The following is a 57,671-nucleotide window of genomic DNA, read 5'->3' on the forward strand; positions in this document are numbered from 1 at the left end:
TAACGCCCGTAGCAGGGGCGGCCTTGGAGCTGGCTGCTTTGCGCAATAATGGCGAAGCCATGCGCAAAGGAGACAGCGGAAAGGACGTCCAGCGCGCAACGCGCGCGTGCCTGCCTACGATTGTTATGCACAGCACTGCCCTTCACTACAAAGCCCTACTCTCGCGGTTGGCACTGATGAATGCGGACCGCTTTGATTAATGTTCAATGACAGGTGATGCGTGCCCTGGAGAGCGGACGGAAGGAGGTGGTTTTGACGACGGACCTTCCGCTGGTACCACGTTGTCACATTGCTGTTGAGTGTACCCTATTTTGGGGCTGGTACGAACCCAGAAAGCCGAGAACGGCGGGATTTTGTTAGTGATTACCAACTAGAGCTGCGGCAGTGCATAACGTCGTGTTAATGGGTTTGGGTAAGATGGCACCTTTTTGGGAACAAAAAAGGTGCCATCTTACCCAAACCCCAATTCAACACCTTGTTAGGCTACATACTTGGATAATAACTCACCTATATCAAGCGAGCTTTTTAATGTTGGTATTGCCTGGCATAGTGTTCCCCAAGCTAGCTCGATAATTGATTTTCTAGGAACTTCTCCATCTTTATCAATCTTTCCAAGTTCTTCCAAAATTCCAGACAACAGCTCTTCTAGTTCTGGATTGTTATGTGAATTTACTAGATTTGATACATCTTCTAATTCACGGCTATATATGTTTAAAACTGAGTTGTTATTGCTTACAACCTCACTCGACAGGTCAGATTTGCTTGTTGCTGAAGGAGAATTGTTGTTATAGATATGAATGTTTGATGGCTGGGATAGCAAGAGTTGAACGCTTTTTTCTAAGTTAGATATTCTAGTTTTTAGCTCTGAAACTACTGAATCGTCAGTACCAGAAAAATTGTTAATAGAGCTGCCTGCCTTTTGAACATACTTACTCTCTATATCTTTATGCGCACTAATTAGATAATTAGTTACCGCGCTATTTTCTGTCATCACTTACCCCTTTTGCAAGGCTTGAATAGCCCTAAGGACGTCAGCGTTATTAGTTCCAGCTTCATTGATGATATAAGCAAGAAGAACCGTTTTTCTCTTGATGTCATCAACACTACTCAGAACGTCCAGTAGATTACTCGCTTGTTGTGTTTTTTGTTTAAACTTTCGAGTAAGTAGAAATCTTACGTTCGCTTTTTCCGTAGCTATTGAAGCTGATATATCTCGAAATTCATCATCATTCATTTTCACGCCTTCAGAAACATTAAAATATGGAATTCTTTTATCCATTAGCATGTTATAAAGGACAAATGCGCGCTTTAACTCATTTGAAAAGAACGGATTAGATATTATTCCCCATAGCTCAGAGTAAAATTCCTCAGAAGATAAATTTCTATCAATAAGTGATGCCAGCATTTCATCAGAAATCTTCCCATAAGAAGCTTTTAGTTCTTCTTTATCCTTATCCGAAATTGATGCGACCTTTAAATCTACGGTATCGTTAGATGAAATCGACTCGAAGTTTATGCACGTATATTCTAGAAGATCAGCCACGTTTGAATCTGTTTCAGACTCTATAATAGACAGAATTGCTTGGCAGATATCAAATCTTGTTCCTTTTCCTGAAGACAAAGCAATGAATATGGCCTTGTGAGCATCCGATTTGAAACTATCGTTCATCAATATTTCTCCTAATTTTGACTAATTATTTTGTGCGCAGCTCGATCGCCTAACGCCCGTAGCAGGGGCGGCCTTGGAGCTGGCTGCTTTGCGCAATAATGGCGAAGCCATGCGCAAAGGAGACAGCGGAAAGGACGTCCAGCGCGCAACGCGCGCGTGCCTGCCTACGATTGTTATGCACAGCACTGCCCTTCACTACAAAGCCCTACTCTCGCGGTTGGCACTGATGAATGCGGACCGCTTTGATTAATGTTCAATGACAGGTGATGCGTGCCCTGGAGAGCGGACGGAAGGAGGTGGTTTTGACGACGGACCTTCCGCTGGTACCACGTTGTCACATTGCTGTTGAGTGTACCCTATTTTGGGGCTGGTACGAACCCAGAAAGCCGAGAACGGCGGGATTTTGTTAGTGATTACCAACTAGAGCTGCGGCAGTGCATAACGCCGGGCACAGCGGCGCCCTTGGAGGAGCGAAGCTTCGGAGAGGGCGTCCAGCGCACGTAGTGCGCGGTGCTGGTGCCCATGGTTATGCCAGAACTGCATTGTAAACCACTATCATCAAAAAGTAGCATGCTCCGTAAGCTGACAAGCTGCTCAAAAATGCTGTTGGAAAAGTTACAATGAGCACTCTCCTTAAGATTGCAGACATTAAAACTGTTGATATAAATATGCTTGCTATTACCGAGGTAGTTGCCCCTAAGTAACTCTTGATTAGCAACGCGGTATGGCCCACTACCTGACACCCAATATGCGCCAATCCCAAAAAGCTTCCCCGAATCAGAATGTACTCTTTTACTCCCAGATAACCCAATATCACGATATAAGCCGGAATCGTCATAAATGCCATTACAACCAGTCCAATGAAAAGAAAGAAAACTAACTCTAATTCCATTTTTTAACCGCGATGTTCGTTGCATAACGCCGCTATAAACGGACCGCGCTTTTCGCGGGTCCGGTGGAAGGCGCGCTTTTTGCGCCTGGAACGAATTTAATAGCCTTGTTAGCGTATGGATTACTTAACTTGCACATAGCTGCCGCCATCTCCATTCTCTACCAGTAACACATAATAGGGAAAAGATCTTTTACAACCAAAAACCATCCACCCCTCTTTGCTCCATACGTGGCCTTTCATACCAGTTAGCGGTTCCTCTTTGATAATCTTTTTATCAAGACGGAGTATTGAAGCGCAACCTTGATGACTCATTGAAATTTTAATAGCTTGCAGGGCGGAATCTTGTAGTTTCTCACTGACATTAGTATCCCCGCCCTGAGAGAAGCCATTTGCTAATACCTCTTCTGAGAAAAGGATAAGCAAAAGGATATTTATCCATACAATCAATTTTTCCATAAATCGATACTCAAGAACGCTAACGCCGCCAGCACAGGCCGGAGCAAGCGTAGCTTGCGGAGGTCCAGCCAGCCTGCTGGCGATTGTGCCTGGCTTTGTTATGGCCTTACTCCTCCACTCTGCAAAGATACTCTTTATAATCTTCGGCCATAGTAGAATAAAAGCAATTGCCTACAAATTGTAGTGAGCCACGAAAATCCTCGATATGCTCACTGTCTATCGATATAGTGACAGAATCTTCCGTCTTCGAGATTACCTCGTATTCATTATTCAACTGTGGAGATGAATCAGTTTCATTGAGATTTATAACCGCAAACCTGTTCTTTCTGAATTCAAACCCAATTTCACCAAGATGTTCTTCCAAGAACCTGATCTTTGCAGGAGAGAGTTTGCTTCTATCCAGTTCTTTGAACGTCATCTCTCTATTAGGCTTCCAAATTCCTTCTAGTCTTGGATCATAGGTTTTCACATCCGAGCCACAGCCAACTAAAATTAGAGCGGCAAGTAAGATTCCCGGAAATCTCATAGTGCCATAACGCCGCCAGCAGGGGCCGAAAAACCAGAGCGAAGCGGCGGTTTTTTGGTCCCTCTGGCTGGCCTTGTTAGGAGCGACGCTCATGCAGAATGCTCCGGTGGTGGATTGCTTGTAATGCTAACGCAGTCTTTATCGTCAATTGTTTCGATTATGGCCCAGGACGGCTCACCTGAGTGTGGGTAAGAAAAATAATCCGTTACGACGCCATTTATTACGAACTCACCAATGTGTTTTATATCCGAGGCTTTTACCGAATCTGGATCTTGGATATCTTCGCCATATTCGAGGCGGAGATAGTCGGCGACCCATTCCTCATCTGTTTCTTCCATGATGACTCCTAACGCCCGTAGCAGGGGCGGCCTTGGAGCTGGCTGCTTTGCGCGATAATGGCGAAGCCATGCGCAAAGGAGACAGCGGAAAGGACGTCCAGCGCGCAACGCGCGCGTGCCTGCCTACGATTGTTATGTGCTTCTCCGATTATTAATAACACCTGCGGTTCCTATTCCAAAAATCAGCAACCCAGTATTTAGACCATGAATTGCGATATACCATACTAGTACATTTTCATTGACTTCCGGTATTGGGTAGCTAAGCCACACAGAACGAATTTCTCCAGAGTATCGATGCACCAAATTCGCACCAAACACTAAACAAGCGCCAACTAATGATATGTATGCCCATAGATCTCTTTGAATTTTTATACATAAAGACGAGATCAGAAGAAACATTAATGGAAATGTAACGAAACCAACCTTTCTTATAAGGTCCGCCAAAAACCAAAGAGCTGAGCCTGAGTATACTTGCTCTTCCATATCTACGTTATCTCTCTGAAGTAACGCCGATGCTCAATGGCACATAACGCCTCAATAACCGGCGCAGCTTTGCTGCGTCCGGCGCCGTAGGCGCGTAGTTAATTGACTTGTTAGCAGCTTTTGTCCAAGTTTTTGCACTTTTTAATGTACCTGCATAGCCGATCATAATCTTTGTTGTATTGTTTCTCAGTCCAATCATATGCGCCTGGATGATAACTTGATTTAAACATTGAGAAATTAAGAAGTTTACACATGCAGATATCATCAGGATCAACCTCGTATATACGCCCTATTACTCTTCGAATATAGATCCGATCAGGATGAGGTTGATACTTGGAAGATGCTTCTAAGTACGAACTTTCACTCCCATACAATGCATAAGCTATTGGCGCATATCTTGTTTTGAAATTATATCGCCTAATGCTGTGATCAATCTGATTAGTAGTATAGGTTTTCTTAACACCATGATCTCTTGCCAAATAGAAAGGCAGGTATCGAACATATTTCAAATACTGAAAGCGATAGAACAGATTTCTGATTAATACTCTAATGTTCAATTTCGTGCCTGCTAACATTATATTCAACGTAACCAAGACGCGATTCTTCGCGTCAGCGTGACGTGTATCTGACAACTTCCAAAATAAATCAATCTCAAAACTCCCTTTCAAATCACAGAGCTAAGCCCTTCCTGGCTCAGTGACGCGTTTAACTACGTCTTGGGGACATGTATCCAGATCCACTACCGAATTCACCCGATCATCTCCCTCTAATCTCATACCTTTGGCCCAAATTCCTTAAAAAGGCGCCGAATCCAACTGAATTTTACGGCTACATTGTTGACCACATTCAACACCATCTCAATACTGGACAAATCAACAGGCAGGGACCGCATGAAATCTCCGTTCATCAGCAAAATCCGCGAGTGTATCCGTGGCAAGAACTACAGTATTCGAACTGAACGCACCTATGTCTATTGGGTCCTGGCTTACATCCGCTATCACAACAAAGCACACCCCAAGGACATGAATGAGACCCACATACGCGCATTCCTTGAGCACTTGGCCATATATGGAAACGTGTCACCCAACACTCAGAAAACGGCTCTGAATGCGCTGGTGTTTATGTACCGCCATGTGCTGCAACGGGAATTGGGTGATTTCAGCGATTTTTATAGGGCAAACGGTCCAAAGAAATTGCCCACCGTCCTGACCATTGAGGAAGTCACCGAACTATTCAAACACCTGCGTCATTACGCGTTTCTGTGTGCCGCACTGATGTACGGCTCCGGGCTGCGTGTGATGGAAACCGTCAGACTCCGGTGGCAGGACATCGACTTTGACAAGTTGTCTGTTCAGGTCAGGGAGGGTAAGGGCCGAAAGTCCCGAATTACGACGCTTGCTGAAGAACTGATCCAGCCTCTGAGGCTACACATGGAACATGTGAAAACCCAATACTACATTGATAAATCCGATCCTAGCTGGGACGGTGTATTTCTGCCTAACGCCCTGGAGCGTAAATATCCTGCTGCGCCCTTTGAACTGGGCTGGCAGTATCTCTTCCCCGCTCAAAACATCAGCACAGACCCGCGCTCTGGAAAGCGACGGCGGCATCACATTGGGGAGCAGGCTATTCAGAGGGCCGTCAAATCAGCTGTGCGTAAGGCAGGCATTCACAAACCGGCGAGTTGTCACGCGCTTCGGCACACTTTCGCGACCCATTTGCTGGAACGAGGGGCTGACCTCAGAACAATTCAGGAGCAGCTGGGGCATACCGACGTCAGGACCACCGAGATCTATACCCACGTGATCAATCGAGGCGGCAGAGCAGTAATTAGCCCATTCAGCAATATAGCAAAGGCAACCAGCAAGCCGTGGTAGTACAAATTTCCTCCAAACCTGGCATTCTTGCAACAATAACCCCCTATAATACAATCAGGACACCGCAGCACATTTTCTGCACAAACGTATGGATCTAAACGCAAACCTGAGGTAAAACTATATACACACCGCAACAAGGAGCCTCACACCCCACCCAGACACCAAAAGGCAGATGTCATAGCCCTGAAACAAATTTGATTGAAAGTGGTAAAGCGCCCTGCGCGCGACCCAGCAGTACAAAAAATAGACAGGAGGTTGGTAAACTGATGAAGACGACCTACGATGAAGAACTGCCTTGGGAGCTTGAAGAAGCTGAATTTCTACTCTACGACCTGGACGATAAGACTAAGCAGTTTTACCAGGCGCTGGCTGCCACCTCCAGCCACGAATATGAGCATATTTACCACGCAGTGGAGCGCTGGCTGGACCTGAGAGCCGCGTTGGAGCTGTGTTCTGACCAGATCCGCAATATTGAAGAAGAGGAGCTAAAGGCTCGATTGCCCGCCGATTGGGAGTATTGGGTAGAGATGGTCCTGCACCCGGAATGTCTGGACGTTAAGAATCGGACGATTCATTGATGCCGTAGCGATCCATAGCTGCTCCGCTCCCGGCTCCCCGCCTCCCGCGGAGTACCTTACATCCTGTACATAAAAAAACGGGGCGCTTGTGGCGCCCCCAGTGCAGAGAACAACTTAGTAAAGTGCTCGAGAAGGTCAAGCGGCCTGCAGTTGAACCTCACCACCTTCCAGGCGGATGGGGTAAGTCTTCAACGTATGCTCGGGTTCCTCCAGACATTCGCCGGTCTTGAGGTTAAAGTGTTGCTTGTACAGCGGTGACGCGACCACCACGTCTTCACCAATTGACCCCATAATGCCGCGGCTCAGCACATTGGCCTCACCGATGGGGTCGAAGTTGGATACGGCGTATACCTCTTTGTTTTTGCCGCAGAAGAAGATGGCTACCTGCTCACCCTCGTGCAGGGCGCAGATGCCGGTGCTTGGGGTCAGGTCGTTTTCGCTGCAAACGGTAATCCAGTTGCTCATGGGTTATCTCCTAGAATTCTGTCTTGCGTAATCTTTAGTCCACCAGCTCCACGGACTGGATGCGCTCTTCTTTGGTGGCCGGGCGGCGCTGTTCGCGCTCCACTACGTAAGCGAGGTTGCTGTCGGTGTCGTCGCTGTTGATAAAGTGCTGGAAGCGCTTGAGCTTCTCCGAGCTTTCAACCGTGGTCTTCCACTCACACTGGTAGTTACCGATGTTGGCGGCCATTTCGGCCTCCAGCTCCGCGCCCAGACCCAGCTTGTCATCGATAATGACTTCCTTCAGGTAATCCAGGCCGCCTTCGAGGTTTTCCAGCCAGACGGAGGTACGCTGCAAACGGTCAGCGGTGCGGATGTAGAACATCAGGAAGCGGTCGACGTATTTGATCAGGGTGTCGTCGTCCAGATCCGTGGCGAACAGGTCGGCGTGACGAGGGCGCATACCGCCGTTACCACACACGTACAGGTTCCAGCCGTTTTCGGTGGCGATGACACCCACATCCTTACACTGAGCTTCGGCGCACTCACGGGTACAACCGGATACCGCGAACTTGAGTTTGTGAGGTGAGCGCAGGCCCTTATAGCGGTCTTCGATATTGATGGCAAAGCCGACACTGTCGTTGACGCCGTAGCGGCACCAGGTGCTGCCCACACAGGACTTGACGGTACGAACCGACTTTCCATAGGCGTGACCGGTTTCAAATCCGGCATCCACCAATTTCTTCCAGATAATCGGCAGTTCGTGCAGCTGGGCACCGAACAGGTCAATACGCTGGCCGCCGGTGACCTTGGTGTAGAGGTTAAATTCTTTCGCCACTTCACCCAAAACGATCAGTTTGTCCGGAGTGATCTCGCCGCCGGCCACGCGAGGTACGATGGAGTAGGTACCGTCTTTCTGCATGTTTCCGAGGAAGATGTCGTTGGTGTCCTGCAGGCCCATGTGCTCTTCTTCCAGCACATAGTCGTTCCAGTAAGAGGCCAGGATGGAACCCACGGCAGGCTTACAAACATCACAGCCCAGACCTTTGCCGTGGCTGTCCAGCAGCTCGTCAAAGGTTTTGATTTTCTTGACGCGGATGATGTCGGCCAGCTCTTTACGGGAATAGGCAAAGTGCTCACAGATATCGTTCTTCACTTCGTAGCCCAGGTTGGCCAGTTCGGCGTCCAGAACCTGCTTGGTCAGCGCGGCACAACCACCACAACCGGTAGAGGCCTTGGTTTCACCCTTGATGGCCGCCATGTCGGTGCAGCCATTAGCCACCGCCGCCATAATGTCGCCCTTGGTGACGTCGTAACAGGAACAGATCTGTGCAGTTTCCGGCAGAGCGTCCACACCCAGCCCCATGGCTTCTTCGCCACCGGTGTTGGGCAGGATCAGACCGGCGGGGTTTTCCGGCAGGTCCATATCGTTGAGCATCATCTGCAGCAGGTTGCCGTAGGCGTCTACATCGCCAACCAGTACGGCACCCAGTACTTTCTTGCCGTCTTCGGAAACGATCAGGCGCTTGTAGACTTGCTCGATTTCATCGTTGTAAGTGTAAGACTGCGCACCGGGAGTGTTGCCGTGGGCGTCGCCGATGGAGGCTACATCCACACCCAGCAACTTCAGCTTGGTGCTCATGTCGGCGCCCAGGAATTTCTCTTCTCCACCAGTGATATGAGAAACCGCCACCTTGGCCATGGTGTAGCCGGGTGCAACCAGACCAAAGATACGACCGCCCCACAGGGCACATTCGCCGATGGCGTAAACATTGTCGACGTTGGTCTGGCAGAAGTCGTTAACCACAATGCCGCCACGTTCGCCGATTTCCAGATCGAACTGACGGGCCAGTTCGTCCTGTGGACGAATACCCGCCGAGAACAGGATCATGTCGGTTTCCAGGTGACTGCCGTCTGCGAAGTTCATGCGGTAGCGGCAGGTTTCACCGGCGACGATTTCAGTAGTCGCTTTTTCCGTGTGTACATTGACACCCAGGTCTTCAATCTTGCGACGCAGCAAGTTACCGCCGCCTTCGTCCAGCTGTACGGCCATCAAACGAGGCGCGAATTCAACCACGTGAGTTTCGAGACCGGCAGCCTTAAGTGCATTGGCTGCTTCCAGGCCCAGCAGACCACCACCCACAACCACACCCACTTTGCTCTGGGAGGCAGAGGCGTTGATGGCTTCGAGATCTTCGATGGTGCGATAAACCAGGCAGTGCTCCTGATCGTTGCCAGGGATCGGCGGAACGAACGGGAAAGAACCGGTGGCCAGCACCAGTTTGTCGTAACTTTCTTTGCGACCGCTGGCTGTGACGACGTAGTTATCACTGGTGTTGAGTTCGGTAACCTTGTCGTTCAGGACAAAGTTAACGCCATTGTCGTTGTAGTAACCTTCGTCGGTCAACGCCAGGTCGGCGGCGGTGGCGCCGGTGAAGTAGCTGCTCAACTGAACACGATCATAAGCCAGCCGGGGCTCTTCGGAAAAGGTGATAATTTCAAATTCGTCGGCTTTGGTGTCTTGCAGCAAGTTATCAATAAACTTGTGGCCGACCATTCCGTTACCAACAACAACAACACGTTGCTTACTCATGACAATTCCTCAAATATCAGGCTGACAATTTTTGAATAGATTTTTTAAATTCGGTTTGTGCGGCGGCGGCTTCGCTGAACCAGTCGAGCTGGTCGGCCAGGTTAACCACATCACCCACAACAATCAGGGCCGGAGACTGAACTTGTTCACGCTCTACCAGCTCGGCCAATTCGCTCAGATCACCGCGAATCACTCGCTGCTGTGGGCAGCAACCGTTTTCGATCAGGGCGGCAGGCGTTTCCATCGGCAGGCCTGCGGCGATCAGGTTGCTGCTGATCATCCCGGCTTTGCTCAGGCCCATGTAAAACACCAGAGTGTGCTTTAACTGAGCCAGTGCGTACCAATCCACGCCCAGCTCTTTCTCGGCATGTGCCGTGACGAAGGTGCAACCCTGAGACACACCGCGGTGAGTCAGTGGAATACCGGCATAACTGGTGCAACCGGCGGCGGCGGTAATGCCCGGCACCAACTCTACGATGATGTTGTTCTGCTTCAGGCGCAGCATCTCTTCACCACCGCGACCAAATACAAAAGAGTCGCCGCCTTTAATACGGCAAACGTTCAGACCCTGCTCGGCTTTCTCTACCAGCAGCTCATTGAGTTGGTCCTGAGGAATGGAGTGGTTATCCTTGATTTTGCCCACATAGAATGCGGGAGTAGATGCCGGGAACAGGTCGCGGATCTCCTGGCTGACCAGATTGTCATAAAGAATCAGGTCGGCCTGCTCAATAGCGCGCAGGGCTTTAAGAGTCAGCAGATCGGGGTCGCCCGGTCCGGCACCCACCAACCACACTTTGCCAGGCTTGATGCCGACCTTAGTGTCGGGGGTTTTCAGTTTGACGACTTCTGTCTTGGCTGTAGAGGGCATTGCGTGAGTCCCAGCTTCGATAAACGATGCCAGGGATAGAGCAAAGACAGTGCCAGGGTGTTATCAGAGCAAATATTTATTTTTAAATTCCTTAGAAAACAAAAGGTTACAATCCGAGCACTCCATTCGACCAGTCTCATTATTACGCCACCAAGCGCACTGAGGCACCCCAGGACAACCAACTTCCGCACCATGAATGAGCACTGCGCCCCAGTTCAGTCCACCTTCCGAGCACTAAAACACAATTCGCACTCTTTTTGATTGACTAAGCAACATTATTATTTTGCACCAAAATATTGCACCAGTTAGGGCAGGGCCCAATAAGTTAACTGTGCTGAGTATATGCATATAAGTGAGCAGCCCGAGGGCGACCGGTCGCGCTTAGAGCGCGCTGCTACGGGAGCCATTCGAGATGCAATTTCATTGTTGGCCCAATAGTTGCTGTGCCCAGATCAGTTTAGAATTTTCGGAGTTCAGATTGTGTCAGCAACTTCAGACAACACTTCAGGAAAGTCATCCGGCTGGATCAAGAGTACCTGCGCCTATTGCGGTGTTGGCTGCGGCATCGAAGCCCGCCCCAAAACCAACGGCCAGCTGGAGATTCGCGGTGATCACGAGCATCCGGCCAACTTCGGGCGCTTGTGCTCTAAAGGTCTGGCTTTGGGTGAAACGGTTATTCCCGACGGTCGCCTGCTGCATCCCAAAATAGGCGGTGTACGTACCGACTGGAATACCGCCCTCGACCACGTGGCCAAGAGTTTTGAAGACGTTATTAAAGAACACGGCCCCGAAGCAGTGGCCTTTTACGTCTCGGGTCAGCTACTGACCGAAGACTATTATGTCGCCAACAAGTTAATGAAAGGCTTTATCGGCTCGGGGAACATCGACACCAATTCACGTCTTTGCATGTCCTCCACGGTAGCCGGGCACAAGCGCGCCTTTGGCAGCGATACGGTACCCGGTTGCTACAGCGACCTGGAACAGGCCGATATGGTGGTGATAACCGGCTCCAATATGGCTTGGTGCCACCCGGTACTGTTTCAGCGCCTGAAGGCTGCCAAACAGCAGCGCCCTGAGTTGAAGATTGTTGTTATCGACCCGCGAGCAACCGATACCTGTGCCATTGCGGACCTGCATCTGCCGGTCAAGCCCGGCACGGATGTAGCCCTGTTTAACGGATTGCTCAGCCACTTGGCAACCAGCCAAAAGGTGGATGAGAGCTACGTGCGCCAACACACAGAGGGCTTTAACCAGGCCTTGATGTGCGCCATGGAAGACGGCAGTGATCCCGCGACACTGGCCAGAACGCTGGAAGTTGAACAACAGGATCTCAAGACCTTCTTCGATTGGTACGCCCGCACCGACAAGGTGGTCACTCTCTTTTCCCAGGGTGTTAATCAATCCACCAGTGGCGCGGATAAAGTCAACAGCATCATTAACTGCCACCTGGCCACCGGCCGTATCGGCAAGCCCGGCAGCGGTCCGTTTTCGCTCACTGGCCAACCCAATGCCATGGGCGGTCGCGAGGTGGGTGGCCTCGCCAATACCTTAGCCGCTCATATGGAATTGGATAACGAGCACCACCATGGCCTTGTCAGCGAATTCTGGAAGACCGACTCACTGACGACCAAATCGGGCTTAAAAGCGATCGATCTGTTTGATGCCATTGAGGATGGTCGCATCAAAGCGGTTTGGATTATGGCCACCAATCCGGTGGTCAGCCTGCCGGATGCCGACAAGATTCAGCGTGCGCTCCGCAATTGCCCCTTAGTGGTGGTGTCAGACTGCATTGCCGACACTGACACCACCCGCTGTGCCGACGTGCTCCTGCCTGCACAGGGATGGAGCGAAAAATCCGGCACTGTCACCAATTCTGAGCGTCGCATCAGCCGCCAGCGCCGCCTCTTGCCCACTCCTGGTGAGGGCAAACCCGATTGGTGGATCATGAGTGAAGTGGCCAAGCGCATGGGCTTCGGCCACGCTTTTGACTATCTGCACGAGGGCGATGTATTTAACGAATACGTACGCATGACCGGCTTGGATAACTCGATGGTCGCGGGCAAGACCCAACGGGATTTGGACCTGACGGGGCTCGCCGACATGAGCCATCGCGATTACGCCGGTATGGCACCGCAACAATGGCCGCTGGTACAAATGGATCGGAAGATTGAACATAAGCGGCTCTTCGCAGACGGTCGCTTTTTCACACCCTCCGGTAAAGCCCAATTTGTAGCCGTGCGTCATAGGCAGCCGGCGTCGCGACTGAGCAGTGACTACCCGTTGAGCCTCAACAGTGGCCGTATCCGCGATCAGTGGCATACCATGACCCGCACCGGACTGTCCGCACGTCTTGGAGCCCACTTGCCGGAGCCCTATGTTTCTGTGCATCCTGCCGATGCCGAGGTATTTGGTTTAACCCATGGCAAGGTGGCGGCGCTGTCCAACGAGTGGGGTTATGCCCGTATTCGCGTGGATGTTTCTGAGCGGGTTAATCCAGGCCAGCTTTTTATGCCCATCCACTGGACTGGCGTTATGGCCAGCGCCGGTCGAGTTTGCACACTGGTCAGCCCGGATACCGACGCCATCTCCGGCCAACCCGAGTTTAAGTTCACCCCGGTGGCCATCGGCCCCTGGGAATACCAGAGCGAAGCCCTGTTACTGTCTCCTGGCGTGATCGATACCAGCGACCTGGATTACTGGGTACGTCAAAAAGTGGCCGGTGGCTACCTCTACCGGATCGCCAGCTCTGAAACGCCTAAACAGTTGGAAGCCCGCCTCAAACCCCACTGCCTGGGATTGACGGCCAGCCAAGGCAAACAGCTCGATTTCGCCAGCCCCAGCAAGGGTCAGTTCCGCTTTGCGGTGATCGACGGCATTGAGCTCAAGGGCTGTTATCTGGTGGCCCCCAATCTACAGGAACAAGACCTCGACTGGGTTCAGAACCTGCTGCATGAGCCCGTTAACGAGATGGTGCAGCGCTCCATCCTAACCGGTATCGCCGAAGGCAAACTGGCCCGGGGTAAAACCGTGTGCGCCTGCAAACAAGTAGGCCGCAACACCATTGAACAGGCCATTCGCGAAGGTGACCTGGAATCCGTCAGCCAAATCAGTGAGTGTACCGGGGCTGGCACCGGCTGCGGCAGCTGCGTACCGGAATTGCAGGAAATTCTGGACGAATCTCTCGCCTATAGTCTCTAAACCATAAGTACCTCTTCTGGGGCAGTTGGAATACCCCCTCCTGCCCCGGCCTGCCTCCTGTTTGGCCAATGTCCTCGCCCCGTAAACCGGGTTATGCTGGCATTCAATTTATCCACAAACACAGAAATCATGAGTACCAATTTGGAACCGTGGTACACTTGAGCCTCTATTTGCGGCAGAATAGCTACTATGACTTCGACCAGACTTACTGATGCCTTTGGCCGCCAGATCACCTACCTCCGCCTTTCCGTCACGGATCGCTGCGATTATCGCTGCGTCTACTGCATGGCGGAGGACATGGTATTCCTGCCCCGAGCCCAGGTACTGAGCCTCGAAGAAAGCATCGAAATCTGCCAGGCCTTCGCCGAACTTGGGGTGACCAAGATCCGCATCACCGGTGGCGAACCCCTGGTTCGCAATGGCATCCAGACTCTGTTTAGCGAAGTCGGCGCCGTCGACAGCCTAAGAGAACTTACCCTCACCACCAATGGCTCTCGGCTCAGCCGCTTTGCTCCAGAGCTGGCCGCCGCAGGGGTTAAGCGCATCAACGTCAGCCTGGACACCCTCGACAGCGCCCAATTCACCGAACTGACCCGTTTCGGCAAGATGGAAGACGTGCTCCAGGGCATCGAAGACGCCAAGGCCGCCGGCATAGAACGCATCAAGCTCAATGCCGTGATTCTGCGCAACCGCAACCTCGACCAGGTGCTGCCGCTGGTCAACTACGCGCTCGACCACCAGCTGGACATCAGCTTTATCGAAGAAATGCCCCTGGGTGAGGTCACCCACCACGGCCGCGAAGACGAATTCTGCTCCAGCGCCGAATTGCGCGAGTTGATTGCCACACAGCACAGCCTCACCCCCAGTGACTACCAGACCGGCGGCCCCTCCCGCTACTGGCAAGTGGCCGGATCAGACTCCCAGATTGGCTTTATCTCCCCCCACAGCGACAATTTCTGCTCCAGCTGCAACCGCGTGCGGGTCACTGCCGAAGGCAAGCTGCTGCTGTGCCTGGGCAACGAAAATTCTGTAGATCTTAAAGCCGTGATCCGCCGCCACCCCGGAGATCGCGAAAGGCTTAAGCAGACCATTGTCGACGCCATGAGCAACAAGCCCGAAAAACATTACTTCTACGAAGACGATGCCCCCCAGATCGTACGCTTTATGAACACCACTGGCGGTTAACCGCCAACGGAATCTACCTCCATGAGCATAGACATCTCCCCCCACCGGGCCGTATTCGGCATCACCGGTTGGAAGAACAGCGGCAAGACTACCCTTGTCAGCGAACTGGTTACCTGGTTCACCGAGCAGGGGCTCAAGGTCTCCACCATCAAACATGCCCACTGCAATTTCGACATCGACAAACCCGGCACCGACAGTTACAAGCACCGCGAGGCAGGCGCCCAACAAGTGCTGCTCGCCTCCAGCAGCCGCTGGGCCCTGATGAACGAGCTGAGGCAAGACCGAGAGCCCGAACTGCAAGACCTACTGCCGCAGTTAGCGCCCACTGACTTAGTGCTGGTGGAAGGCTTTAAAATGGGCGATCAGCCCAAAATCCAAGTAGTACGCCCCGCCAACAACACCGAACGACTGAGCCAAGAAGCCCAACCGATCGTTGCGGTCGCCAGTGACGAAACCATCGACCCGGCTGACTATGGCTGCGACGGCCCACTGCTGCCGCTCAACGACATCGCCGCCATCGGCCGCTTTATCGCCGACTACTGTGGCCTGACGCTGCCGAATAGCTAGTACCCAATATCCAGACATTAAGAGACCAAACCATGGGACACGCCAACCCCAACCCAGAATTTATCTCCCTCAACCTGGCGGTGCTGACCGTCTCCGACACCCGCACTGAAGACACCGACACCTCCGGCCAACTGTTGCGGTGCGCGCTGGTAGAAGCGGGCCACAAAGACTACGACCACTGCATCGTCAAAGACGACATCTACCAGATTCGCGCCGTCACCTCCCGCTGGATTGCGGACCCCGAGATTAGCGCCATTGTCATCACCGGTGGCACCGGCTTCTCCGGCCGCGACAGCACCCCGGAGGCCATGCTGCCCCTGTTCGACAAAGTCATCGATGGATTTGGAGAACTTTTCCGCCAGGTCTCCCACGAACAAATTGGCAGCTCCACCATCCAGTCTCGCTGCATTGGAGGGCTGGCCAACGGCACCGTCATCTTCTGCCTGCCGGGCTCCAACAACGCCTGCAAGACCGGTTGGGAACAGATTATTCAGCCGCAGTTGGATAACCGAACCCGGCCTTGTAACTTTGTAGAATTGATTACACGAAAGTAAATCTCACCCAGCGACTCTCAGTGCCGACGTGACGGAATTCAAGGGGTCAGATCCTTGATTCTGAGGCACAGATATTGATGAACTACGGTGTAAAAGGCGGTCAGGGTGTTGTTTTCGGAGCATTAAAGAGGGCGCCGAAAACAACACCCTGACTGCCGCTTGAGGCACCCAACCGGAAGCCTTACTTCGCCCTGGGCCGCCTCAATAGTGAGGGATAAAATCAAGGAGTCCGGTCCCTTGATCTGTGGCACCCAACCTAAGACCGGCCAGCCAACCAAACCTCCAACCCCTGCGCATTCAACCCCATATCAAACGCAATATGCTCCCGCGCAGTCGCCTCCTCACACCCATGCGCCAACGCCCGAGCCAGCGTAAACTCCGTCAGCCGCTCCTGAATCAACGCCCCCCGCTCAAACCCCGCCTCAGGCATCTGCGCTAAAACCTCATCACAGATCGCCACATAACCATCAATCTGCTCATAAAGCTCCAATGCCAAAGCGGCGGGCTCCTCCACCATCCCATAGTGCGTTAGAAACATGCGCTCGGTACCAAACTCCAACATTCGCTGAATGGAAGCCTTCAGCGCCTCAGGATTAAACTGCACCGGCGTTGAGGACGGGAAAATAAAAGGCCGCCCCGCCACCAACAACTCACGGTAAGCAATCCCGAACGTATCCCCCGTAAAAAAGCCATTACTCACGGACTCATGCACACAAAAATGATGATTGGCGTGGCCCGGAGTATCCAAAAACGTCAGCGTCGAAGCGCCCAGCGTTAAAGTGGAACCATCCTCAGCGATATGCATCCGATCCTCCGACACCGGGATCAAATCCCCGTACATCTGCTGATAGGCCTCCTCGCCATAGACTGCCGTCGCCCCCGCCTGCAATTTAGCCGGCTGCGCCATATGCCGAGCCCCACGGGGATGAATCACCAAAGTTGCCCCCTCAATCTCCTGCATCAACAACCCCACACCACCGGCGTGATCCAAATGCACATGAGTTGCGATCACATAATCCACCTGATCACGGCCGTAGCTATTATCCGCCAGCCAGGCCAGAATACGAGGCACCGAGTTGCGTGTGCCGGTCTCGATAATCGCAATACGTCCATCGCGCTCCAGCGCGTAGCACGCCGCCAGGCCCTCACGAATCATACCGCTGTCGATCAGAGTAATGCCGTCCATCAAGGGTAAATTGCTCATTGGTACCGCTCCTACACAATTTTCTGTCCGGCAGCTACGATACACCCGGGCTCAAGATGCAACAATAGTCACGTGATGTGCTGCCGTTCGAAATCACCCCCCTCTTGAAACTCACTGAATTTCTTCTGCAACATCAGAATAACCATTTCGACCACAGGAGAAGCAATATTCCATAGGGCTGCCGGTCAAACAATGAGAGTTCATAATAGTCTTCAAGCAGATCCCAAAAGCAAACAACATTCTTCACTGGCTCGGTCATTGGGTCCATGCAAACGATGGTCATGTCTCCCCGCGCTGCCAGTTCTCGATAGTCACCCAATCGTGCCGTTTCCAGAAACACGACCTTGCGTTGTACCAACTCGATCTGCCGCAAGTGCTCCTCTACCGAGTCCCGGTAGTTTGTCCAGCAGGGCGTGGCCTCGCCTTTGAGCGATGTCCACAAGTGCAGCAGACTCAAGTTGTCGTTTTCCAAAATGCAAAAGTTGTATTTCACGGTTATCGCCCCACATACTTGGGTTGACGTTTTTCGGCAAAAGCTCTGGGGCCTTCCAGCGCATCCTGTGTGCGAAACACCGCTGCGCCCTCCTCGTCTTCCAGAGCAAAAGCCTCTTCCAAAGTCATGCCGCTGGTAGCAAGGGCTGTGCGTTTGATGGCCTGCATAGACAGTGGGGCGTTTCGCTTAAGTTGATCCACTAGACGTTCGACTTCATCGTAAAGATCCTGCGGTTCTACCACCGTATTGATCAGCCCCATCTCCAGGGCGCGCTCGGCGTTAATGGTCTCGCCGGTCAAGAGGAATTTCATGGCGTGGCACCATGGTAATTGTCTGGGTAAGCGAGAAGTTGAACCCCCGGCGGCAATCACGCCCACCTTCACTTCTGAAAGTGCGAAAGTTGCATTAGAAGCGGCGATACGAATGTCCGTTGCCAGCATCATTTCGATACCACCTGCCATGGCTGCTCCATTAATCGCAGCAATCACGGGTTTTGAAAAGGTGCGATTTCGCTGAAACACATGGTAGGGCCAATCGGGGGTATCCATATACCGGTGATCAAATTCGTTCTCGGGCTGACGAGCCCCCGTGAGTAAGGGAATGGTGAGTTTAAGATCGCCACCCGAGGAAAAGGCTTTGTCACCTGCACCGGTCAACACCACCAGCTTGACACTGTCATCTCTCTCCGCCATTTCCCACATATCCATGATGGCGCACATCATTTCCGGGCAGAAGCTGTTGAAAGCCTCGGGACGATTAAAGGTGACCCAGAGTGCGCCATCACGGTTTTCGACCAGTAGTACCGACATCGTTGTCTCCTCTTTTACAATGTGTAACGCCGGGCGATCTGCCCATTCAGCGCATTCAAACGTTTGCCCATGAAGAGCATCGCTGCAGAATCACGAACAAAGCGCTGAATGTCGTCTGGGGAGACACGGATATCCGCAACACCGGGTGTCGTACCTACACCGTCCAAACCGAACGTTCGGGAATCAGACATTCGAGTACCCCTCTCGATTCATCGAATTTGATTCTGAGAGGGTTTGCCGGGATACGGAATGTTCAAAAAAGTACTTTTGCTTACCCCAAACGGTCATCATCAGCTATAAGCGCATTGATTCAATGTCGTTTTGGAACAAGTCCCCACATCGGGAGTATCGCAGAATTTATACGGGGAAATTCAAGCCTACCCGCCCGAGAGACGGGTAATAACTTTGTACTTTTACATTTCTTCTGGAGGGAACAGGGTTGGCTGAGGCGCTTTGGTGCCTACCTTACCGCCAACAAGGCCAGGAATACTCATCGCATTGTGAGGAAGAAACGCCCCTCCGAAATAGAGTCTATGCTCCCCAAGGAGTTGCTGATTGCTTTTGTTCACAAACTCCAACGGCACCTGGTGCCCTTTATAGATGGAGTTTTCCTCTGGCATTGGTACAAAATCTGGAACCTGTTGATCGAAATAGACACCGAGGTCGCGATAACCTTCAAAGTCAAATGTGATGCGGTCTGGCATTAGGAAGAACAACGGATGCTTGGCTGAACTCCCCCGCTCCTCACCATTGAGAATTTTGGCATTCAGTGTAAAGTCTGGCTCCAGACTGAAGTTAACCACATCGGCAATGGAAGATAAGAATGAATCGGACAGTTGAATATCTCTGAACAACAGGTTGCGAGGCGCCAGTTGTGGATTTTCGATACGGAAGTTGATTTTATTGCTGAACCTTCCGCCTTGAACAAGGACATCACCTTGGGTTGGGACATCCATGCCGAGGCCAAATCCTTCGATTTCGAAATTTTCAAACTTCCAGGATACCAGATTGTGAAAATGCCCGGCATCTACACCAATCTTGTTGACGTCACCATCGCCCACCAAACGAACATTCTTAAGTTCAACGCCTTCGGAAGAATGAAAACCCACGCCATACTTTTTGACATTCCAGATCGTAAGATCTTCGAAAGTAGACCCCAGCTGCTCAACATACTCCTCGGTTACCCACTGCTGCTCAACCGTGAAATTGTGGTGCGCATGCAAATAGAACACCTCCAGTCCTTTGGTGGTATTGTAGGCTTTATTGTTTTTGAAGGAAGATATGGGCATATACCAAACGTCGATTTTCCCGTTGGTATCCAATAGATGGCTATTAGGGAATTGCGCGACGTCGATTTTTGTTAATCCGGTTTCTCCATCTAAGGTTTCAATGAGACCTTCCGTCCAATAGATATAAGCGTGCCCGGAAGCCCCTGCAACAACATTGCCTTCCATTCTCGGCATACCGCCATGCAGCCAGAAGCCGTCACCTTGAAACGCAAAGTCCTGACGATCTTCTCTGACATCAACGACGGCTTCAATACAATCGCAATTGAGAGGATCTTTGGGGTTGATGGTACGTAAAGCGATGTTGCCTATAAACGAGCCCCTTTCATCGCCGGCCTCCGTTTGATAAGCCCCTCCAACAACGTTATAAGAAACATTATCGACAAAGTCGACATTGCTGGAATGATTCACATAAGCCCAGCCGGGATTGTCCTCGACCACCGATCCACGAACTCTGGCGGGTATTGAGTCCAAGCCTGTTCCACCTCGATGAAAATGTATCGAGTAACGACCTCGAATATTGTTCCCTTCCAGTTGTTCTCTAACAAGCTCCTCCCCGGACCAGGTATAGTCATCGATGGGGATCGTCTTATCCGTTCTGCCCAGCTGGAAAAACCTGGCGTGATTCACATCGACGTTCAGGTTATGCATAAACATAACGTGTCCACGATGCTTTATATCGGCATTTTCAGAGAGGAACTCTACGTTGCGGGTCAAATTAGCCACATGAACCGCCAGATCATTTCTAAACGCGACATGATCTTTTTGCAAAGGGCTGGATAAATAAACCACATTTCCTTCTATGGCAGCAATCGTGACCACTTCGTCACTCGAAGGATCATCCACATCGGTGGCGGCTACGACCAATCTGTCACCCACTCGCCATCCGATGGGCTCTGAAGATAGCAACAATTCCATTTCATTTCTTTGTGGATGCCTGGCCAGCTCCAACCAAGAGGTCTTTTCCGCACCCCAGATTTCTACCGGCCCCATCAAGACGGCTCCACGATAGAGTTGCTGCGGATCAACATTTCGATCAATGGGGCCAAAATCAGCAAAAATAATTCGAGCGCTCACGTCATTATCAACGGGTTGATCTTCACTTCCGATCTCAAGCCGACCATGATGGTTGCTTATCAATGTGTCAACGGTAAGTTGGGTATTAACCTTCGTCGAAAATCGCAAATTGCCGTCGATGGTAATACGCTTTAACCGGCTTGGAATTTCACCATCAACGGTCAAGGTTATGCCAGAGGGAATGATTATCTCCGCACCGTCAGTCGGTAAGGCACCGTTTACCCAGATGCTTTCGTCTGTCCAGTTTCCCGAAGAAAGCAGCTGGGCAGGCTGATCTTGGCGCTGATCTACATTAGCGTCATCGTCACCGGCGACGGAATCGGATTCGACGTAGTCTACAATTGCAGACAGTGAGAACTGATCGTCTCTCTCCTCTATGAGATCAACGACGTAGGCCTCATCCTTATCTCCTCCCTCTATGACCAGTTTGGGTATGTGCAGAGTATCTGCTTGGGGATCATAGATGGCGATGTTTTTATCGATAAGCTCCGCACCTTCATATTCAGCAACATCGATGGCCGTGAAGACATAGTCGCCTTGATTGATCATGTCTACGGAATAGATTACATCCGGCGGGTCGCCCTCAATATGCAAGCTTGGGATATATAGCGTGCCGTTGGATGGGTCGTAGATTGATTCATTATCTGCACTGGCCATCATTGGAGTGAAAAAGATAATCAGCGTAAAGACGATATATTTCATGCGAATTCCAGCCTCTATTGATTAGGGGTTCATTCGTAAATCGATTTGGTTGAAACCATGCTAGCACCGAGTGCTCCTCCAACAGATCAGTGCTTTGTGGGAGGTTTTTTAGAGTTTTGTTGGAGTTTTGTAATCATGAGGAGTATTCGGGGCAGAGATCCGCAGAGTGAGCTATTAGACTGATTGAGTGCCAGGGAATGGCGATCTGAGGACCGGAAGTCCTCACAGCCCTTGAAATTGCCCCCACTCGCCTATATTGTCAATTCTGACAATTATCGAGGTCCCCATGTCTGACAGCACCAATCACGCCCTGCAGGGCGCCCCTTTCCAGAGCTTCCTGCGCTACGCCATCCCATCCGCTCTGGGGCTGCTGGCCATGTCTACGGCCTCCGTGGTGGACGGCATCTTTGTAGGGCGCTACGAGGGCAGTGAGGCGCTGGCGGCCATCAACCTGATCATCCCGGTGTTCTCCATTACCTTTGGCATGGCCTTTATGATGGCGGTAGGAGGCTCTGTGGCCGCCGGCAAATGCGTGGGCGAGAAGGACCATCGCGGCGCCAGCAATATCTTCAGTAAAACGCTGATGGCCACCCTCACCTATGCCTCCCTGCTGCTGGCGCTGGGGCTCTATGCCGCTGAACACCTCTACGCCCTGCTGGGAGCCGGCCCTGAGCTGTTTCCGCTGATGGCGGAGTACTTTGAAACCCTGATCTGGTTTCTGCCCGCCCAGCTGCTGACGGTGACCTATTACTTTTTCGTGCGTATTGCCGGCTACCCCAGCCTCGCCTCGGCGGGCCTGATCGTGGGCGCCGCAGCCAACCTGGTGCTGGACTGGCTGTTGATCGGCGTTTGGGGGCTGGGGCTGAGAGGCGCTGCTATGGCCACGGGACTTTCGAGCGTGATCACTATCCTTACCCTGTTGTTCTACCTGTTCAAACCCGGTCGCTGGATGCGCTTTTACTGGCGCCAGTCTCGCTGGATAGAGCTTGGACGCGCCTGCTTTAATGGTCTGTCGGAATTTATTAATGAGATATCCGCCGGCGTGGTTACCTTTATCCTCAACCTGGTGATCATTCAACGCTTGGGGGTTGATGGCGTGGCCGCTTTTACCGTGGTCAGCTACAGCCTGTTTATTGGTTTGCTGCTGGCCTTTAGCGTAGCGGACGCTTTGCAGGCCGTCTGCAGCCAATGCTTTGGCGCACGCAACGCCCAGCGCATGCAGCAATTTCTGGCCATCGCTACGACCACGGTGATCATCAACGCGGTGATCTTTATCGTGCTGCTTCTAAGCCAGGGCACACAAATGGTGAGTCTGTTTGTCACTGACGGAGATACCAGGCTGGTCAGCATCGCCGAAGACTTTATCCAGGTGCTCTGGCCCGTATTCGTGTTTAACGGCCTTAACGTGGTGGTCTCCGCCTACCTCACCTCCATCCACCATTCGGTAGCCTCAGCCAGTGTCGCCACTTTGCGCAGTCTGGCTTTGCCTCTGCTGCTGTTGGCAATACTGACTCAGTGGCTGCCAAACTGGCCTTTCCTGCTGGCACTGACCGGTGCCGAAGCGCTGACACTGCTGGTGGCCGCCATGCTGTTTTACCGCTTTCGGCCACAAAGGGTATTGGCAGAAACGCTGTAGCATGAATTCGGAGTTCACGTTGTCGTCAGGGAGGCACCCGGTTTAAGCATCAAAATACCTGGCATCCTTATTTCGTCCTCGTTCAGAAACCGCCATTGTCCCGCACTGAGACCCGGGTCAAGCTCTATAGCTCCAACAGCCTCGCGATGCAATTCCAATACTTCATTCTGAAAGCGACCAAACATGCGTTTTATCTGATGATATCGCCCCTCTTCCAGAATGACCTCGGCCTCGTGTGAAGACAGAATGCTCAACTTTGCCGGACGGGTGGTAATGCCTTCGTAAGGGAAATACATTCCTTCGGCAAATGCCCTTACACAGTGTTCGGTGATGGGCTTGGCCATGTGCACCCGGTAGCGTTTGGAGACCTTGGTTTCCGGCAATGTCAGCGTTCTTGACCACTGACCATCGTTCGTCAGCAGAACCAACCCCGTGCTGTTATAGTCCAGACGCCCCACCAGATGCAGATTCTCACGCAGGTGTTTTGGCAACAACTCAAGCACCGTTCGATGTTGTTCATCGCTAGTGGCGCTGACAATACCCGCCGGTTTATTGAGCATGATGTAGACAGGCCGAGCCGCGGATAATAACTCACCATCCACTTCAACTCGCGAGAATCGATCGATGACCTGGTGAATCTCCGTTGCCGGCTGTTGATCCACTCGAACACGGGCTTGGGCCAGCATCAGTCGAACATCACGACGATTGATCTTGAGTTGTGAACTCAGGTATCGGTCAAGGCGGGTACGGCTGGTAATCATAGCCACTATTCTAACACGCGTATTTATCATTTCTGCCTATACTTAAGACAGGTCTGCGGCTTATCAGGGGGAAGTTTGTACGAGAACGTGGTGACTGAACCGATTCTGCGTTTGTTGATTGCGGTTCTGATTGGCGGCCTGATTGGTTTGGATCGCGCCTACCGGGGGCGCGCTGCGGGATTTCGTACACATATATTGGTTTGCCTGGCGTCGGCATTGCTGATGCTGCTCATGGATTTTCAATGGGAGATGATTCCCAGCAAACACGCAGAGAGCGTTCGGGTGGACCCCACCCGCATGGCCCAGGGAATCATGACCGGCATCGGCTTCCTCGGTGCCGGTGTCATCATGCAAGACAAAATGATCGTACGGGGACTGACAACCGCGGCCTCCATTTGGATCACATCCGCCATAGGCATAGTGGTGGGGGCAGGATTTTATCTGGCCGCCGCATGGTGCACGGTGCTGGTTCTGGTCACTCTGACAGTCTTTAATCGCATGATCGACATGATGCCGACACGCCAGTATGCGCGACTGACGGTCAGCTTCAATCGCGATGAGAGCCTGTCCCCCAATCAAGTCGAATCCATGGTTCGGGAGTATCAAGCCACCGTCAGCAGTTTTTCTCATAAGCTGGAGAGTGAGGGCAAGGTCATCGCCTATCAGATGATCATCCATACCAAAGAAACCTCTAACTTCAGCGCCATTGCCCGACATTTTTTGGCGCTGCAACAGGTGAGAGGCTTTCACCTGTGGCCGCTGGGCGAGTGAGAGAAGCTCCGGCCATGTTTGAATCTTTAACCCAGTAAAAAACCTGGTTTATCTTCATCAACATCTACTCTGTTCGGGCTCATTTTACCTCAGGCCTGTAGGAATACTTGACCCTTTCAGCCTGAAAAAAGACCAATTCGGACAATTTGTGTCTTCGCTGACATTGAGAAACGATTATCCCGATCTGGAGATTGCTTTTATCAACGCCGGCATCGTGGAAATCGGCCCGCTTGCAGAAAGAGAGCCCAGTGCGATTGATCGCGAGACCGATGTCGATTGGCGGTACTTTTGCCTTACAGGGAAGCAGTGTCTATTCTGCCACCAAATTTGCCGAAAACATCAATATTCGGATAAATTGCAGATAAAATCCGCGTTCTTCGCCAAACTCGCAAGCCGCGACGAGCATCTCCAGAGCTCAGCCAGAAAAAAGTGATAAATTTGTGAGAATTTTGGGAACCTTTTGGGATGACCCCAGTCAGAGTATGCAAGAGATGGTGTTTTCTCTTGCTCTCCTCTTGCTTAGGCTCCGTTTATCGGGGCTTTTCTTTTTTTGGGACCACTAAAATTCGGTCGTTTGGCAGGCCTTGGCATGCTAACGAAATTTGCCCCTCTAAGCGCTTAACCTAACGTTGATGCCAGCAATCGGGCTGCTTCAGCCGACGCCTTCCCGTAACGACTGGGTAAGCCCAATGAGCCCATAGAGTCGTGGTTAAAAAAGATACTGACGATCCCCAAGGCCACCATCCAACAGCGATCCTTGTCAACATCCGGATAATCCGCAGATATTGCCGCCGCAAAGTAGCCTACCAGCCGGTCGTACCAATCACGAAGCTTCCCCTGCACAACCGGATAGCGTTCAGCACTGGCGATCAGGGCTTCGGCCACCAGTGTCGTGGAATCTTCCGGTTCATAGGGAGTAAACCAGTGATCGATCATGGCTCCTATGCGATTTTCTTCGGGAAGCTCGGCTTCCAACTCTCGAAAATACCCTTCGGTCCTGGCAATAAATCGATCAGCCAACGCCTCCACCATCTCGTCGCGGTTGCCGATGTAATAGCGCAGCAGGCTGCGCCGCAATCCCGACTCTTCCGCAATGCGCTCCAACGACGTCCCCTCTACCCCATAACGCGCCACACAGCGCTCAAAGGCATTCAATATTTCTTCGGTGCGCTCGGCTTTTACACTGGGTCTGCCCATGGTCTTTCCTGATACTTGTCAGATTTGACAATAAATCATATAAAAAGACCCGGCAACCCCTGAGACAAATGCTGACAATGCAGTGGTAGCCGCGTGCAGACATCCTCATCCGATTGACAACCGACGGCACCGAGTTCAGCGGCTCGCAATCCAGATGGGTGATTGGCTGTATGTTGGCCACTGTCTAAATTGTTACCTAGGCGACAGTTGGCATATCGATGTTGAGCTAAGCTGAAAACAACAATTCAACACCCAATAGCCTATTTCCAACAACTCAGGCAGCCTGGAGAACATCAATATGAGCACAGACGCAGCGGCCCCGAGAGCCAAATTCAAGCAAATGACAGAAGGGACTCAGGAAGACTGGGCCATCATCGGCGAGCAATACTTTGCCTTCGCTCAAGAACTGCCCAAACGTATTATCGACCACCTGATGCTGCTCAAAGGCGACTTTGGTGGTTTTCCCGTCGACCGCCTCGAACACTGCCTCCAGACCGCCACCCGTGCCCACCGCGATGGCCGTGACGAAGAATACGTGGTTTGCGCACTACTGCACGACATTGGCGACACCCTCGGCCCCACCAACCACGCCGACGTCGCCGCCGTCCTGCTGCAGCCCTACGTCAGCGAAGAAAACCACTGGATCATCAAACACCACGGCATCTTCCAGGGCTACTACTTCTTCCACTACCTCGGCCTCGACCGCAATGGCCGCGACGCCTTCAAAGACAGTCCCTACTATCAGGCCTGCGCCGAATTTTGCCACCGCTACGACCAAAACAGTTTTGACCCCGACTACGACAGCGAGCCGTTGGAATTTTTTATACCTATGATCGAAAAAGTGTTTGCTGAGCCCAAGCGCTCACTTTACAAAGAAGCGATGTAAACCATTAAGGCACAAGACTGCGCATACCTCGGTGTAAAGGGTGGTCGGGGTGTTGTTTTCGGAGCGTAAAGAGCGAGCGCCGATGGAGTCAAAAAGACCGGCGTTTTTTGCCGGGCTTTTTGGGGACTGAGGGCAGCCCGGAGGGCCGCCGATCAGCGCCGAAAACAACACCCCGACCGCCCGTTGAGGCACGGGACTAAAAGCCCATTCACGATGAAAATTTTACAGAACCTGAACATCTAAACGGTGGATTACGGCGCAAGCGCCTAATCCACCCTACGAGAGTTTTCGGGATTACATCCCGATCATAAGATTACGATTAAATTCCGGTCATGGAATTTCAAGACCAGATTGCTGTTGTCAATGCGCAGCCATGATATCGCAATTAATCTTTTGCCCAAGCCGATGAATATAAGCCCCCTCGCGCTTGCCCAAAGCCTTCGCCTTAATAATATCCACCGCCAATAAATCAATATCCCATTCGTCAATCAACTCCGGCACCACCTTCTCCGGCTCACCCCACCGAAACATCATATGCGTCGCTCGCACCGCATCCGAATCCTGCAACTTATCCGCCCCTTCCATCTTTTGGGACTCCGGATACACACAGAGATAAAACACCTCCAGTCCAAAAGACTCCAGCTGCTTGCCGCAGGCCGCCGTGCGCTGAATCACATCCATTACATTATCGTCTTTGTGCTTGCCGTTATCGCTCAACTCCGGCCCCATCAACATCAACGCACGGTGCTGCTGCCAATGCTCACGCTCTTTTACCATCAACACATCACAGGGGAACTGAAAAATAAACTTGTTAATCACCGCCGAGGGCAACCACTGCTGCCACAAATGCCGGTCCGGATAACTCGTCACCACCACCGGATTTTCCTGATTCTTCAGGATTGCCAGAAACGCCGACTCCCACAAGTGGCCATGACTTTGCGACGTTGTGGTGGTGATACCCAACTCCTGGGCGCGATGTTTGATATCCGACAATTGGCTGTCCATCATCAACAGTTCCTTGCCATTGCCACCGCTCTTTTCGCTGTAACCGCAGCTCAGGCCATGGAGATGCAAGGTCGCCCCCTGGTGAAGCGCCAAATCAAAAGCACGATCCAGCGTATGCTGATCCGTATGCGAAGTATCGACAATCGTGGTCACGGTATTCATCACTGGAACCTCGCGATGATGCGTTCAGAAAGAATCCCTGCCGCTGCTGCTCCCAATTGGCTAAAGTATAGTCGGTTTTATTAGAGGAAAACGATTTAACAAACGGGCTGCTAATGCCCGAAAAGAGAGGCATTAAACGCTATTCGCTGGAAAAATCTGCCCGCTCGCAGTATTTCTCCAGGGTTTGTTCCAGCGCATCGGCCTTCAATGGTTTGGCAAGATGGGCATCCATACCGGCATTAATCACCTGCTGGCGATGCTCATCCATCGCATGGGCGGTGAGCGCCACGATCGGCGTGTAATTCTCCGCGTTATCATGCTCGATTTCACGAATCCGGCGAGTCGCCTCGAGGCCATCCATCTCCGGCATTTCGCAATCCATCAAGATGATGTCGAAACCGTGGGGGACCGTCTCCAGACTTTCCTCATAACTGGTCAGCGCTTCTATGCCGTTGTTGGCAATCACCGGCGTAATGCCAAACTTCTTCAGCAAACCTTTGATAACCATCTGGTTAACCTGATTATCTTCGGCCACCAGAACTCTCAGGCTACCGAAACGGGCGGGCTTGTCTGCCACCGTTGCTTCGCTCGCCGCCGCAGTTTTGGGAATATTCAGGAACTGCTGCATCAAGACATTATGCAGACGGCTGGGCGCCAGTGGTGTCTCCATAACACCGGCGAGCCCGCTGTCCTTGAGCATTTGCGGTGACATCGGAGAAGAACTCAGCAGCATCAACGGCGGGCAGCTGACATGCTGACGCAGCGCGCGCGCCACCTCAAGCCCGCTTTGATCACCCACCTGCTCCGACAGCAGAATCAGGTGCATGGGGTGATTTTGCATACGGCTGACGGTATCGGCTGCATTGCGGGTAATCTCGGAATGCATACCCCAGGCATCCACGTGCTCCAGCAAAAGCTCATGCTCACCGGTGGGATCCAGCAGTAACAGATTGTGACCTTTGAGAGGCTGACTGAAGACCTCAGTGGCCTCCTCGACCTCAACCATGGGCAACGTCAGACTGAACGTCGACCCCTGCCCCAACTTGCTCTTAACATGCAACTCCCCACCCATCAGCGCTGCCAATCGCTGGCTGATCGCCAACCCCAGACCGGTGCCGCCATAACGACGGGTGGTACTGGTATCCGCCTGGGTAAAGGCGCTGAAGATATTGCGGCATTGTTCGGGCGAGAGACCGGTACCCGTATCCTTCACACTGATGTGGAAGCGGCTTTCGCCGTTCTCACACTCCACCTCTCCGGCAAACAGGCGGATCTCGCCGGATTCGGTAAATTTGAACGCGTTACTGAGCAAATTCAGCACCACCTGGCGAATGCGGGTGGGATCACCCTTCAGGCGCGTATTCAGCGAGGGAGGTATGTGCGTGGCAAAGGTCAGGTCATCATGGGTGCGCAGTGCAAAAATGTCGGCACAGCCATAAATCAGCTGTTCCAGATCGAACTCCACCTTCTCGATGGTCATCTTGCCGGCTTCGATCTTGGAGAAGTCCAGAATGTCGTTAATAACGCTGAGCAGCACTTCGCCTGAAGTGTGGATGGTTTCCAGATAGCGTCCCTGTTGAGCGGTGAGGGAGGTATCCTTGAGCAGCTCCACCATCCCCAGCACACCGTTGAGCGGGGTGCGGATTTCGTGGCTCATGGTGGAGAGGAACTGGCTCTTGGCCTCAGTCAGCTGCACCAGCTTCTCATTGGCCTCTTGCAGCTGAGCGGTGCGATTTCTGACCTTCTGCTCCAGCATCGAGTTCAGTTCATTGAGTTCGTGCTCCGCCTGCACCAGCTTTTTATGATCCTCCATCAGCGTACGGCTGGTATTGTTGATACCGTCGACGATGATCTGCAGCTCTTCATCGGTACTGGCCTCACCGGTATTGGCTTCCAGCGCCAGCGGGGTGTAGTTATCTTCAAAGTCCAGATTGCGGGCAAAATCAGCAATGCTGGACAGGTGTTTCGCCACCATCGCTTTACTTTCAAGCAGCTGGGACTGCGCCCGGCTCAGTTCACCCATGGTGTCCTGCAGCGCCTGGGTCTTGCGTTCGAGCATCAGGTTAGCGCGGTTCTTGGCCCGATAATTTCGATAAATCAGGCTCACCAATGCAATAACCAGCAAGATGACACCGCCGGCCGCCACCAGAATGAATTGCTGGTTGCGGATGACCCCGACCTGCTCATTCAGCACGGCGTTCTTTTCAGCGATGGACTGTTCCTGCATTTGCAGTTGCTGCAACTGCGCCGCCAACAGTGTCTGGTTTTGTTCGATCTTCTGGGAATAGCCCTCGATACTGGCTTCTTTTTCGGCGAGGATCGCTTCTTTTTCCTGCAGCAGAGCCTCTTTTGCTGACAATTTTGCAATATTTGTGGCCAGCCGCTGCTCACTCTGGTTCAGGTTGGACTGGATCTCACCCAGGTTTTTCTCCAGAGCGCCCAGCTCCCGCTCCTTGTCGACAATCTTTTTCTCCTGCTTGCCCAGCAGCTCCTGTTGAGCGCGCAGTTTTTCCTGCTGTTTGCGAGCCTGGGTCACCACCTTCTGCAGCTTGGCCTCAGTCTCGCGATAGAGCTCGGCCACATCCAGCTCGGTACCGCCAAACAGCAGGATTTCTTTCGAAAGTTGCAGCCCTTCATAAATCACATTGCTGCGGTTCAGTTCAAAGGAGAGTCGGTTGGAGGAGGGATAGACAAAGTTGATCATGACGCTGCCGCGGTCGTCGTGATCGTCCGTAATGATCAAGGTGCCGCTCTGGCGCAGCAGGCGGTTGGCATCAAACAGGCGGTCGTTCTTGCTGTTGCTCATCAGCAGCACGTGTGCTTCGCGTGCGGCGTAGAGCGACTGGTACTGTACAGCTCTCAGCCGCTTGCCCCGGACACTGTATTTGCCGAGGTCTCGCTGCAGAACCCGCATCAACTCCGGGTCGCGGCCATACATACCGACAATAAATTCACCAAATCGCTCTTCACCGGGCCAACGCATATTCATCATGATGGCATTGACCATCTGCACTTTGCCCTCGGGAATGGTCGTGGCGAAGGTCGACGGTGCGGCCAGATTCAGCAACAGGAGAAGGAGAGCGCCAAGACAAAAACGGCTCGGGAATTTGGGTTGAAATTGCAGCAATGCCATAAATATTTTGTAAGAGTTGGTATGGCGTGTATTCCCACCTAGTATAGACCACTCAGGCGCCAGTCCAGAATACGCCTGATTCTGGCCGCTAGCAACCGCAAACCGCCGTCCCACGGGCATTTGAGCGATTTTTCTCCATCTTGATGACAACATCTACCGATTTCGAGGTCGGGCAGCTGAAAGTGATTCAGGAAGTTATTCACAATATGATGGGTCAATGAGCAGCCACCGTTGCCAGACAAGCTGTCACGATAATGGTGATGGTATGGGATTCCCAGGGGTTAAGGTCCCTTTATAAAAGGCGTCCTTGATACTGCAGAAATATCCCACAAGTGTTTTATGAACCTGGGGCATATAGCGGCGTAAACCGCCTCAAGGGAGCATAGATAACAAATCCTGCAACCCGAAGACATCCGCACGGATGGCTTCGGGCACAGATATTCCAATCAGTGCGGAACGGTCTCAGAAAGCCTTTCGGCTTCCAGGGGCAGATCCCTGATGCCGGTGTAAGGTTTGCCCAGAGTAGGCTGGCGATTGGGGTATTGCTGCATCTGTTCCAGATGGCGGGTTTTCATATGGTCAAACGCTGCCCATGCCCACAGATAGGGAGGCATGTCTCCATGCTCTTCACGCACATCCTTATATAGGTCGTAAAAGTTTTCGCCGACCAGCCCAGGTCGCTCTCCCACCCACACCCGCTTGAATTGCTGTTTGATGCTGGCCGCCAATACGGGGCCGGTATACACATGGTAATAATCCCGACGGGACTCGCCATCGCCCAACAACAGCAACGCCGTCTGGTCTATGCCGTCGATGACTCTATCGGTGGGCACTCGCTTTTGCGCCTCTCCCAGGCGCGCGAAGGTGGTGAACAGGTCGTGCACAGAAATCATGTCTCCCACTACTTGTCCCGGCGCAATAGTTCCGGGCCACCAGGCGAATGCGGGCACACGGATGCCGCCTTCCAGATAATCGCCCTTGCCACCGCGAAACACCGCTTCGTGAGGACCCAGGGGTGCCAGCTCGTGCATGGGACCATTGTCCGCCATGGCGATGACCAGAGTATTCTCGGCGATACCGACCTGCCTTAACTGCGCCAGAATTTCCCCAACCTGGCGATCGAGGTCGACAATACTCTGGGCGTAAGGAGTACTGGCACTGGTGGTATATTCGCTGGGTTTACGGGCAAAGTCATAGACGTGAGGCCAGTAGGCCAGGTAAAAGGGCTTGTCGCCATCGGCGTGCTCGCGAATATAGGCCAGCGTTTTAGCCTGGTGATCGCGCAGAATCTGTTTGTAGTCCTTGCCACTCATGCCCAGATAGACCTCGGGCTTTTCGCCCTTGCGGCCTTCCAGCTGATTGAGATACCCCAGCGGGCGAAAGCGCTGATCCAGTGTGTAGCGTTTATCCTGTTGGAATGGAAACAGTCCCTGCACCATACCGGCAGCCGCCGCCGGCACCTGCCAGGTCATATAGGGAAACTGGTTGTACATGGAAAAATTGGCGTAGTCGAAGCCCTGATGGTTGAGGTAACTTTGTTCGATATCCCCCTGGTGCCCCTTACCAATAAATCCGGTGTGATAGCCCGCCTTGGACAGCACCTCGGCAATAGTGACCTCGTCCTTGTGCAATCCCATGCCGTCGGGCGGGAACCCCACTTTGGTCATGCCGGCGCGAACCGCCAGCCGACCGGTCAAGGCCGCAGTGCGGGTTGGGGTACACGAAGGTTCAGTGTACATGCGGGTAAAACTCATGCCCTCGGCGGCCATCTGATTGATATTGGGTGTGTCAAAGCCCAACACTTTGTTCATCAGTGGTACACCCACTTCCCCCAAACTGTTGTCGTCCCACAGAATATGGATGATATTCGGGGGTTTTCCATGTTCTTTCTTCATCGCCGCCAACAGGCGATCCAGTTGTTTATCCTGCTCACGCCAACGTGCCTGATGCTGTTGGCGAAGTTTTTTGAATTCCGCGTCGTATTGCACCGACCTGGCCTCAGTGCTGGTGGTTATCAGCACCACCAGCGTCAGCGTTAGCAGCTGCATAACGGGTTTTAGACTTGGCATTCATGGCTCCTTTGTCAAATTCTGATTTATGAGAGGGCTGTGTGAGTAAGAAACGAAGCAGACAGTTGTGCGGGGCTGGTGTTGAGCTGTTGCAACTCCTGCGCGACAAAATCAAACAGATTGGCGATCTGTTCACGCGCCTGCTCGTCCCGGCTGTGAAAGCCCTGATACAGGCCATCGCACAACGGCCACAGGTGGTGACTGAGAAAATCCCGCTGCGCCCGTCTGATGTCTGACGGGTTTTCGTTACGCACAAGGCACTGCTGCTCCAGATAGGTCAGGTAGTGCATAAAATCCAGCTCCACACTCAGGTGATCCGGCAATTCGGCATCGGCGGCCCGCTGCAATCCGAAAAAATCGTAAAATCGGGTCAGTTCCTCATAAATCAGGTCTTGTGTTTTGGAAGTATAGGCCGACTCATAGAGCGCGCTGGCCTGCTGGTAAACCGCCGGGTCGAAAGCCTCCATATACGCCTGCATGGCCTCGCTGCCGCAATCGGGCACCCGAAACAGCGCCGCAAATCGCTGGTAAAGGGAGGAGCGTTGAACCGGGCTCAAAGGTAGCGAGCCGGATTTGAGTGTTGCTTGGGGCATGTTTTGGTCCGTCCGTTCATTATAGTTATTGGGCCTTGGTGGGCAGGCGTTCGACTTCGACCAGCGTGTCCCGATCGAAAAAACCGATCTGCCCCCAGCCAAATGCGATCTTCAAGTGAGGATGGTCGCCGGCCAGCTCCACAGGGTTCAGCGGCGAAGGCGTCACATCGCGCATACTGCCCTTGCGGAACTGGTGGTCCTCCCAGGCATGGTAAATAATCACCTGCCCCGGACGGGTCGATGGCGCCAGTTTGGCCCGCACCTCGTAGCCCCCGACATCGTTGTATACCCGCAGCCAATCACCATCTTCTATGCCCCGGAGTTTGGCATCTTCGGTGCCGATACAGAGGAACGGTTGCCCGCGAGTCAGTTGCAACATCAGCGGATTATCCCGCCAGGTGGAATGGATGCTCTCGCGGGCGTGGCCGCTGCTCATCACCAGCGGGAACTTGCCTCCCACATTGGGCGCGTCTTTATGGCACGGCAGCTGCTCTTGCATTTCTTTATAAATAGGGTGATCCAGATAAAACTGCATGCGTCGGGTCTGGGTCGCCCAGGGAACCTTGTCGCGAGTGTGATGAGTGAATTGTGTAATGGTTTCCCCAGGTTCGATATCGGTCATATTACCCGCGGTAAAAGCGGCGTTGCCATAACCCGTGTAGCGGGCAAAACCCTTTTGCTTGAGTTCCTCCCAAGGCATCTGTTCCACATTCGACGACAGTTCGTAAAGAGCCTGGGCCACTTTTTCATCATCCTTGGGACCAAACATGCCGCCCATGCTGAACAGATCGTAGACTTTGTCCAGATGAATATCTTCTCCGTAGTCGTTGGTGATCCGTGTCAGCCCTCTTTGTCTGGCCTTCTGTTGAATCCGTTCGGCAATCAGCGCGCAGATTTCCCAGTCGGGTTTGGATTCCCCCAAGGGCTCGGTGGCTTTGGTGGTTAAGGTATAAAAAGGCGTTAACTGGGTAGACCAACGGCTGCTGGTGCGCTCATACCAGGCAGCCGACGGCAGTACATAGTCGGCGTAGCGCGTGGTGCTGTTCATGCGGAAATCCATCACCACATGCATCAGGTGCGGCCACATCTTTTTCACAATATGCTTGGAACCACGTAGCCGGCGCACCGTATTGGTGGAAATGCTAAACAGCAGTCGAGGCGTTTTTTCCTTTGGGGGATAGAGAGGCTGCCAACCTTTGTCCAAGGCCTCCGTCAGGTATTGGTCTGCATCTTTTTGCAGATAGGGGTCCCAATCTTTTTTGGACAGATCCGTCATGCCGCCATGGACCATCCAAAAAAGTGCACCGGAGGTATGAAACGGCAGACCTGAATTGGGGTAGAACGCCGAGGCGCCTATGTCATAACTGATCTGCTCTGCCAGGTCGCCCTGCTTCATGCGCTCAACAAAAATCGAGTGCATTTTATGGTGCAGCTCCTTTAAGCTGGCCAAATCAGGGGTTGCGGTAAAAGGCTCCAGACCGTCACCGAGAATAAACGGGAACGCGGAAAATCCGCTGCCCTTGTGACCGTATTGCCCCCGCAAGGCCCAAACCAACATCTGGGCGCGCTCAATCAGGTTGCCGTGGTACATCTTGGTCAGGGTACTCGAGGTTACATTGGAAAGCGCCTTACTGTTTGCAATCTCGTCGGTAAGACGGCGAATCATGCCTTCGGAGACACCCGTGATTTTCGAAACCTTGTCCAGAGAATATTCCCGCAGTGAACGTTTGAGCTGCTGGAATACCGACTGTACACGCACTTTCTCCCCCGTGTGCAGCACAACCTCGGTATCGGCGTCCAGGCGGGGAATGAAGCCGTCGAGCTTTAATGTTTCAAACGGCGCAAGAGTCAGTTTATCGGTCTTATCATCCATAAAGTAAAAACGATGATCGCGCCCACCTGCGATAACATCTGACTCCTTGAGGAAGTCTCCACTATCTGTACGTACCAGTAGCGGCATGTCGGTTTGTTCTCGCAGAAAATTTTTGTCGATTCGGCCGCTTTGCACCAACTGTTGGCAAATACCCATCGCCAGCGCTCCATCCGTGGTGGGTTTTATAGGCACCCACAGATCCGACTTAGTGGCCGAAGCGTTGTAGTCCGGGGCAATAGTAATGATCTTGGTGCCGTTGTATCGGGCTTCTGTAAAAAAGTGGGCGTTTGGGATTTGGGTGTAGACCGGGTTGGAGCCCCAGATCAGAATCAGGTCGGAATAGAAAAAGTCGTCCGCCGAGCGCTCGCCACCACAGGTGCCGATAGTTTCCGCCGCTCCCCGGTGGCTGTCTCCGGTTTCAGACACCATATCGAGAATAATCGCGCGAGTGAAATTGGCAAGACGCATAAACCCGGCCGAGGTAGTGCCCATATCCACGCCAGGACCCTGATCCCAGATCACGCAGTCGGAGCCGTCCTCCAATAGGGTATCGAGATATTTTTCGGCGATATCATCCAGGGCCTCATCCCAGCTGACCCGCTGCCATTGATTCGAGCCCCGCTCTCCCACCCGCTTCAGCGGGTAACGAATACGGGTGGGGTCGTAGATTCTCTGGGAAAACGAGCAACCCTTTTGACAGCCTCGGGGATTAAAATCGGGTACGTCGGCGTTGGTTTGAGGGTATTCCGCCGCCTGCTCTTCCCGGTACACCAGCCCATCGCGCACGTACACATCCCAGGAACAGGCCGCCTGGTACCAGCAATTGATCAGATGCGTACCCCGTACGACCTTGTCCCAACGCCATTGCTCCCGCCAGAGATCTTTATAGCTTTGATAGGCAGGTGCGCGTTTGTCAGCCAGGCTGGTCAAACTGCTGGCGGCTTGAGTGGTAAAGCTCGGGGCCGCCAGGGTGCCGCTGGCCATACCCAGCATTTTTAGAAAACCGCGACGTTTTATCTCCGCCGTCATTGTCGTTAACCTCGTTTCGATACTCTTTAAGGTTGTTAGGAATTAGCGGGATCGATCAAGCGTACAATCTGTGTCTCTTCTTCTACGGCGGTCGTCGCCAGTTGAGGATCAAACATCTTGATGGGGTCTGCCGCGTCAGTGATACGCAATCGCTCGGCGTCTCTGGGGTGTTTGCTGAAGGGGCCGAACAGATCCTGCCACTTGCGGGAAATCAGCAGATCCATCAGTTCCGACTCGCCACCCGTCTGGGTTATGGCCCGCTCGGATTTGAGTAAGTCCAGTGCCTCCTTAACCCCATCGCCAAACAACGATTCCAGATACGATAGAGGTATTCGATCCTGCCCTGTTGGATTGCCTTGGTCGTCAATCATTTCCGGTGACAGCGGCGGTACATAAAACACATTGGGGCCCGTTTCGTATTCAGGATGCAGAGGCAGTGCCACCTTGTATTTGTACACCAACTTGTGGATTGGCCCCTCTTCATCGTCCAGGTAGCCAACAAAGCGCACCCGCCCCGGGCACTGGCGTGCACAAGCGTTGGCAACCCCTTCGTCCAGGCGAGGAAAACAGAAAATGCATTTTTGCGAGACTCCCTTTTGTTCGTTGAAATAGATTTTTTTGTAGGGACAGGCCTCGGCGCAGAATTGATAACCGCGACAGCGGTCTTCATTAATCAATACCACGCCGTCTTCTTCGCGTTTTTCAATGGCCTTGCGAGGGCAGGCCGCCATGCAGGCGGGATGGGTACAGTGGTTGCAGATGCGGGGCAAATAGAAGTAATAGCTGTTGGGGTATTCTCCCGCGCCCACATCTTCATCCCAATTGGCGCTCCAATCGGGTTCGCCGGTTTTGGCGTTTAGTGGCATGTCTGATTCGCCGCCGTAGAATACCTCATCAAAGTTTAACTCGAATTTTTCTCCCCAGTCCGCCATAGTCGGCAGCTGGCCGGATTGCGCCTTACCGTTGCGAAATCCACCACCCATTTGTTCAAAATTGCGCGGGGTTCCTGCACCCGGTGCAGTGTTAACCGTATTGAACAACATGTGCTCCTGGCCTTCATTGCGAGTCCAAAGAGTCTTGCAGGCAACGGTGCAGGTCTGACAACCGATGCACTTGTTCAGATCCATCACCATGGCCACTTGACGTTGATTAACGCTCATAGTCTTTATCCCGGGGTATTACAGATGCAATTCTTTCCAGTCGATTGAAAACGCTTTGAGGCCGGCGCGCTCGTCGTTGGCTCCGTTCCAGATGGCAAACCCCACTTTGGTGGGTTGGCCGGGAATCAAGGGCGCAACCTCCGCGTCTCGCCCCAGAGCACGTGTGATCACCAAACGCCAGCGCCCATCGCTCCAGTGAGCTTCAGCACCCGGCAATACCTCGGCACCCGGGCGGGTACTGCCGATGCCCTCCGAAAAAGTGGAGCGGACCGGTTTGCCATCGTTGCGCCAGTGCAGAAAGTGAATGGGGTCTGTACGCGATCCCATCATCACCAGGATCGGATTTCCCTTAACCGGTAACGCGATGGCCGCCGCGTCTTTGCCGTGTTTACTGCCGCTAAACCAGCTTAGGTGAAAGGCGATTTCGCGTTCGTCGCGCACCACCTGAACGTCCACAGAAGGGGTTTGGCCGTAAGGCTTTTCCTTCCACTTTTCTCGGATATATTCCGTGGGCTGCATAGGCAGCGGGGTGGCCATCAGCGGCACCGATTCAACCTCTACGCCTCGCCATAAATCAGCTTTGGGGTCGCGCCAGGGGTCCAATTGTTTAATGGATTGAACTTGCATCACGTGCTCCCACTAGACAAACGCCTGCAACATGGCGGCAGTGTGGTTGTATTCCCGCACATAGACAATTTTGCCGTCGGTGATTTTGTAGAGATGCACCCAATGGATCTGATACTCCTTGCCAGTGGAACGAGCGGTACTGGACTCTCGCCCGACAACAACAACCGTATCGTCCTGAGCCACCATTTGATCGACCTCCATAGGGCCCATTTCCAGTGCCGCCATCAACTCTGTCCAATATGCGATGACGGCAGCCCTCCCCCGGTATTCTCCACCAAAGGGAATCTGCTCGGGCATAGGGTTATGCCACTCGATGTCTTCGGAAAGCAGATCGGCGGCAGCCTCAGCATTGCCGGACTCAAAGAGGTGATAAAAGCTGGTCACCAATTCGACCAATGCCTGTGGTGTCATAGGATTCTCCTTCGTTTAGATAGCGCAGCAAGAACGAGCCTTGGCAACGGCAGTGGTGCGATTCTTCACACCCAGTTTTGCGTAGACCTTATTCAGGTGCCACTTGACGGTTTGCTCTGAGATAAACAGTTTTTCAGCAATCTCCCGATTGGTATCGCCGTCGGAAATCAGCTGTAACAATTGCTGCTCACGGTTGGTCAGGGATTCCACCATGGGCCAGGATTCCGCTTGGGTGGCCTGCTGGCGATGATGGGAATCGAAATCCGCATAAATCACGCGATTGGGCTTGTCGTGATCACTAACCGTCGTTTCACTGGTACGGCGGTATTGAGCCTCCAGATTCAGAAACTCTTGAAACAGTGGCAGTAAATGACAATACGAACGATCACGGGCGATTTCTGTTGTTAACACCCCCTGAGACTCAATGGCCTCCATCATTCGAACGCCATCGCTGCGTATCTTGTCGATCTGGGCCAGGGAGATCAGGGGATTTTCGCAAAATGTGAGCAGGAATTGTTGCAGTTCAGTCCCCAGACGGGAAAACACGTTCTCGCGGAAATAGCTGACAAGCCCCCTGTCGCGCCCGCTGAATTGTTGCAGCGAAGACTTCGGTTCCTGTGCTTGTTGCAGGGCCTGCAGCGCAGCTGTCACGCCGGCACTCCAACCCATGGTCTTTTTCTGAATGCCATCAATCAACGTCGAATCCAGCTTATAACCCAGGATTCGGGCGCCCAACTCGCCCACTTCAGAATCTGACAGAGACAACTGCTGCAGAGTCGGTTCCAATAAACGTCCCTGCATTCGCAACTCACTCAGGGGCAGAGGCAGTTCAGTTCGCGACAGCAACATAAAGGTAACGGCTGCCGACGACGAAAAGATCATGCGACTGATAAACTCCTGGATCTCCCGACTGAGAATATGCTCCAAGCCATCGAGAACAATCACCAGGGTATCCTGACGGCAGTCCAACTGATCAATAATCAAGTTGCGAAAGCGAGTGAAGTTCTGGCGGCAAGTTTCCAGACGACAGGAATTGCGCTGCAACAAATCGACAAATGCTGCACGCTTGTTATGTTGCGCAGTCAAGCTCAGATAACGACAATCAACGCCCTGTTGTTCCAAAAGGCGCTGGCTCTGACGCGCCAGTGTGGTTTTCCCGTACCCGGCTGGCGCCCTCAGACTGACCACCTTAGTGCCGTGGGTCAAAGATTCCGAGATCTGCCGACAGAGTCGTCTTTCAATCTCTTGCAATGGGCCTTGCTCAAAATGACCGGTGGTAAGCAAATGTGGAACAACCATGACGCTTTCCTCTCATTGCCGGGGTTTGCCGGATCTCGCCGGGGATGTGTCTAAGGTAATCCAGGAAAAGCATCTGACGGTATCGAGTTTGCGCGCAGTCGCTATCGAGTTTGCGCAAATGCCCCAACTGCTTATTTCCATTGAGCATTAAGAATTGCAATGCTTCGAAGGCATTGATCTAAAGGCAGATACCCATGGGCTATCATTTGAATGAGGCCGTGCTGTCAGCGCAGATTCTGATACACTGAAACCTGCACCGGCTATTCGAAGCAAACAACAACCACCATGGACAGCCCTCACCTGCCTAAAACGGCTCAACCGCCCCAGACATACCCATTCGACAGCTATGAATACCTGTCGTCTACGGAGTTGTCCGAGGTGGAGTCTGCAGTTGCGCGAATATTTGAGCCGCGCCACTACAAAGCAAAAGGCCCGGGGCAGGTGCGGGGTTCACTGGTGCGTCTGCCTTGTCTGGATGTCGGCGGCGCCTGCTTTAGTGGCGACATTCACGAACGCTTTACCAGCCCTGCCGAGAACTACTTCCTCCTGGCCCCCCAATCCGGCGGTATCCTGGCCAATCACAGCCAACAAGATGCCAGGGCGCAGCATTCCGCTCTACTGTTGTCACCCGGTGACCCCGTGGACTTATACTGGAAAGATTGCAGCGTGGTACTGGTACGGATTCGTCCTGATGTGATCCAGGAATTTGCACAACAACATCAAGGCACGGATGGTCTGGCTCGCATCCAATTGCCCACCATGCTCGATATGCAACAAGGTACCGGGTTAAGTATCGCCAATTTACTGCGATCCATGGCAACAGAGATGGAAGATGAGCAGTCTCTGCTCAGTCGCGGCATCAGTGGTAGAGCCATGAATGAAATGCTGTTGACGGCACTGATGTACACCAACCTGGAAGAGGAACCTCAACTTCCCGGGCAGGTCGACAACAAGTTGAAATTGGCCGTGGAATATGTGATGGCGAATTTGCGACAGGACATCGCCATCAGTGATCTGGTTAAAGTGACCGGGGTCAGCGCCCGCAAGTTGCAATCCGATTTTTCCCGTCGCTATGGACTGGGCCCCATGTCGTTTATCAAAATGGAGCGATTAAAACGGGTTCGTGAAGAATTGTCCGTTCCCCACCGCACGGGAACCAATGTCGCCGATGTGGCATTTGCCTGGGGTTTTACCAACCCCAGTCACTTCACCCAGCTGTACAAGAAGCACTTTGGCGAGACGCCGTCGGAGACATTGAATCGGCGGCACTAGCACCCACTCTGTTAAGGTCTGTGTCTGAAAAATAATTCACCCACACGCACCAATAGAGCCCCGCCTTAACCGTCTCAACCCTTGGCAAACGGTTTTGAGGATTTTCATCTCCGTTGAGATTGCCCCAGAAATCAATACTGGACGCGGCTTGGCCGCTGGTGTTGTAGTAGACACCAATACTCTCCATCTGCGCATCGTAGGCCACCACAATATCGCGCCCACCAACCTCGGTATTAATCAGGTTGCCATTGTCGCGGATAAAACTCTCGGTATAGGCAACGCAGTCGCGGCCCACATTAAATCCCCACACGTATTCTTTGCGGCGCAGACGGGAGTCCTCGACATCCATGGTATTAAACAACAGCTTTTCGGTGCGGTCGTGGGGAATAGTACCCCACAGAAACACCTGCTCGACGATATTGTCCACCAGCCACAGAAACGGATTTCTGGTGAATTGGGGAATCTTGTTGAGAAACACCTTACCCTCGGGAAATGCCCGCTTAAAACCGCGATAGGTCATGCGATAGGTCGGCCACTCCTGCATCTTCTTATCCGAGTAGCGGCCGTCACATTCGCGCGTGCCGTAGACCTGCTGGATCGGTTCGCCGGTGGTCATGTCCTTCATGATCAAGTTGTTGCCGTGCTGGGCCAGGACTTCGAGATCCAGCTTTTTATGGTCAATCTCCGGTTTGTAGGCGTGACCAAGATGGGTCATGCAGCAATAGGTCATAATCACATTTTCCCCGGCCAGCCCTTCGGGAGTACCGGCCAAATGCGGGCGTTTGATATGATAGTCCGGATGCGCCCGGGCTTCGCCCTGATGATCAATCACAATCACGCTCTCTTCGGGTCTCACCCAGTGGTCGGCCTCCTCAATGGAGTAAAAAGTGGCGTGATCCTGCTGATTGCGAAGACCAATGTGCAGCCAACCCCAGACAAAACCCACCATGACGACATTGGCGCAGGCTAAACTGTAAAACACCCAATCCACCCCCGCATCCGACCAGACGTGCAACAGTGCGGCCACCCCGGTGCCTCCAAGAGCAGCCGTAATCAGGCGTGGTTCCTGTCGTATCGCCCGCATCATGTTTTTGCGTTCGACATGCATCAGTGCCTGGGTGACATCGCCCAGATCCCGAAAATAGATATACGCAAAGAACGTACCCACAGCGAGAGTCAGCCAGTGCAGACATTCAATGATCATCGATCCCATCATGGGCGACTCCAGCTAACGAGTATGGTTAGAGTATAGCCTTGTTGGTTGCAGGCGAACGGAAAGGGAAAGGGAAAGCACTTGAACATGAAAAGCTCCGCAATGTCTGACACAAGTTGTGGGAACATGATGTAACTTTCTCTTGCGTGTTTTCAATATGGCACCGGCCATAAGGCCTCAATGGGGTTTCGTTTTCTCGCTATCGATACCGGTGAAGCGGATATACCCTCATACTCCGTGCAGGGAAGGGTCAGACTTGAAGCTTTCGTTTTTTTGCTAGCCCCTGGCAAACCCATCTTTAGTTCGGTGCCTCCATCCTTCCATTCGGGCACAGTGGGAATCTCACTCTATCAGGAGATCCGCCCATGAGTCTGGATTCACTCTGCCAGTCCACCATTGGAGACATTGCACCACTACTGGCCAACAAGGATATTTCTCCTATTGAACTGACCCAAGCCATGCTTGAACGCATCGCACATTATGACGACCGACTTCACAGCTATGTCACGGTCACTCAGGAAAAGGCTTTGCAGCAGGCGAAAAGCGCGGAGAGAGAAATTCTTTCGGGTAACTACCGCAGTGCATTGCACGGCATTCCCCTGGCGGTAAAAGATCTGTTCAATGTGGAGAATGTGGAAACTGCCTGCGCCTCGACAATCCTTCGTGGCAACGTCCCCGACCAAGACGCCACCGCCGTGCGCCGTTTGCACGAAGCCGGTGCCATCAATCTCGGTAAACTGAGCATGACCGAGTTTGCCCAGGGGGGATACCACCCTAGCGTGGAGCCACCGATCAACCCCTGGAATCCCGAGCATTGGTCGGGGCTGTCATCCAGCGGTTCCGCGGTGGCCACGGCAGCATCCCTTTGCTTTGGCGCCTTGGGCACAGACACCGGCGGCTCGATTCGATTTCCCGCCGCCAGTTGTGGCGTGGTTGGCTTAAAACCCACTTACGGTCGCGTCAGCCGTCACGGCGCTTTTCCGCTGGCCGAAAGCCTCGACCATGTTGGGCCCATGACCCGCAGCGTCAAAGACGCCGCATTGATATTGCAAGCGATCGTCAGCGGTGATGAGAAAGATCCAAGCAGCCTTGATGCACCGGTGCCAGACTACTTCCAAGAGATCGACCGCGAGATCAAAGGTCTGCGGATCGGTGTGGATGAACACTATTGCACACACAACGTGGACCCACGGGTCAGTGCCGCCGTGTTTGCCGCCGTGGACCAACTGGTACACCTGGGCGCAGAGAGAGTGAACGTCGATTTAAGCGGTGTAATCGACATTTGTCACTACTGGTACCCGGTGACGGCAACACAAGCCGCTGCAACACATCGCGACTATTATCCTGCGCGTGCGCAGGATTACGGTCCAACCTTTCGTGCGCTACTTGAATGGGGCCACCGCTACAGCGCCCAGGATATCAGTCAGGCGCTACCGGCACTGAACAGCGCCTGGCAAAGCCTCAACGTCGCCTTTGGCAGGGCGGACATCATCGCCTGCCCCTCCATGGCCATGCCTGCTCCACCCGCCGCAGCCTTCCCGCCGGACATGGTGGCACCGCCGGAGACCATAGCCCCGTTGCTGCACTTTTGTGCCCCCTACAACTTCACCGGCCACCCAACCTTAAGTCTGCCCTGCGGATTCGCGGATGAACTGCCACTGAGTTTGCAACTCATTGGCCGCCATCAGCAAGAAGCCACCATTCTTCGCGCTGCTCACCATTACCAACAAGCCACCACTTGGCACCAACGTCGACCGACACTTTAAATACCAAAGGAGAGAATCAATGACCAACTCAGAGCTGTTACTGCGACTGCAACAACTGGAAGACGTCGAAGCCATTCGCCGCCTTAAAGCTGAATACTGCCTGGCCTGCGACGACAACTACAACCCAGAGCGATTAGCCCCGATGTTCTCCGAAGATGCCATCTGGGACGGCGGTGTCCTGGGTGTGGCCGAAGGTCGTGAAGGAATTCGAGAATTTTTTCGCGCCGCCTCCCGGCAAGTGCCCTTTGCCCTGCACTACGTCACCAACCCCATCATCAACGTCGATGGTCATGCGGCGACCGGCCACTGGTTGCTGTGGGAACCCATGACCTTCAATACGGAGAAAGGCAAGCAAGGAATCTGGCACAGCGCAAGCTACCAAGACCGCTATATCAAACAAGACGATCAGTGGTTGTTCCAGACTGTAAAAATAGACATCGAACTGCTGTCACCAGTGGGCAACAATTTTGGAGAAACTCCAATCCTGGTGCCTTAACACTGAAGGCCGTAATTTCAATGGCTTTGATCCTTTGACTCTTGAACCACCGCACCACTGCGAACGGAGGAAGGTGACAGGCCGCTGCATCTTTTGAAAGCCCGCCCAAAGTCAGAAGCGTTGCTGAACCCAAGTTCGTAGGCTATAGAAGAAATAGGCTCATCGGTTTCTTTGAGTAATTTGATGCCCATCTTAATACGAATGGAATCGAGTATTTTTTGGTAAGTGGTACCTGACTCCGCCAACTTTCTCCTCAACCCACGGTCGGAAATGCCCAGCATTTTTGCCACCTGGTTCAGTTTCGGCGGCGATGCAATCTGATCGATGAGAATCGACTTGACGGCACCGACGAGACTCATTTCCGCTTCGGCTTCCACCAATTGCCGCTCACTCATTTCGGTCAGCAATCGCACCGTCTGGGGGTCTGCCTGCCCCATAGGCCGATCCAAGAGTCCTTTGTAGAAGTAGACCCGATTGCGGGAATGATTAAACCTTACCGGGAAGGGAAACTCGGCACTGACCTCGGCAAAACCGGCTGGCTCTGGAACGGTCATTTCCACGCGCTCAATAAGATGAGCATCCTTGAGCACTCGAACAAAGAAGTCGTCCAGAAACAGAACAAACGCACCCATGGCAAAGTAGAGAACGGCTTCGTGTTCCAAATGTGAATCAATGTCCATGAATGCATGGTCGTCAGTTTCGACTGTTCGAATTGAGAATACGCGCGTGAGTATTTCATTGTAGCGTACGATCATGCGCAATGCCTTGGCAATATTGCCGCTGTTGGCCGCCGTGAGTAATGCAAAATTGGCCTGCGAAAAATCCTGCATCTTCCCGATGCGGGTGGCCAAATGAGGATCGTCGGTGACTTCCAGTGCACGGAGGATAAAGCGTTCGTGCTGCTCTATGCTGAGGCGATAGTTTTCATCGTGCAGCTGCTCAGCAGACAGGTCCACACCACAAAACAGTTGTTCTTCGGGGTGCCCCAGGTCGAGCAGTGACAGAAACACGAGCCTGGGGTAGTAGGGCAGCAGAATCGGTTCGCTACGCGAGTAGAATTTTTTGTCCATCGCCTGACAGTGAAACTCAAGTGAAGTTAGCGATGGAAGTATAGCAGATCTAAACGCCCCCTCCGCGAGGGTGGCTTGTCACGCCTCGGCCAGCATGGCTTCTGTCAGCTGCCAAAGGCGCTCAGCACCCTGCTCATTGACCGCGTGCGGTGATACATCACCGATGGGCGAGGGATTGTCGAGCACCAAGTTGGCGACGTCGCAGTCCTCACAGTAGAGTCCGCCAATGTCATTCAACTGTGTGCTGGTGGCTGCCCACAACGTGGTGGCACAACCCTGCGACGGCGATTTGTACACCGCCTGCATCAGCTCCGACACGCCCCCGCTTTCATCCTCCCAACCCATGGCCCGCAGTTCTTCATGGGGCAAATGACGTTGCAGCGGCGTGCGGATAATACCGGGGTGCACGGAGAAAGCCCGTAACCCCTGGTCGCCAAACTTCATGTCCAGGGCCAATGCAAACAATGCATTGGCGGTTTTTGACTGTCCGTAGGCGCTCCACTTTTCGTAGTCATCGTGATCAAAGTGAATATCATGCCAGCGAATATCCGACATATGATGCGCCGACGACGACAGCACGATGACCCTCGACTTCTGAGCCGCAAGCAGGATTGGCAGCAGTGTAGTGGTCAATACAAAGTGACCGAGATGATTGATCGCAAATTGAGATTCCCAACCATTGCCAACCCTCGCTTCCGGGCAGGTCATAACCCCGGCGTTGTTGATCAATAGGTCCAGTCGCGATTCTCGGCTCAGCACCTTCTCGGCAAAACCGCGCACGCTGGCGAGATCTGCCAGATCCATGGATTCGAGGATAACGCCCTGCAAATCCGCCAGGTTGTCTCTCGCTGAAGCCATCGAGCGCGCCGGCACGTACACTCGTGCGCCGGCTTCAACCAATGCCCGCGTGGTTTCCAGACCAATGCCGGAATAGCCTCCGGTAACAACGGCAACCTTACCCGATAGATCAACTCCCTCCATGACTTCAGAGGCGTGCGACTGAGCGCCGAAGCCCGAGTTCATTTTTCGCTGCGTTCGTTGAGACATTTGGGTTTCCTTAGTCATAATATAAATTAGAATTCGTCGATGTGATTGGGCAGCACAGCGCCGCCCTCGCGGGTTTGCAGTTAATTCTGTGACCCGTACTCTGCCTTCATCTTCTGCGCCACGCGCTCGGCCACCATGACGCACCCCAGATAGGTGTTGCCGCTGGGGATCGTGGGCATCACTGAGGCGTCCGCCACACGCAGACCGTCAATGCCGTGCACGCGGCAATCGGCATCCAGCACCGTTCCCATCGGGCAGGTGCTGGTCATATGGAAATAGCTGAAAATGCCCTGTTCCAGCGCCGCCGTTACCGCCCCCGCAGCGGTAAGATCACGGGGCTCACCCAGTTGCCGCACGTCGATAGCTCTCGCGGCCGCCGACTGCTCCCAGGCCGCCAAGGCCCGAAATGCGTGCGACAGGCGCACTTCGGTATCATCGGGCATTGGTGGCGCGACAACATTCGGTTCGGCATCGATCGACTCCCCCAGCCGCACGCTGCCCCGCCCGGAAGAGCGCAGCAGGAAGGTCACGACCTGAAATTCCGTGCGCCCCTCATTCTCCGTCCAATGCAACGGCAAGCCGTGGTAGTCGACATTGGTACCGTTGGAGGCACCGACCAGAACAACCTGGGCCGGTCCCCCGTTACCTCCCTGCGCCCCTTCGTGACTGTAATAGACGGCCGGGCCAAGATGGTCACTCATGGTGGCGCCCACCGGCAGATCCGCCTGTACGGCAATGCCGTAATCGGCCAAATGTGCCCCCGGCCCCACACCGGAGCGTAACAGCAGAGTTGGCGAGTACAGCGCCCCCGCCGTGAGAACAACTTCATCGGCCTGCAGCTCCTCACCGGAGGTCAGAATCACACCGGTTGCACGGCCGTTCTCAATGCACACCCTGTGTACCTCGGCTTGAGTGCGAAGCGTGAAGTTTTGCCGCGAGCGTACCTCTTCAGTGAGATAGGCCAGGCTGGTGGTTACCCGACGTGATTGCTCATCGATGGTTGCGGGAAACACACCCACCCCCGGAAGCTGCGCCGGATCGTTAATATCGTTGGCGGCGTGCACCCCCACTTCGGCCATCCCATCCATAAAGGCCTTGTGTTTCACCGTGAACTCATCCCGACGCCAACGCCGCACCGGCAACGGACCGCTGTTGCCGTGCAATGGTGATGAACCAAAGTCGGCATCCCGTTCGGCGGCGATAAAGGTGTTTATCACGTCGTCCCATCCCCAACCGTCGAGCCCTGCGGATTTCCAGGCGTTATAGTCGGCCGGTTGTCCCCGCAGTGTTGCCGATGCGTTGAGCGCTGAGGTTCCGCCAAGAATCCGACCCTGGCGTGCGGGAATATCGCCCCATTCGCTGGCCATGTTGCAGGTTGCGGTGGGCAAGGTCCCGGCCCACACTTCGTAGGTCCGCCCCGGTTCGAGTACGGATGCATGGTAGGCCTCATCGCCGGGCCCCGCTTCCAGCAGGGTCACCGCTAACCCACTGTTCTCACTCAAGCGAGCCGCCAGTACGGCGCCCGCCGTGCCACCGCCCACCACCAGAATATTTTTTGTCGCACCTTTGCTCATATTTGTTTTCCGCCTGTGTCTATATTCGTTAAAACCGATAGCGCAGTGTCGCGCCGTAGGTGCGCGGTGCCTGCAGGAACTCGGCTTCGGTACCGGTAAACGCGAGCGGTGCCGCGGTAAGCGAGGCGTAAACCTCATCGGTGACGTTGTTCACCCAAAGGGCCGCGTCCCATCGGTCATCGCGCCATCCCAGGCGAATGTTCATCAGTTCCTTGTCCTGTTCGGCAGTGGCCGGCTGATAAGTGGGATTGTTAAAATGATCGCCCATAAAGGTGTAGTCGCCACGCAGATAAACTTCCCCTCCCGCAAGCGGCAGGGTCGTGGTCACGGCGATATTGCCACTCCATTTGGGTGCCTGAGGCACGCTTGCGCCCATCTCACTCAAGGCTCCCTCGCTGTATTCGGCGTCCAGGTACTGCAGGCCTCCGGATACCATAAGGAACGGCCAGGGCAAGGCAGAAAAGTCGACACTTAAGCCGGTGCTGGTGCCCTGTGCTGCGTTGCTGACAAAGAAGCCAACTCCATTGGGTAACTGGGCCTGAAACTGCAAGTCGTCAAATAGGGTATGGAACGCGGTCACGTTCAGTTGCAGTCGGTTATCAAACAGTTGTGATTTGATGCCCAACTCGTAGTTGGTCGTGTTTTCTTCATCGAAGTCGGGGGAGGCATCATCGGCCGAGACACCATTAAAACCTCCGGATTTGGTCCCCGTTGACACCGAGGCGAACAACATCACGCCGGTATCCCAGAAATAGGAAATACTCGCCAAACCTGTCACACCGGAAAAATCACGTTCCAGGTCAGCATCAATGGCGCTGTAGGCTTGCTCCACCAATGTCTGGCCAGTGCCAAACAGCGCCGCGCTGGAATAGGGCTGCGCATAGAGTCGCGCCTGTTTTGATTCCCTGGTATAACGCAACCCCAGTGTCGCCACCCAGTCTTCCGACATTTCATAAGTGGCTTGCCCGAATATCGCCAGATTCTCTGTCTCCCACTCTGCGTCGAAGGACACGTAGTCGCCAGGCTGGGCACCCAGCGCAAAGAGTGGACCCAGACCCGATTGCGCTCCCGCGACCGCAACCACATCATCGCCAATCACGATGGCGCGGTCCCCCGGGCCACCCCGTGTGCGCGTCTCTTGAGAGTAGTAGAATCCAGCCACATATTGCAGTGGCCCGGCGAGATCACTGGTGAGCCTGATTTCCTGTGACATCAATTCACCGGTGTAGCTGTCGTCCACCACGTGTATGACAAACAACTCTGAACGATCGCCGTCGTAGGAGGTGGCATAGCTGTAGTCATTCCAGGCTGTGATCGATGACAGGGTGGCATTGCCAAACTCGTAATCAACGGTGACATTGATGGCATCAGCACTGAGATCGAAGGCCGATTCCATATCGACATTGTTGCGATAATCAAATGCATCATTGGCGGGAACCGGGAGCCCCTGGGCAAGAAGTTCGTCCGTCACAGCACGGGTTTGTTTGGCATCGGCACCGCAGCAGTTGGTGTCGCGCTCTACCCGACTGGCGGTGAGTTTTACCGATAATTCATCGCTGACCTGCCATAGCAATTTACCTCGGAGGTTCCAGTCCTCCACCGCGTTGAGATCGTCTCCGCGGCCATTCTCCAGCCAACCGTCCTGTTGATTCCAACTGCCCGACAGCAAATAGGCCACTGAATCGGATACCGGCCCGGTAATTGAGGCCACGTATTTGCGTAGTCCGTAATTCCCGGCTGTGGCTTCGACATAGCCTTCGGTATTGATCAGACTGGGCGATTTGGTGATGACACTGACCACGCCGGCATTGCTGTTTTTTCCGTACAGAGTGCCCTGGGGTCCCTGCAAGACCTCAATACGTTCAATATCCGTAAGATCCGACATGCCGAGACCCGAGTTTCCCATGTAAACACCGTCCAATATGAAGGCCACGGAAGCTTCAAGAGCGGGATCGTTTTGGGAGGTACCAAAGCCGCGAATACTGATGGCTGTGGCGAATGGGTTGAGGTTGGACACCACCGTCAGGGACGGCACCTGCGAGGCAACATCATTGAGATTGCCGACACCGGCTTCCTGCAGTGTATCAGCGGACAGGGCCGTTACCGAGACCGGGATATCCTGCAGGCTTTCCGCGCGCTTGGTGGCGGTAACGATTATTTCTTCGAGCTGTACCCCTTGCGCACGAGGAACATTTGAGATTGTGGAAGCTGCGACTACAGATAAGATTATTGGGCTAAAACGCATCGATTTTCCTCTACATCGTGGGTTTCGTTGGGTAGTCCAAGCTCAAGGAGAAAGGCTACTGGCTTGCGAACAATGTTAGCGAAACCGATGCAAACGGGAGAAGCGCTCAGGCGGCCAGATGAGATGCAGATACGGCCAGCGGCGAGGAGGGTTCCAAGCCGGGACCGCTGGTGTTTGCACCAGCGGTTTTTATCGACGACTTCAGACTCACGACGCTAGAAAATGATCACGAAATCTCTGTTTCAAAGACAACTTATGAATCTTGCCGGTAGCCCCAAGGGGAAATTCCGACACAAAAACCACATCATCCGGAATCGCCCACTTGGCCAGCTTGCCCACATAGCTATCGCGAATCTCCTGCGCGGACAGGTGATTCCCCTCAACCGTTTTCACCACTAATAGGGGCCGTTCGTCCCACTTGGGATGCTCAACCGCAATCGCGCTGGCCATCTCAATCAGTGGGTGTTCCAACGCAATGTCCTCCAATTGCGCCGAACTGATCCACTCCCCTCCGGACTTGATCAAATCCTTAAGACGATCCGTCAGCTGCAAACTGCCCTCCGGTGTAATCATCCCGACATCACCGGTTGCCAGCCAACCCCCTTCGTCCACAGCGGTATCATGCCGGTTATGGTAGCTCTCACAGACCCAATGCCCCCGAACTTTCAATTCACCCACGCTTCCACTGTCGCGAGGCAGCTCCTGCCCCTCTTCGTTGACCACCTTCAAATCCACTCCCCACAACGGCGGCCCCTGCAGCGACATATGGTCGCAATAATCATTCATCGAAAGCCCTTTTTCCTCCGCCGTCTGCGTATTCAAGGTCACCACGGAACTGGTTTCCGTCATACCCCAACCATGCATCACCCGAATGCCATGTGTCTCGTGCAACTCCCGAATAATCGAACGCGGACAGGCAGAGCCGCCGGTTCCCACTTTCTTCAACTCCGGCAGTGACAGCGCATTGTCTTTCATATACTTCAACAACCCCATCCAAATGGTAGGAACCCCCGCCGACAGGGTCACCCCCTCCGTCTGCATTAATTCGAACAGACTTTCACCGTCCAACTGCGCACCCGGCAGCACCAACTTGGCCCCGCTCATGGCGCAGATATAGGGCAGTTCCCACGCGTTGATATGAAACAGCGGCACCACGGGCAACACACAATCACTGCGACTCACTCCCAACGCGTTAGCGCTGGCGGCAACCAAGGTATGCAGACAGGTAGAACGATGCGTATAGCCAACGCCCTTGGGGTTACCCGTGGTGCCCGAGGTATAACACAGAGACACCAAATTATTTTCATCCAATGGCGGCCAGTCATAAACATCAGAAACTTCTAATAATAGAGTTTCATAGCACATCAGGTTCTTTAAGGAGGATTGCGACGGCATGCGCGCTTTATCCTCCATCAAAACAAAACCCCGAATAGAATCACAGTGCGGCGCGACCGCCTCCACTATAGGCAGCAGATCTCGATCAAAGAACAGATAACTGTCCTTGGCGTCATTGATGATAAAGCGAATCTGGTCAGTCGTATAACGGGGGTTGATGGTATGAATCACCGCACCGCTACCGCCAATGCCATAATAAAGCTCGAAATGACGATGGCTATTCCAAGCCAGCGTCGCCACCCGCTCGCCGTTCTCCACTCCCCATTGCGCTAACAGGTTCGCCACCCGGCAGCTGCGCCGATAAGCATCGCGGTAACTATAGCGATGGATGCTGCCCTCAGACAGCCGCGACACGATTTCCTGATCACCGTGCCAGCGGTGGGCATGCTCTATAAAGGATGACGTCAGCAGCGGAATCTGTTGCATTGGACTGGACATAGGGGCTTTCTCCGTAATCTCGTGGTCGGTCACTATAGCAACCGCGCGAAGCGCAGAACCCCAACCAAGGTTGGGCTGCCGTGGCTGTCGCGGAGGCCATCCATCAAAAATCCCAACTAAAGTTAGTGTTATTGAGCAACGACAGTTTCTAGACTGAACTCACAACATGGGAAAACCCCTCAATTCCAATAACGTCACAGACACCAAGAGGAAGAGTTCACTATCATGAAGCGGATCAGCAACCCACACCGACTCGCCCTGGCCATCGGCCTCATCAGCGCCAGCCTCAACGCCCACTCGCTGGAAGACTTTGCGCTGGAAGAGGTGGTCGTTACCGCCCAGAAACGCAGCGAAAGCATGCAGGAAGTACCGGTGGCCGTCTCCGCCATTGGATCGGAGGATATCGAAGCACTGGGCTGGGACAACCCCACCGATGTCGCCTCACAAGTACCGAATATGCAGGTCAGCGCACCGCTTGGAGACGCCCAGCCAATCTTTGCCATCCGCGGTATTTCCATGGCCGATTACAACCCCAGTCAGGCCAGCCCCATTGGTGTCTACGCCGATGAAGCCTACCTGGGCTCCACCTACACCCATGGCCTGAGTATGTTCGACATTGAGCGTATTGAGGTCCTGCGTGGTCCACAGGGCACCCTTTACGGTAAAAACACCACCGGTGGGGCGATCAATATTATTACCCGCAATCCTGAACTGGACGGCTATACCACCGGCTACACAACCCTGGGGGTTGAAGACTACGACGGTCGCTCGGCCAGCATGGCCGTAGAATCTCCGCTCATCGATGGCGTTCTGGGAGCTCGTCTGGCCCTGAAGACCAAAAAAGATGAAGGCAAATGGGACAATCACAACGGTTCTGATATGGCCCAGACGGACTACCGGGCCGGACGTTTGACACTCAATTGGCAACCGACAGACGAACTGAACGCGCTGCTCAAAATCACCTCCGCCAAGAGCACACCGCGCTCCTCTGTACCACGTGCCGAAGGTACCTTACCGGGTGGCATGACGTTGGCTGGTGTCGTCACGGATGGCGAGCACTATGAAGGCGCCACCGATTATGTGGGCAAGACGGAGACAGAAATGACCTCCGTCAATCTCAAGGTCAGCTATGACTTTGAAAACTTTACTCTGGTCTCCGTCAGCTCTTTCTACGATGCCGACTACCTGGCTGAAACCGACACTGATGGTACCACTGCGAACCTGCTCTCTATCGATTGGCAATCCGATAGCGAAGCCTTCGGTCAAGATCTGCGTCTGGTCTCCAGCTTTGATGGTCCCTTTAACTTTATTGCCGGTCTCTATTACGGACACGAAGACATTAATACCGACATCGTCCATCACACTTTTTTCGCCGATCCGGTGGTTCCGGTGATGCTTAACAACCTCAGCAATGCCATGAACGCCATGGGCAATGTTCCCATGGCCGATCACTTTGCCGCACTCGCCGTTGCCGCCCCCAACATGGGGCAGGTACAACGAGGTTTCGATGTAGTCAAGGAATCCTATGCGGTTTACACCCATATGACCTACGACATTAATGACAACCTTGGTCTCACTGTCGGCCTGCGCTATACCGAAGACGAAAACCGTCGTAACTACATTAACTACTCACACCTTGACCACTCGGGTAACCCCATCGGCAGCTGGCTGCCCAATAACCTGCTGAGCACACCGTTTATCGCCATGGGAATCGATGCACCCTTTGTTACTTCGGGTCTTTCCGCACAAACCGGATTGCCGGCCGGCATGTTCCTCGACGGCCCCTACACCACCGCTTCCGGCGAAAAGCGCAGCGTAAAGGAAGACGCCTTTACCGGTAAGATTGCACTGGACTACCAACTCAATGCCGACGTTATGCTCTACGCCAGCTACTCCAAGGGATTCCGTTCCGGCAGTTTCAACAATGGACTGGTCTATGCCGACCAGACCAACGAAAACGGCGCTTATGCCGCTCCGGAATACGTAGACGCTTATGAGGTAGGCGTAAAGAGCGAATTTTTCGACAGTCGCGTGCGCCTCAACGCCAACTACTTCTTTTACGAGTACGAAGACCAGCAGTTTGTCAATCAGGTGGGTATCTCCGCCCAGTTGGTCAATGCCGGCGGTGCTGACATCCAGGGATTGGAAGTCGAATTGCTCGCCATGCCGATGGAAGGGTTAACCGTGCAGGCAGGACTGGGTCTGATCGACGCGGAATACACCGAGTTGAACTTGCCCCGACTGTCCACACCACTGGACCCGGCCGACACCATTGACCTGAAAGGCAACCAGCCGGTATCCAGCCCTGAGCTCAACTTTAACTTTGCGCTGGACTATGAATTCCAACCCAGCGACGCCATTATCGCTCGGGCCCACTTTGACGGTACCTATACCGATGAGCAATGGTTCAGTGCCTACAACGAACTGGACGGACACAGCAATATCCGCCAGGACAGTTACTGGATTTACAATGCCCGTGTGACGCTCTCTGACCTCGCGGAGAAATACGCGCTGTCCCTGTGGGTACAAAACCTGACTGAAGAAGAGTACGACGTATACGCCATCAACCTGCAGGGCGGATTCGGATACAACTACTTCCTCGAAGGTGCGCCACGAACCTACGGAGTCGATTTCACCGTGCGTTTTTGATTGCCCTTTTTCTTTCGAGGGTTGGGGGAAGTTCTCTTCCCCCCGCTTTTCCCCGAGGTTATACGTTATGGCTGAACTCTGCTTTGAACAAAACGCCTATGTCGTGGAAGATGGAGATACCGTCCTCAATTCTTTGCTCAGGCGCGGCCACGCCATTCCCAACTTCTGCCGTAGCGGCTACTGCCAATCCTGCCTGATGCGATGTGACCAGGGAACGCCGCTGCCCAGCGCCCAAGCAGGTCTCGAAGATTCTCTGATTGAAAGTAACCACTTTCTCGCCTGCCAATGCCCCGTGTTTATGCCCATGACCATCTCCCACCCGGCACCAGAAATTCGCACCCGTTTTGTGGCCATGGTACGTGGCAAACAGAAGATGGACGATAAGATACTTCGGCTGCAACTGAGTCCCGGCCATGCCTTTCACTACCACGCCGGGCAATACACCACTCTGATAGATATCAACGGTCACAGGGGCGAATACCCCATAGCCAGCCTGCACAACGACAGCGGGATGATGGAATTTCACATTTCCATTAGTGAGGCAGATCCCTTCAGTCAGATACTGGCGGAGCAACTGGAAGAAGGAGACGCGCTGGAAATCCAGACAGCGCTGGGCAAAAGCTATTACCGCCCCAAGTTGCTTGATTGCCATCTGTTGTTCATCGTGGAACAGGAAGGCCTGGGCGTCGCCACCGCCATCATCGAAGACGCCTTGCAACAGCAACACGCGGCGCCAATATCATTGATTGCGTTGGATACCGCGAGGCTCACTGACTATAGCCGTCAAACTCTGACTGATATCGACCCGATGGTAAACCTGTTGCAGTTGCCGCTGCTGCCTCAATCCTTTACTCCGTGCAGCGATCTGCAATGGAGCCGTTGTCACGCCTTTACCTACACCTATCAGGAATCGGTTCTTAGAAACCGTTTGTTGAGCCAGGGTATGGTTACCGCGCAGATCTCATCGCTGGTTCCACCAAAGGGTCCCAGCCAGTGAGTGAACGTCTGTTTGCCCTGCAGGACTTTAACTTTGTCGCCACTGACCGACTGGATGTGGTCCAGGACACCTTTAACCGCCTCTTCCAGACCAGGCGTATCTCCCAACTCAACCTTGAACAGTCTCCGGACATCAACATCTCACTGGCCAGACTGCCCTACTCCAATCTGTTTGTAGGCAGTTTTGGCTGCAACATCAATGCTGAACTTGATGAGGAACTCGAAGACTATCACTTGTTTGTTCCGCTCAGAGGCGAAATCCTGTACCGCGGTGCCAACAGCTATCGAGTAACACCGGGACAAGGGTTGATGGTCTCGCCCGGAAGCCAACTGAACATCAGCTGGAAACACGATTGCTACGGCATTAACCTGGTGACTGCCAAGGAACAAATGCAACGGGTCGCCAAAGAACAGGTGGGGGTTGACGAGGTACCGCCCCTACCACTGCTGATTGATCTGACCTCTGGGGTGGGGCTGAGCCTGGCCAATATTCTACAGACAATATTAACCGAGCTGGAAGACGAACAGTCGCTTCTCAGCCGCGGCATCACTACCCGCGCTCACAATGAACTGTTACTGAGCGCCCTGCTGCAAACTGCCGATCGCTCCCAGGAGATACCTGCCGGGTTACCGGCACCGGTCGATCTGGCCCTGAACTATATTGAACAGCATTTGCAAGAACCCATTACGCTCAAACAACTGGCCACTGCCAGCCACACCAGTTGTCGCAACCTGCAGTTGTTGTTTCGCAAATACCTGCAACAGTCACCCATGGCGGTGATCAAACGCGAGAAACTCAACCATATCCGCCGCCAATTGCTACAGGCGGATGCGGAGACCACCAGCGTAGCGGACCTGGCGGCCTCTCACGGGTTCTATCATGCCAGCAATTTTACCCGGCTTTATCGTCAGGCGTTTGGAGAGACACCAACCGAAACATTAAAATCCAAAAAGGAATAGCCGCGCAGCAATCAATCGCTTGCGACTCAGTCCGAATAAAGAAAAGCGCGCCCTCTCAGATTGTCATTGGCTCTGGCAATATTGATCGCTGCTTTGATCGCGCCGATGATGGCATTAGTCGCTGCCGATTGTGTTTCCTGCA

At 53.4% G+C, this 57,671-nt stretch carries 51 protein-coding genes (1 of these 51 running past the window's edge); 18 read left to right on the top strand and 33 right to left on the bottom strand.

Annotation, left to right across the window (positions count from 1 at the left end):
* On the top strand, positions 1 to 200 hold a 200-nt coding region (locus tag HBA55_RS17845), incomplete at its 5' end, for a hypothetical protein (RefSeq protein WP_166994228.1).
* Between the two features lie 278 nt (positions 201 to 478).
* Here the strand turns inward: HBA55_RS17845 and HBA55_RS17850 are convergent.
* From HBA55_RS17850 to HBA55_RS38215, 7 genes are all read right to left on the bottom strand, one after another.
* Complete coding sequence (locus HBA55_RS17850; RefSeq protein ID WP_166994232.1) at positions 479 to 991, bottom strand: hypothetical protein; 513 nt, start codon at positions 989 to 991, stop codon at positions 479 to 481.
* Positions 992 to 994: 3 nt separating this feature from the next.
* Positions 995 to 1,669 carry a hypothetical protein gene (locus tag HBA55_RS17855; protein WP_166994235.1) on the bottom strand — a complete coding sequence of 225 codons (675 nt, stop codon included), beginning with the start codon at positions 1,667 to 1,669 and terminating at the stop codon, positions 995 to 997.
* Positions 1,670 to 2,681: 1,012 nt separating this feature from the next.
* Entirely contained in the window at positions 2,682 to 3,017 is a 336-nt protein-coding gene (locus HBA55_RS17860; protein ID WP_166994238.1) for a hypothetical protein, read from the bottom strand.
* A gap of 106 nt (positions 3,018 to 3,123) precedes the next feature.
* On the bottom strand, positions 3,124 to 3,636 hold the full coding sequence (locus tag HBA55_RS17865; protein WP_166994240.1) for a hypothetical protein: 513 nt from the start codon (positions 3,634 to 3,636) through the stop codon (positions 3,124 to 3,126).
* A complete protein-coding gene (locus HBA55_RS17870) occupies positions 3,633 to 3,881 on the bottom strand; it encodes a hypothetical protein (protein WP_166994242.1) in 249 nt (82 codons plus the stop codon). Before HBA55_RS17870 ends, HBA55_RS17865 begins: the two co-directional genes overlap by 4 nt.
* 132 nt (positions 3,882 to 4,013) lie before the next feature.
* Positions 4,014 to 4,364, bottom strand: a complete 351-nt coding sequence (locus HBA55_RS17875; RefSeq protein WP_166994244.1) for a hypothetical protein — start codon at positions 4,362 to 4,364, stop codon at positions 4,014 to 4,016.
* A gap of 110 nt (positions 4,365 to 4,474) precedes the next feature.
* On the bottom strand, positions 4,475 to 4,939 hold the full coding sequence (locus HBA55_RS38215; protein ID WP_420821506.1) for a DUF6559 family protein: 465 nt from the start codon (positions 4,937 to 4,939) through the stop codon (positions 4,475 to 4,477).
* A 315-nt stretch (positions 4,940 to 5,254) separates the two neighbouring features.
* Between HBA55_RS38215 and HBA55_RS17880 the strand changes: the two genes are divergently transcribed.
* Together HBA55_RS17880 and HBA55_RS17885 are read left to right on the top strand one after the other, a co-directional pair.
* Entirely contained in the window at positions 5,255 to 6,241 is a 987-nt protein-coding gene (locus tag HBA55_RS17880) for an integron integrase (RefSeq protein ID WP_166994246.1), read from the top strand.
* Between the two features lie 266 nt (positions 6,242 to 6,507).
* On the top strand, positions 6,508 to 6,819 hold the full coding sequence (locus tag HBA55_RS17885) for a hypothetical protein (protein WP_166994248.1): 312 nt from the start codon (positions 6,508 to 6,510) through the stop codon (positions 6,817 to 6,819).
* 135 nt (positions 6,820 to 6,954) lie between these two features.
* Here the strand turns inward: HBA55_RS17885 and nirD are convergent, their stop codons facing one another.
* The 3 genes from nirD to cobA are packed head-to-tail and all read right to left on the bottom strand — an operon-like array spanning position 6,955 to position 10,721.
* Positions 6,955 to 7,284, bottom strand: coding sequence for a nitrite reductase small subunit NirD (gene nirD / locus HBA55_RS17890; protein ID WP_166994250.1), 330 nt, complete (start codon positions 7,282 to 7,284; stop codon positions 6,955 to 6,957).
* A 34-nt stretch (positions 7,285 to 7,318) separates the two neighbouring features.
* Entirely contained in the window at positions 7,319 to 9,853 is a 2,535-nt protein-coding gene (gene nirB, locus HBA55_RS17895) for a nitrite reductase large subunit NirB (RefSeq protein ID WP_166994252.1), read from the bottom strand.
* A gap of 16 nt (positions 9,854 to 9,869) precedes the next feature.
* Entirely contained in the window at positions 9,870 to 10,721 is an 852-nt protein-coding gene (cobA, locus tag HBA55_RS17900; RefSeq protein ID WP_166994254.1) for a uroporphyrinogen-III C-methyltransferase, read from the bottom strand.
* 480 nt (positions 10,722 to 11,201) lie between these two features.
* Here cobA and HBA55_RS17905 point away from each other — a divergent pair, with 480 nt between their 5' ends.
* From HBA55_RS17905 to moaB, 4 genes are all read left to right on the top strand, one after another.
* On the top strand, positions 11,202 to 13,919 hold the full coding sequence (locus HBA55_RS17905; protein WP_166994256.1) for a molybdopterin-dependent oxidoreductase: 2,718 nt from the start codon (positions 11,202 to 11,204) through the stop codon (positions 13,917 to 13,919).
* A gap of 189 nt (positions 13,920 to 14,108) precedes the next feature.
* Entirely contained in the window at positions 14,109 to 15,104 is a 996-nt protein-coding gene (gene moaA, locus HBA55_RS17910; protein WP_166994258.1) for a GTP 3',8-cyclase MoaA, read from the top strand.
* A 21-nt stretch (positions 15,105 to 15,125) separates the two neighbouring features.
* Complete coding sequence (gene mobB / locus HBA55_RS17915) at positions 15,126 to 15,671, top strand: molybdopterin-guanine dinucleotide biosynthesis protein B (protein WP_166994260.1); 546 nt, start codon at positions 15,126 to 15,128, stop codon at positions 15,669 to 15,671.
* A 32-nt stretch (positions 15,672 to 15,703) separates the two neighbouring features.
* Positions 15,704 to 16,225, top strand: a complete 522-nt coding sequence (moaB, locus tag HBA55_RS17920) for a molybdenum cofactor biosynthesis protein B (protein WP_166994262.1) — start codon at positions 15,704 to 15,706, stop codon at positions 16,223 to 16,225.
* Positions 16,226 to 16,481: 256 nt separating this feature from the next.
* Here the strand turns inward: moaB and HBA55_RS17925 are convergent, their stop codons facing one another.
* The 5 genes from HBA55_RS17925 to HBA55_RS17945 form a co-directional block, all read right to left on the bottom strand.
* Positions 16,482 to 17,429 carry an MBL fold metallo-hydrolase gene (locus HBA55_RS17925; protein ID WP_166994264.1) on the bottom strand — a complete coding sequence of 316 codons (948 nt, stop codon included), beginning with the start codon at positions 17,427 to 17,429 and terminating at the stop codon, positions 16,482 to 16,484.
* A gap of 133 nt (positions 17,430 to 17,562) precedes the next feature.
* On the bottom strand, positions 17,563 to 17,922 hold the full coding sequence (locus tag HBA55_RS17930; RefSeq protein WP_166994266.1) for a hypothetical protein: 360 nt from the start codon (positions 17,920 to 17,922) through the stop codon (positions 17,563 to 17,565).
* Positions 17,923 to 17,924: 2 nt separating this feature from the next.
* Complete coding sequence (locus HBA55_RS17935; protein WP_166994270.1) at positions 17,925 to 18,731, bottom strand: enoyl-CoA hydratase/isomerase family protein; 807 nt, start codon at positions 18,729 to 18,731, stop codon at positions 17,925 to 17,927.
* 14 nt (positions 18,732 to 18,745) lie between these two features.
* Entirely contained in the window at positions 18,746 to 18,922 is a 177-nt protein-coding gene (locus HBA55_RS17940; protein ID WP_166994273.1) for a hypothetical protein, read from the bottom strand.
* 222 nt (positions 18,923 to 19,144) lie between these two features.
* Positions 19,145 to 21,796 carry a G8 domain-containing protein gene (locus tag HBA55_RS17945; protein ID WP_166994275.1) on the bottom strand — a complete coding sequence of 884 codons (2,652 nt, stop codon included), beginning with the start codon at positions 21,794 to 21,796 and terminating at the stop codon, positions 19,145 to 19,147.
* A gap of 286 nt (positions 21,797 to 22,082) precedes the next feature.
* On the opposite strand from HBA55_RS17945, the gene HBA55_RS17950 reads away from it, so the two are divergent.
* Positions 22,083 to 23,432, top strand: coding sequence for an MATE family efflux transporter (locus HBA55_RS17950; RefSeq protein ID WP_166994277.1), 1,350 nt, complete (start codon positions 22,083 to 22,085; stop codon positions 23,430 to 23,432).
* Positions 23,433 to 23,446: 14 nt separating this feature from the next.
* Here the strand turns inward: HBA55_RS17950 and HBA55_RS17955 are convergent, their stop codons facing one another.
* Complete coding sequence (locus tag HBA55_RS17955) at positions 23,447 to 24,193, bottom strand: pseudouridine synthase (protein WP_166994279.1); 747 nt, start codon at positions 24,191 to 24,193, stop codon at positions 23,447 to 23,449.
* A gap of 90 nt (positions 24,194 to 24,283) precedes the next feature.
* On the opposite strand from HBA55_RS17955, the gene HBA55_RS17960 reads away from it, so the two are divergent.
* The gene (locus tag HBA55_RS17960; protein WP_206019862.1) at positions 24,284 to 24,964 is read left to right on the top strand and encodes an MgtC/SapB family protein; all 681 of its coding nucleotides are present in this window, start codon (positions 24,284 to 24,286) and stop codon (positions 24,962 to 24,964) included.
* Between the two features lie 148 nt (positions 24,965 to 25,112).
* A complete protein-coding gene (locus HBA55_RS17965; protein ID WP_166994283.1) occupies positions 25,113 to 25,397 on the top strand; it encodes a hypothetical protein in 285 nt (94 codons plus the stop codon).
* Between the two features lie 185 nt (positions 25,398 to 25,582).
* Here HBA55_RS17965 and HBA55_RS17970 read toward each other — a convergent pair whose 3' ends face one another.
* Positions 25,583 to 26,161 carry a TetR/AcrR family transcriptional regulator gene (locus HBA55_RS17970; RefSeq protein ID WP_166994285.1) on the bottom strand — a complete coding sequence of 193 codons (579 nt, stop codon included), beginning with the start codon at positions 26,159 to 26,161 and terminating at the stop codon, positions 25,583 to 25,585.
* A 298-nt stretch (positions 26,162 to 26,459) separates the two neighbouring features.
* Here HBA55_RS17970 and HBA55_RS17975 point away from each other — a divergent pair, with 298 nt between their 5' ends.
* Positions 26,460 to 27,047 carry an HD domain-containing protein gene (locus HBA55_RS17975; RefSeq protein WP_166994287.1) on the top strand — a complete coding sequence of 196 codons (588 nt, stop codon included), beginning with the start codon at positions 26,460 to 26,462 and terminating at the stop codon, positions 27,045 to 27,047.
* 360 nt (positions 27,048 to 27,407) lie between these two features.
* Here HBA55_RS17975 and HBA55_RS17980 read toward each other — a convergent pair whose 3' ends face one another.
* The 9 genes from HBA55_RS17980 to HBA55_RS18020 all read right to left on the bottom strand — a co-directional run bounded on the left by HBA55_RS17980 (position 27,408) and on the right by HBA55_RS18020 (position 40,408).
* Positions 27,408 to 28,214 (bottom strand): universal stress protein, encoded by an 807-nt coding sequence (locus tag HBA55_RS17980; RefSeq protein ID WP_166994289.1) that lies wholly within the window; start codon positions 28,212 to 28,214, stop codon positions 27,408 to 27,410.
* A gap of 139 nt (positions 28,215 to 28,353) precedes the next feature.
* A complete protein-coding gene (locus HBA55_RS17985; RefSeq protein WP_166994291.1) occupies positions 28,354 to 31,347 on the bottom strand; it encodes a YfiR/HmsC family protein in 2,994 nt (997 codons plus the stop codon).
* Between the two features lie 446 nt (positions 31,348 to 31,793).
* A complete protein-coding gene (locus HBA55_RS17990; protein WP_206019863.1) occupies positions 31,794 to 33,416 on the bottom strand; it encodes a sulfatase-like hydrolase/transferase in 1,623 nt (540 codons plus the stop codon).
* A gap of 26 nt (positions 33,417 to 33,442) precedes the next feature.
* Positions 33,443 to 34,009, bottom strand: coding sequence for a molecular chaperone TorD family protein (locus HBA55_RS17995; RefSeq protein WP_166994293.1), 567 nt, complete (start codon positions 34,007 to 34,009; stop codon positions 33,443 to 33,445).
* 25 nt (positions 34,010 to 34,034) lie between these two features.
* Complete coding sequence (locus HBA55_RS18000; protein ID WP_166994296.1) at positions 34,035 to 36,911, bottom strand: molybdopterin-dependent oxidoreductase; 2,877 nt, start codon at positions 36,909 to 36,911, stop codon at positions 34,035 to 34,037.
* Positions 36,912 to 36,946: 35 nt separating this feature from the next.
* The gene (locus HBA55_RS18005) at positions 36,947 to 38,071 is read right to left on the bottom strand and encodes a 4Fe-4S dicluster domain-containing protein (protein ID WP_166994298.1); all 1,125 of its coding nucleotides are present in this window, start codon (positions 38,069 to 38,071) and stop codon (positions 36,947 to 36,949) included.
* An 18-nt stretch (positions 38,072 to 38,089) separates the two neighbouring features.
* Complete coding sequence (locus HBA55_RS18010) at positions 38,090 to 38,698, bottom strand: ethylbenzene dehydrogenase-related protein (protein WP_166994300.1); 609 nt, start codon at positions 38,696 to 38,698, stop codon at positions 38,090 to 38,092.
* 12 nt (positions 38,699 to 38,710) lie between these two features.
* Entirely contained in the window at positions 38,711 to 39,109 is a 399-nt protein-coding gene (locus tag HBA55_RS18015; protein WP_166994302.1) for a nuclear transport factor 2 family protein, read from the bottom strand.
* A gap of 15 nt (positions 39,110 to 39,124) precedes the next feature.
* Entirely contained in the window at positions 39,125 to 40,408 is a 1,284-nt protein-coding gene (locus tag HBA55_RS18020; protein WP_206019864.1) for a LuxR family transcriptional regulator, read from the bottom strand.
* Between HBA55_RS18020 and HBA55_RS18025 the strand changes: the two genes are divergently transcribed.
* Positions 40,407 to 40,559 (top strand): hypothetical protein, encoded by a 153-nt coding sequence (locus tag HBA55_RS18025; protein WP_166994304.1) that lies wholly within the window; start codon positions 40,407 to 40,409, stop codon positions 40,557 to 40,559. The two genes, HBA55_RS18020 and HBA55_RS18025, sit on opposite strands and share 2 nt — an antisense overlap.
* A gap of 134 nt (positions 40,560 to 40,693) precedes the next feature.
* Positions 40,694 to 41,680 carry an AraC family transcriptional regulator gene (locus HBA55_RS18030; protein WP_166994306.1) on the top strand — a complete coding sequence of 329 codons (987 nt, stop codon included), beginning with the start codon at positions 40,694 to 40,696 and terminating at the stop codon, positions 41,678 to 41,680.
* Here HBA55_RS18030 and HBA55_RS18035 read toward each other — a convergent pair.
* A complete protein-coding gene (locus tag HBA55_RS18035; RefSeq protein ID WP_206019865.1) occupies positions 41,616 to 42,896 on the bottom strand; it encodes a DUF3179 domain-containing (seleno)protein in 1,281 nt (426 codons plus the stop codon). The genes HBA55_RS18030 and HBA55_RS18035 overlap by 65 nt on opposite strands.
* A 362-nt stretch (positions 42,897 to 43,258) precedes the next feature.
* Here HBA55_RS18035 and HBA55_RS18040 point away from each other — a divergent pair, with 362 nt between their 5' ends.
* Entirely contained in the window at positions 43,259 to 44,659 is a 1,401-nt protein-coding gene (locus tag HBA55_RS18040) for an amidase (protein WP_166994308.1), read from the top strand.
* Positions 44,660 to 44,678: 19 nt separating this feature from the next.
* The gene (locus tag HBA55_RS18045) at positions 44,679 to 45,155 is read left to right on the top strand and encodes a nuclear transport factor 2 family protein (RefSeq protein WP_166994310.1); all 477 of its coding nucleotides are present in this window, start codon (positions 44,679 to 44,681) and stop codon (positions 45,153 to 45,155) included.
* Between the two features lie 17 nt (positions 45,156 to 45,172).
* Here the strand turns inward: HBA55_RS18045 and HBA55_RS18050 are convergent, their stop codons facing one another.
* From HBA55_RS18050 to HBA55_RS18070, 5 genes are all read right to left on the bottom strand, one after another.
* On the bottom strand, positions 45,173 to 46,225 hold the full coding sequence (locus HBA55_RS18050) for an AraC family transcriptional regulator (protein WP_166994312.1): 1,053 nt from the start codon (positions 46,223 to 46,225) through the stop codon (positions 45,173 to 45,175).
* Positions 46,226 to 46,303: 78 nt separating this feature from the next.
* The gene (locus HBA55_RS18055; protein ID WP_166994314.1) at positions 46,304 to 47,272 is read right to left on the bottom strand and encodes an oxidoreductase; all 969 of its coding nucleotides are present in this window, start codon (positions 47,270 to 47,272) and stop codon (positions 46,304 to 46,306) included.
* Positions 47,273 to 47,352: 80 nt separating this feature from the next.
* Positions 47,353 to 48,846, bottom strand: a complete 1,494-nt coding sequence (locus HBA55_RS18060; protein WP_166994316.1) for a GMC family oxidoreductase — start codon at positions 48,844 to 48,846, stop codon at positions 47,353 to 47,355.
* Positions 48,847 to 48,874: 28 nt separating this feature from the next.
* A complete protein-coding gene (locus tag HBA55_RS18065) occupies positions 48,875 to 51,091 on the bottom strand; it encodes a TonB-dependent receptor (RefSeq protein ID WP_166994318.1) in 2,217 nt (738 codons plus the stop codon).
* Between the two features lie 207 nt (positions 51,092 to 51,298).
* Complete coding sequence (locus HBA55_RS18070) at positions 51,299 to 52,924, bottom strand: long-chain-fatty-acid--CoA ligase (RefSeq protein WP_166994320.1); 1,626 nt, start codon at positions 52,922 to 52,924, stop codon at positions 51,299 to 51,301.
* A gap of 225 nt (positions 52,925 to 53,149) precedes the next feature.
* On the opposite strand from HBA55_RS18070, the gene HBA55_RS18075 reads away from it, so the two are divergent.
* From HBA55_RS18075 to HBA55_RS18085, 3 genes are all read left to right on the top strand, one after another.
* Entirely contained in the window at positions 53,150 to 55,573 is a 2,424-nt protein-coding gene (locus tag HBA55_RS18075; protein WP_166994322.1) for a TonB-dependent receptor, read from the top strand.
* Between the two features lie 67 nt (positions 55,574 to 55,640).
* On the top strand, positions 55,641 to 56,570 hold the full coding sequence (locus HBA55_RS18080; RefSeq protein ID WP_166994324.1) for a 2Fe-2S iron-sulfur cluster-binding protein: 930 nt from the start codon (positions 55,641 to 55,643) through the stop codon (positions 56,568 to 56,570).
* Entirely contained in the window at positions 56,567 to 57,529 is a 963-nt protein-coding gene (locus HBA55_RS18085; RefSeq protein WP_166994326.1) for a helix-turn-helix domain-containing protein, read from the top strand. The genes HBA55_RS18080 and HBA55_RS18085 overlap by 4 nt, the downstream gene beginning before the upstream one ends.
* 26 nt (positions 57,530 to 57,555) lie before the next feature.
* Here the strand turns inward: HBA55_RS18085 and HBA55_RS18090 are convergent, their stop codons facing one another.
* Positions 57,556 to 57,671, bottom strand: partial view of a LysR family transcriptional regulator gene (locus tag HBA55_RS18090; protein ID WP_166994328.1) — the 3' end only. The gene runs 820 nt beyond the window's last position; the window shows 116 of its 936 coding nt (coding positions 821-936); its start codon lies off the right edge, out of view; it ends in the stop codon at positions 57,556 to 57,558.

The sequence above is a fragment of the Pseudomaricurvus alkylphenolicus genome, assembly GCF_011683955.1.
In the GTDB taxonomy this organism is placed as follows: domain Bacteria; phylum Pseudomonadota; class Gammaproteobacteria; order Pseudomonadales; family Cellvibrionaceae; genus Pseudomaricurvus; species Pseudomaricurvus alkylphenolicus.

Bases quoted from the DNA above. Each gene is read 5' to 3' on its own strand.
- HBA55_RS17850 (WP_166994232.1), bottom strand. From the start codon at position 991: ATGACAGAAAATAGCGCGGTAACTAATTATCTAATTAGTGCGCATAAA.
- HBA55_RS17855 (WP_166994235.1), bottom strand. From the start codon at position 1,669: ATGAACGATAGTTTCAAATCGGATGCTCACAAGGCCATATTCATTGCT.
- HBA55_RS17860 (WP_166994238.1), bottom strand. From the start codon at position 3,017: ATGGAAAAATTGATTGTATGGATAAATATCCTTTTGCTTATCCTTTTC.
- HBA55_RS17865 (WP_166994240.1), bottom strand. From the start codon at position 3,636: ATGAGCGTCGCTCCTAACAAGGCCAGCCAGAGGGACCAAAAAACCGCC.
- HBA55_RS17870 (WP_166994242.1), bottom strand. From the start codon at position 3,881: ATGGAAGAAACAGATGAGGAATGGGTCGCCGACTATCTCCGCCTCGAA.
- HBA55_RS17875 (WP_166994244.1), bottom strand. From the start codon at position 4,364: ATGGAAGAGCAAGTATACTCAGGCTCAGCTCTTTGGTTTTTGGCGGAC.
- HBA55_RS38215 (WP_420821506.1), bottom strand. From the start codon at position 4,939: ATGTTAGCAGGCACGAAATTGAACATTAGAGTATTAATCAGAAATCTG.
- HBA55_RS17880 (WP_166994246.1), top strand. From the start codon at position 5,255: ATGAAATCTCCGTTCATCAGCAAAATCCGCGAGTGTATCCGTGGCAAG.
- HBA55_RS17885 (WP_166994248.1), top strand. From the start codon at position 6,508: ATGAAGACGACCTACGATGAAGAACTGCCTTGGGAGCTTGAAGAAGCT.
- nirD (WP_166994250.1), bottom strand. From the start codon at position 7,284: ATGAGCAACTGGATTACCGTTTGCAGCGAAAACGACCTGACCCCAAGC.
- nirB (WP_166994252.1), bottom strand. From the start codon at position 9,853: ATGAGTAAGCAACGTGTTGTTGTTGTTGGTAACGGAATGGTCGGCCAC.
- cobA (WP_166994254.1), bottom strand. From the start codon at position 10,721: ATGCCCTCTACAGCCAAGACAGAAGTCGTCAAACTGAAAACCCCCGAC.
- moaA (WP_166994258.1), top strand. From the start codon at position 14,109: ATGACTTCGACCAGACTTACTGATGCCTTTGGCCGCCAGATCACCTAC.
- mobB (WP_166994260.1), top strand. From the start codon at position 15,126: ATGAGCATAGACATCTCCCCCCACCGGGCCGTATTCGGCATCACCGGT.
- moaB (WP_166994262.1), top strand. From the start codon at position 15,704: ATGGGACACGCCAACCCCAACCCAGAATTTATCTCCCTCAACCTGGCG.
- HBA55_RS17925 (WP_166994264.1), bottom strand. From the start codon at position 17,429: ATGAGCAATTTACCCTTGATGGACGGCATTACTCTGATCGACAGCGGT.
- HBA55_RS17935 (WP_166994270.1), bottom strand. From the start codon at position 18,731: ATGTCGGTACTACTGGTCGAAAACCGTGATGGCGCACTCTGGGTCACC.
- HBA55_RS17940 (WP_166994273.1), bottom strand. From the start codon at position 18,922: ATGTCTGATTCCCGAACGTTCGGTTTGGACGGTGTAGGTACGACACCC.
- HBA55_RS17945 (WP_166994275.1), bottom strand. From the start codon at position 21,796: ATGAAATATATCGTCTTTACGCTGATTATCTTTTTCACTCCAATGATG.
- HBA55_RS17950 (WP_166994277.1), top strand. From the start codon at position 22,083: ATGTCTGACAGCACCAATCACGCCCTGCAGGGCGCCCCTTTCCAGAGC.
- HBA55_RS17955 (WP_166994279.1), bottom strand. From the start codon at position 24,193: ATGATTACCAGCCGTACCCGCCTTGACCGATACCTGAGTTCACAACTC.
- HBA55_RS17970 (WP_166994285.1), bottom strand. From the start codon at position 26,161: ATGGGCAGACCCAGTGTAAAAGCCGAGCGCACCGAAGAAATATTGAAT.
- HBA55_RS17975 (WP_166994287.1), top strand. From the start codon at position 26,460: ATGAGCACAGACGCAGCGGCCCCGAGAGCCAAATTCAAGCAAATGACA.
- HBA55_RS17980 (WP_166994289.1), bottom strand. From the start codon at position 28,214: ATGAATACCGTGACCACGATTGTCGATACTTCGCATACGGATCAGCAT.
- HBA55_RS17985 (WP_166994291.1), bottom strand. From the start codon at position 31,347: ATGGCATTGCTGCAATTTCAACCCAAATTCCCGAGCCGTTTTTGTCTT.
- HBA55_RS17990 (WP_206019863.1), bottom strand. From the start codon at position 33,416: ATGCCAAGTCTAAAACCCGTTATGCAGCTGCTAACGCTGACGCTGGTG.
- HBA55_RS17995 (WP_166994293.1), bottom strand. From the start codon at position 34,009: ATGCCCCAAGCAACACTCAAATCCGGCTCGCTACCTTTGAGCCCGGTT.
- HBA55_RS18000 (WP_166994296.1), bottom strand. From the start codon at position 36,911: ATGACGGCGGAGATAAAACGTCGCGGTTTTCTAAAAATGCTGGGTATG.
- HBA55_RS18005 (WP_166994298.1), bottom strand. From the start codon at position 38,071: ATGAGCGTTAATCAACGTCAAGTGGCCATGGTGATGGATCTGAACAAG.
- HBA55_RS18010 (WP_166994300.1), bottom strand. From the start codon at position 38,698: ATGCAAGTTCAATCCATTAAACAATTGGACCCCTGGCGCGACCCCAAA.
- HBA55_RS18015 (WP_166994302.1), bottom strand. From the start codon at position 39,109: ATGACACCACAGGCATTGGTCGAATTGGTGACCAGCTTTTATCACCTC.
- HBA55_RS18025 (WP_166994304.1), top strand. From the start codon at position 40,407: ATGACGCTTTCCTCTCATTGCCGGGGTTTGCCGGATCTCGCCGGGGAT.
- HBA55_RS18020 (WP_206019864.1), bottom strand. From the start codon at position 40,408: ATGGTTGTTCCACATTTGCTTACCACCGGTCATTTTGAGCAAGGCCCA.
- HBA55_RS18030 (WP_166994306.1), top strand. From the start codon at position 40,694: ATGGACAGCCCTCACCTGCCTAAAACGGCTCAACCGCCCCAGACATAC.
- HBA55_RS18035 (WP_206019865.1), bottom strand. From the start codon at position 42,896: ATGATGGGATCGATGATCATTGAATGTCTGCACTGGCTGACTCTCGCT.
- HBA55_RS18040 (WP_166994308.1), top strand. From the start codon at position 43,259: ATGAGTCTGGATTCACTCTGCCAGTCCACCATTGGAGACATTGCACCA.
- HBA55_RS18045 (WP_166994310.1), top strand. From the start codon at position 44,679: ATGACCAACTCAGAGCTGTTACTGCGACTGCAACAACTGGAAGACGTC.
- HBA55_RS18050 (WP_166994312.1), bottom strand. From the start codon at position 46,225: ATGGACAAAAAATTCTACTCGCGTAGCGAACCGATTCTGCTGCCCTAC.
- HBA55_RS18055 (WP_166994314.1), bottom strand. From the start codon at position 47,272: ATGTCTCAACGAACGCAGCGAAAAATGAACTCGGGCTTCGGCGCTCAG.
- HBA55_RS18060 (WP_166994316.1), bottom strand. From the start codon at position 48,846: ATGAGCAAAGGTGCGACAAAAAATATTCTGGTGGTGGGCGGTGGCACG.
- HBA55_RS18065 (WP_166994318.1), bottom strand. From the start codon at position 51,091: ATGCGTTTTAGCCCAATAATCTTATCTGTAGTCGCAGCTTCCACAATC.
- HBA55_RS18070 (WP_166994320.1), bottom strand. From the start codon at position 52,924: ATGTCCAGTCCAATGCAACAGATTCCGCTGCTGACGTCATCCTTTATA.
- HBA55_RS18075 (WP_166994322.1), top strand. From the start codon at position 53,150: ATGAAGCGGATCAGCAACCCACACCGACTCGCCCTGGCCATCGGCCTC.
- HBA55_RS18080 (WP_166994324.1), top strand. From the start codon at position 55,641: ATGGCTGAACTCTGCTTTGAACAAAACGCCTATGTCGTGGAAGATGGA.